This window comes from Caulobacter sp. FV2ye17ST (genome assembly GCF_058680955.1).
The window spans coordinates 3,917,501-3,972,479 of sequence record NZ_CM178727.1 but is presented as its reverse complement, the minus strand read 5'-3'; the positions used below and the strand labels follow the sequence as shown (position 1 = coordinate 3,972,479).

At 68.9% G+C, this 54,979-nt stretch carries 55 protein-coding genes and 1 pseudogene (1 of these 56 only partly in view); 34 read left to right on the top strand and 22 right to left on the bottom strand.

All coding sequences use genetic code 11. The features are described 5' to 3' along the window. Positions 1-1,092: the 3' portion of a CaiB/BaiF CoA transferase family protein gene (locus tag ACW17V_RS19125; protein ID WP_492106616.1), read on the top strand. Its footprint begins 105 nt before the window's first position; 1,092 of the gene's 1,197 nt are visible here — the last part of the coding sequence; its start codon lies beyond the left edge, outside the window; it ends in the stop codon at positions 1,090-1,092. A gap of 196 nt (positions 1,093-1,288) precedes the next feature. Here ACW17V_RS19125 and ACW17V_RS19120 read toward each other — a convergent pair whose 3' ends face one another. After that, on the bottom strand, positions 1,289-3,202 hold the full coding sequence (locus ACW17V_RS19120) for an HWE histidine kinase domain-containing protein (protein WP_492106615.1): 1,914 nt from the start codon (positions 3,200-3,202) through the stop codon (positions 1,289-1,291). Between the two features lie 172 nt (positions 3,203-3,374). On the opposite strand from ACW17V_RS19120, the gene ACW17V_RS19115 reads away from it, so the two are divergent. The 3 genes from ACW17V_RS19115 to ACW17V_RS19105 all read left to right on the top strand — a co-directional run bounded on the left by ACW17V_RS19115 (position 3,375) and on the right by ACW17V_RS19105 (position 4,801). Then, positions 3,375-3,725 (top strand): hypothetical protein, encoded by a 351-nt coding sequence (locus tag ACW17V_RS19115; protein WP_492106614.1) that lies wholly within the window; start codon positions 3,375-3,377, stop codon positions 3,723-3,725. Beyond that, the gene (locus ACW17V_RS19110; RefSeq protein WP_492106613.1) at positions 3,722-4,120 is read left to right on the top strand and encodes a hypothetical protein; all 399 of its coding nucleotides are present in this window, start codon (positions 3,722-3,724) and stop codon (positions 4,118-4,120) included. Before ACW17V_RS19115 ends, ACW17V_RS19110 begins: the two co-directional genes overlap by 4 nt. Before the next feature lie 63 nt (positions 4,121-4,183). Then, positions 4,184-4,801, top strand: a complete 618-nt coding sequence (locus ACW17V_RS19105) for a superoxide dismutase (RefSeq protein ID WP_492106612.1) — start codon at positions 4,184-4,186, stop codon at positions 4,799-4,801. A 54-nt stretch (positions 4,802-4,855) separates the two neighbouring features. On the opposite strand, the gene ACW17V_RS19100 is transcribed toward ACW17V_RS19105, so the two are convergent. Both ACW17V_RS19100 and ACW17V_RS19095 read right to left on the bottom strand, forming a co-directional pair. Continuing rightward, positions 4,856-5,656: a metallophosphoesterase family protein gene (locus ACW17V_RS19100; RefSeq protein WP_492106611.1), complete on the bottom strand. Its 801-nt coding sequence runs from the start codon at positions 5,654-5,656 to the stop codon at positions 4,856-4,858. Beyond that, on the bottom strand, positions 5,653-6,507 hold the full coding sequence (locus ACW17V_RS19095; protein WP_492106610.1) for a diacylglycerol/lipid kinase family protein: 855 nt from the start codon (positions 6,505-6,507) through the stop codon (positions 5,653-5,655). Before ACW17V_RS19095 ends, ACW17V_RS19100 begins: the two co-directional genes overlap by 4 nt. Before the next feature lie 126 nt (positions 6,508-6,633). Between ACW17V_RS19095 and ACW17V_RS19090 the strand changes: the two genes are divergently transcribed. The 4 genes from ACW17V_RS19090 to ACW17V_RS19075 all read left to right on the top strand — a co-directional run bounded on the left by ACW17V_RS19090 (position 6,634) and on the right by ACW17V_RS19075 (position 8,326). After that, complete coding sequence (locus ACW17V_RS19090; protein WP_492106609.1) at positions 6,634-6,975, top strand: YMGG-like glycine zipper-containing protein; 342 nt, start codon at positions 6,634-6,636, stop codon at positions 6,973-6,975. Positions 6,976-7,059: 84 nt separating this feature from the next. Then, positions 7,060-7,512, top strand: a complete 453-nt coding sequence (locus ACW17V_RS19085; protein ID WP_492106608.1) for an OmpA family protein — start codon at positions 7,060-7,062, stop codon at positions 7,510-7,512. A gap of 354 nt (positions 7,513-7,866) precedes the next feature. Beyond that, positions 7,867-8,055: a hypothetical protein gene (locus ACW17V_RS19080; RefSeq protein WP_492106607.1), complete on the top strand. Its 189-nt coding sequence runs from the start codon at positions 7,867-7,869 to the stop codon at positions 8,053-8,055. Between the two features lie 19 nt (positions 8,056-8,074). Next, complete coding sequence (locus ACW17V_RS19075; RefSeq protein ID WP_492106606.1) at positions 8,075-8,326, top strand: hypothetical protein; 252 nt, start codon at positions 8,075-8,077, stop codon at positions 8,324-8,326. 78 nt (positions 8,327-8,404) lie between these two features. On the opposite strand, the gene phyR is transcribed toward ACW17V_RS19075, so the two are convergent. Beyond that, positions 8,405-9,205 (bottom strand): anti-anti sigma factor/receiver protein PhyR, encoded by an 801-nt coding sequence (gene phyR / locus ACW17V_RS19070; protein ID WP_492106605.1) that lies wholly within the window; start codon positions 9,203-9,205, stop codon positions 8,405-8,407. Between the two features lie 227 nt (positions 9,206-9,432). Here phyR and nepR point away from each other — a divergent pair, with 227 nt between their 5' ends. The 5 genes from nepR (at position 9,433) to ACW17V_RS19045 (ending at position 13,431) form a co-directional block, all read left to right on the top strand. Further along, positions 9,433-9,618: an anti-sigma T factor NepR gene (nepR, locus tag ACW17V_RS19065; RefSeq protein WP_492106604.1), complete on the top strand. Its 186-nt coding sequence runs from the start codon at positions 9,433-9,435 to the stop codon at positions 9,616-9,618. A 2-nt stretch (positions 9,619-9,620) separates the two neighbouring features. Continuing rightward, entirely contained in the window at positions 9,621-10,232 is a 612-nt protein-coding gene (locus tag ACW17V_RS19060; protein WP_492106603.1) for a sigma-70 family RNA polymerase sigma factor, read from the top strand. After that, positions 10,229-11,929: a sensor histidine kinase PhyK gene (gene phyK / locus ACW17V_RS19055; RefSeq protein WP_492106602.1), complete on the top strand. Its 1,701-nt coding sequence runs from the start codon at positions 10,229-10,231 to the stop codon at positions 11,927-11,929. The genes ACW17V_RS19060 and phyK overlap by 4 nt, the downstream gene beginning before the upstream one ends. A gap of 68 nt (positions 11,930-11,997) precedes the next feature. After that, the gene (locus ACW17V_RS19050; RefSeq protein ID WP_492106601.1) at positions 11,998-12,135 is read left to right on the top strand and encodes an entericidin A/B family lipoprotein; all 138 of its coding nucleotides are present in this window, start codon (positions 11,998-12,000) and stop codon (positions 12,133-12,135) included. Positions 12,136-12,354: 219 nt separating this feature from the next. Beyond that, entirely contained in the window at positions 12,355-13,431 is a 1,077-nt protein-coding gene (locus ACW17V_RS19045) for a hypothetical protein (protein WP_492106600.1), read from the top strand. Here ACW17V_RS19045 and ACW17V_RS19040 read toward each other — a convergent pair. The 3 genes from ACW17V_RS19040 to chpT form a co-directional block, all read right to left on the bottom strand. Continuing rightward, positions 13,428-14,261 carry a CheR family methyltransferase gene (locus ACW17V_RS19040; protein ID WP_492106599.1) on the bottom strand — a complete coding sequence of 278 codons (834 nt, stop codon included), beginning with the start codon at positions 14,259-14,261 and terminating at the stop codon, positions 13,428-13,430. The genes ACW17V_RS19045 and ACW17V_RS19040 overlap by 4 nt on opposite strands. Then, positions 14,258-14,635, bottom strand: coding sequence for a response regulator (locus ACW17V_RS19035; RefSeq protein WP_492106598.1), 378 nt, complete (start codon positions 14,633-14,635; stop codon positions 14,258-14,260). Before ACW17V_RS19035 ends, ACW17V_RS19040 begins: the two co-directional genes overlap by 4 nt. Positions 14,636-14,715: 80 nt before the next feature. Beyond that, on the bottom strand, positions 14,716-15,387 hold the full coding sequence (chpT, locus tag ACW17V_RS19030; protein ID WP_492106597.1) for a histidine phosphotransferase ChpT: 672 nt from the start codon (positions 15,385-15,387) through the stop codon (positions 14,716-14,718). 66 nt (positions 15,388-15,453) lie between these two features. On the opposite strand from chpT, the gene ACW17V_RS19025 reads away from it, so the two are divergent. Continuing rightward, a complete protein-coding gene (locus tag ACW17V_RS19025; protein WP_492106596.1) occupies positions 15,454-15,639 on the top strand; it encodes a DUF3553 domain-containing protein in 186 nt (61 codons plus the stop codon). A 14-nt stretch (positions 15,640-15,653) separates the two neighbouring features. Continuing rightward, the gene (cysQ, locus tag ACW17V_RS19020; protein WP_492106595.1) at positions 15,654-16,451 is read left to right on the top strand and encodes a 3'(2'),5'-bisphosphate nucleotidase CysQ; all 798 of its coding nucleotides are present in this window, start codon (positions 15,654-15,656) and stop codon (positions 16,449-16,451) included. On the opposite strand, the gene ACW17V_RS19015 is transcribed toward cysQ, so the two are convergent. The 5 genes from ACW17V_RS19015 to dapB all read right to left on the bottom strand — a co-directional run bounded on the left by ACW17V_RS19015 (position 16,448) and on the right by dapB (position 22,160). Continuing rightward, positions 16,448-17,314 carry an EamA family transporter gene (locus ACW17V_RS19015; protein ID WP_492106594.1) on the bottom strand — a complete coding sequence of 289 codons (867 nt, stop codon included), beginning with the start codon at positions 17,312-17,314 and terminating at the stop codon, positions 16,448-16,450. The two genes, cysQ and ACW17V_RS19015, sit on opposite strands and share 4 nt — an antisense overlap. A gap of 168 nt (positions 17,315-17,482) precedes the next feature. Then, positions 17,483-17,839, bottom strand: a complete 357-nt coding sequence (locus ACW17V_RS19010; RefSeq protein ID WP_492106593.1) for a YdbL family probable chaperone protein — start codon at positions 17,837-17,839, stop codon at positions 17,483-17,485. 14 nt (positions 17,840-17,853) lie between these two features. Next, positions 17,854-18,033: a YnbE family lipoprotein gene (locus ACW17V_RS19005; RefSeq protein WP_419319176.1), complete on the bottom strand. Its 180-nt coding sequence runs from the start codon at positions 18,031-18,033 to the stop codon at positions 17,854-17,856. 35 nt (positions 18,034-18,068) lie between these two features. Beyond that, positions 18,069-21,329 carry an intermembrane phospholipid transport protein YdbH family protein gene (locus ACW17V_RS19000; protein ID WP_492106592.1) on the bottom strand — a complete coding sequence of 1,087 codons (3,261 nt, stop codon included), beginning with the start codon at positions 21,327-21,329 and terminating at the stop codon, positions 18,069-18,071. A gap of 57 nt (positions 21,330-21,386) precedes the next feature. After that, complete coding sequence (gene dapB, locus ACW17V_RS18995; RefSeq protein ID WP_492106591.1) at positions 21,387-22,160, bottom strand: 4-hydroxy-tetrahydrodipicolinate reductase; 774 nt, start codon at positions 22,158-22,160, stop codon at positions 21,387-21,389. Positions 22,161-22,384: 224 nt separating this feature from the next. On the opposite strand from dapB, the gene ACW17V_RS18990 reads away from it, so the two are divergent. Then, the gene (locus ACW17V_RS18990) at positions 22,385-24,664 is read left to right on the top strand and encodes an NADP-dependent malic enzyme (protein ID WP_492106590.1); all 2,280 of its coding nucleotides are present in this window, start codon (positions 22,385-22,387) and stop codon (positions 24,662-24,664) included. 59 nt (positions 24,665-24,723) lie between these two features. Here ACW17V_RS18990 and ACW17V_RS18985 read toward each other — a convergent pair whose 3' ends face one another. The 3 genes and pseudogenes from ACW17V_RS18985 to ACW17V_RS18975 all read right to left on the bottom strand — a co-directional run. After that, entirely contained in the window at positions 24,724-25,014 is a 291-nt protein-coding gene (locus ACW17V_RS18985; RefSeq protein ID WP_492106589.1) for a hypothetical protein, read from the bottom strand. Positions 25,015-25,695: 681 nt separating this feature from the next. After that, entirely contained in the window at positions 25,696-26,649 is a 954-nt protein-coding gene (locus tag ACW17V_RS18980) for an IS110 family RNA-guided transposase (protein WP_492106588.1), read from the bottom strand. 736 nt (positions 26,650-27,385) lie between these two features. Beyond that, positions 27,386-27,468: pseudogene (locus tag ACW17V_RS18975) on the bottom strand (hypothetical protein); the annotation flags it as partial. Positions 27,469-27,901: 433 nt separating this feature from the next. Here ACW17V_RS18975 and ACW17V_RS18970 point away from each other — a divergent pair. From ACW17V_RS18970 to ACW17V_RS18935, 8 genes are all read left to right on the top strand, one after another. Beyond that, entirely contained in the window at positions 27,902-29,398 is a 1,497-nt protein-coding gene (locus ACW17V_RS18970; protein WP_492106587.1) for a sensor histidine kinase, read from the top strand. Between the two features lie 25 nt (positions 29,399-29,423). Beyond that, positions 29,424-30,347 carry an MBL fold metallo-hydrolase gene (locus ACW17V_RS18965; RefSeq protein WP_492106586.1) on the top strand — a complete coding sequence of 308 codons (924 nt, stop codon included), beginning with the start codon at positions 29,424-29,426 and terminating at the stop codon, positions 30,345-30,347. Positions 30,348-30,413: 66 nt separating this feature from the next. Then, positions 30,414-31,070, top strand: a complete 657-nt coding sequence (locus ACW17V_RS18960) for a phosphoribosylanthranilate isomerase (protein WP_492106585.1) — start codon at positions 30,414-30,416, stop codon at positions 31,068-31,070. Positions 31,071-31,095: 25 nt separating this feature from the next. Next, positions 31,096-32,316 carry a tryptophan synthase subunit beta gene (gene trpB, locus ACW17V_RS18955; protein WP_492106584.1) on the top strand — a complete coding sequence of 407 codons (1,221 nt, stop codon included), beginning with the start codon at positions 31,096-31,098 and terminating at the stop codon, positions 32,314-32,316. Positions 32,317-32,329: 13 nt separating this feature from the next. Beyond that, the gene (trpA, locus tag ACW17V_RS18950; protein ID WP_492106583.1) at positions 32,330-33,166 is read left to right on the top strand and encodes a tryptophan synthase subunit alpha; all 837 of its coding nucleotides are present in this window, start codon (positions 32,330-32,332) and stop codon (positions 33,164-33,166) included. A gap of 4 nt (positions 33,167-33,170) precedes the next feature. Next, positions 33,171-34,100 (top strand): acetyl-CoA carboxylase carboxyltransferase subunit beta, encoded by a 930-nt coding sequence (locus ACW17V_RS18945; RefSeq protein WP_492106582.1) that lies wholly within the window; start codon positions 33,171-33,173, stop codon positions 34,098-34,100. A gap of 8 nt (positions 34,101-34,108) precedes the next feature. Beyond that, on the top strand, positions 34,109-35,422 hold the full coding sequence (locus ACW17V_RS18940) for a bifunctional folylpolyglutamate synthase/dihydrofolate synthase (protein WP_492106581.1): 1,314 nt from the start codon (positions 34,109-34,111) through the stop codon (positions 35,420-35,422). Between the two features lie 111 nt (positions 35,423-35,533). Further along, on the top strand, positions 35,534-35,644 hold the full coding sequence (locus ACW17V_RS18935) for a hypothetical protein (protein WP_012288846.1): 111 nt from the start codon (positions 35,534-35,536) through the stop codon (positions 35,642-35,644). A gap of 69 nt (positions 35,645-35,713) precedes the next feature. Here the strand turns inward: ACW17V_RS18935 and trxA are convergent, their stop codons facing one another. The 7 genes from trxA to ACW17V_RS18900 all read right to left on the bottom strand — a co-directional run bounded on the left by trxA (position 35,714) and on the right by ACW17V_RS18900 (position 45,733). Continuing rightward, positions 35,714-36,046: a thioredoxin gene (trxA, locus tag ACW17V_RS18930; RefSeq protein ID WP_492106580.1), complete on the bottom strand. Its 333-nt coding sequence runs from the start codon at positions 36,044-36,046 to the stop codon at positions 35,714-35,716. Positions 36,047-36,160: 114 nt separating this feature from the next. Then, positions 36,161-39,661 (bottom strand): double-strand break repair helicase AddA, encoded by a 3,501-nt coding sequence (addA, locus tag ACW17V_RS18925; protein ID WP_492106579.1) that lies wholly within the window; start codon positions 39,659-39,661, stop codon positions 36,161-36,163. After that, positions 39,622-42,606 carry a double-strand break repair protein AddB gene (gene addB, locus ACW17V_RS18920; protein ID WP_492106578.1) on the bottom strand — a complete coding sequence of 995 codons (2,985 nt, stop codon included), beginning with the start codon at positions 42,604-42,606 and terminating at the stop codon, positions 39,622-39,624. The genes addA and addB overlap by 40 nt, the downstream gene beginning before the upstream one ends. Next, complete coding sequence (gene murU / locus ACW17V_RS18915) at positions 42,603-43,319, bottom strand: N-acetylmuramate alpha-1-phosphate uridylyltransferase MurU (RefSeq protein WP_492108831.1); 717 nt, start codon at positions 43,317-43,319, stop codon at positions 42,603-42,605. The genes addB and murU overlap by 4 nt, the downstream gene beginning before the upstream one ends. Positions 43,320-43,330: 11 nt before the next feature. Beyond that, positions 43,331-44,461: an N-acetylmuramate/N-acetylglucosamine kinase AmgK gene (amgK, locus tag ACW17V_RS18910; protein ID WP_492106577.1), complete on the bottom strand. Its 1,131-nt coding sequence runs from the start codon at positions 44,459-44,461 to the stop codon at positions 43,331-43,333. After that, complete coding sequence (tsaE, locus tag ACW17V_RS18905; RefSeq protein ID WP_492106576.1) at positions 44,427-44,873, bottom strand: tRNA (adenosine(37)-N6)-threonylcarbamoyltransferase complex ATPase subunit type 1 TsaE; 447 nt, start codon at positions 44,871-44,873, stop codon at positions 44,427-44,429. Before tsaE ends, amgK begins: the two co-directional genes overlap by 35 nt. Continuing rightward, a complete protein-coding gene (locus ACW17V_RS18900; RefSeq protein ID WP_492106575.1) occupies positions 44,870-45,733 on the bottom strand; it encodes a 1-acyl-sn-glycerol-3-phosphate acyltransferase in 864 nt (287 codons plus the stop codon). Before ACW17V_RS18900 ends, tsaE begins: the two co-directional genes overlap by 4 nt. A 108-nt stretch (positions 45,734-45,841) precedes the next feature. Here ACW17V_RS18900 and ACW17V_RS18895 point away from each other — a divergent pair, with 108 nt between their 5' ends. The 10 genes from ACW17V_RS18895 to ACW17V_RS18850 all read left to right on the top strand — a co-directional run bounded on the left by ACW17V_RS18895 (position 45,842) and on the right by ACW17V_RS18850 (position 54,659). Beyond that, positions 45,842-46,465, top strand: coding sequence for a hypothetical protein (locus tag ACW17V_RS18895; protein WP_492106574.1), 624 nt, complete (start codon positions 45,842-45,844; stop codon positions 46,463-46,465). Continuing rightward, complete coding sequence (locus ACW17V_RS18890) at positions 46,462-47,547, top strand: serine hydrolase domain-containing protein (RefSeq protein WP_492106573.1); 1,086 nt, start codon at positions 46,462-46,464, stop codon at positions 47,545-47,547. Before ACW17V_RS18895 ends, ACW17V_RS18890 begins: the two co-directional genes overlap by 4 nt. 61 nt (positions 47,548-47,608) lie before the next feature. Further along, positions 47,609-48,727 (top strand): cell division protein ZapE, encoded by a 1,119-nt coding sequence (gene zapE / locus ACW17V_RS18885; protein ID WP_492106572.1) that lies wholly within the window; start codon positions 47,609-47,611, stop codon positions 48,725-48,727. Between the two features lie 113 nt (positions 48,728-48,840). Beyond that, complete coding sequence (locus ACW17V_RS18880) at positions 48,841-49,461, top strand: GDP-mannose pyrophosphatase (RefSeq protein WP_492106571.1); 621 nt, start codon at positions 48,841-48,843, stop codon at positions 49,459-49,461. Positions 49,462-49,586: 125 nt separating this feature from the next. Next, entirely contained in the window at positions 49,587-49,997 is a 411-nt protein-coding gene (gene sdhC / locus ACW17V_RS18875; protein WP_492106570.1) for a succinate dehydrogenase, cytochrome b556 subunit, read from the top strand. Further along, positions 49,997-50,401: a succinate dehydrogenase, hydrophobic membrane anchor protein gene (sdhD, locus tag ACW17V_RS18870; RefSeq protein WP_492106569.1), complete on the top strand. Its 405-nt coding sequence runs from the start codon at positions 49,997-49,999 to the stop codon at positions 50,399-50,401. The genes sdhC and sdhD overlap by 1 nt, the downstream gene beginning before the upstream one ends. After that, positions 50,401-52,188: a succinate dehydrogenase flavoprotein subunit gene (sdhA, locus tag ACW17V_RS18865; RefSeq protein ID WP_492106568.1), complete on the top strand. Its 1,788-nt coding sequence runs from the start codon at positions 50,401-50,403 to the stop codon at positions 52,186-52,188. Before sdhD ends, sdhA begins: the two co-directional genes overlap by 1 nt. 7 nt (positions 52,189-52,195) lie before the next feature. Beyond that, positions 52,196-52,978, top strand: a complete 783-nt coding sequence (locus ACW17V_RS18860; RefSeq protein ID WP_492106567.1) for a succinate dehydrogenase iron-sulfur subunit — start codon at positions 52,196-52,198, stop codon at positions 52,976-52,978. 83 nt (positions 52,979-53,061) lie between these two features. After that, complete coding sequence (locus ACW17V_RS18855; protein WP_492106566.1) at positions 53,062-54,306, top strand: NAD(P)/FAD-dependent oxidoreductase; 1,245 nt, start codon at positions 53,062-53,064, stop codon at positions 54,304-54,306. Between the two features lie 32 nt (positions 54,307-54,338). After that, the gene (locus ACW17V_RS18850; protein ID WP_419253742.1) at positions 54,339-54,659 is read left to right on the top strand and encodes a 2Fe-2S iron-sulfur cluster-binding protein; all 321 of its coding nucleotides are present in this window, start codon (positions 54,339-54,341) and stop codon (positions 54,657-54,659) included. Positions 54,660-54,979: the final 320 nt, after the last annotated feature.

Sequence of the window (54,979 nt, the reverse complement as noted above, 5' to 3'; positions counted from 1 at the left end):
AAGCTGGAAGATCCCCGGGTGGGCGACCCGATGCGCCAGTGGGGCCGCAGCAAGCCCCAGGGCCTGTCGCCCTGGTGGCCGGTGATCGGCCGCAACAAGAAATCGGTGACCCTCGACCTGCGCACGGACGAGGGCCGCGACCTGGCCCGCGGCCTGATCGCCAAGGCCGATGTGGTGGTCGAGAACTTCCGTCCCGGCACGATGGAGGCCTGGGGCATGGGCTATGAGGCCCTGTCGGCCGACCATCCGGGTCTGGTGATGGCGCGGGTGTCGGGCTTTGGCCAGACGGGGCCCTATTCGCACCGCGCCGGCTACGCCCTGGTCGGCGAGGCCATGGGCGGGCTGCGCCATATCACCGGCGAGCCTGACCGCAATCCCGCGCGGGCCGGCATCTCGATCGGCGACAGCCTGTCGGGCCTGAACGCCGCGCTCGGCGTGATGATGGCCCTGCATTCGCGCGACCGCACCGGCCGGGGCCAGGTGGTCGACGCGGCCATCTATGAGAGCGTGCTGACGGTGATGGAGAACCTGATCACCGAATATGACCTGACCGGCTATATCCGCGAGCGGTCGGGCGCCGTGCTGCCCGGTATCGCGCCGTCGAACGTCTATCCCACCAAAAGCGGCGAGCTGATCCTGATCGGCGCCAACCAGGACACCCTGTTCCGGCGGCTGTGCGACCTGATGGGCCGGCCCGACCTGGCCGACGATGTCCGCTATAAGGATCACGCGGCGCGGGGCGCGCATCAGGGCGAGCTGGACGCCCGCATCGCCGCCTGGACCGCCGACCAGCAGATCGAGGCCCTGCTCCCCCTGCTGGAAGAGGCCGGGATCGCCACCGGCCGGATCTATCGCGCGCCCGAGATGCTGGCCGATCCGCATTTCGCCGCGCGGGAGTCCATCGTCAGCGTGCCCCATCCGGTCTTTGGCCAGGTGAAGATGCAGAACGCCTTCCCGCGCCTGTCGGAAACCCCGGGCGCGGTGCGCTGGACCGGGCCGACCCTGGGCGAACACACCGACGCCGTGCTGCGCGAGGTGGCGGGCCTGACCGAAGAGGCGATCGCGGGCCTGCGGGCGCGCAAGGTGCTTTGAAGGGGTAGAGCCGGCAGGCCGCGGCTTCAAAATCTCCGCTCTCCCCGGCGACCCGTAGGGCGGCGAAGCCAACGCCGGGGCCCAGGTTCAGCCTGAGCCTTTGGAGTGGATGCGCCACCGGCCTCGTCAGGGTCGGCAGCCTGTCTGGGTTCGATCTGGGTCCCGGCCTTCGCCGGGAAGAGCGGAATCGAAAGGCCTAGTTCCGCCCCGTCACGTCCGCGATCGCCCGGGCGATCTGGTGCACATTGTACGGCTTGCGGACGATCGGCGCGTCAAAGCCCATGGGCGCGGCCTTGTCGGCATAGCCGGTGGCGAACACGAACGGCCGGCCTTCGCGACGCAGGATCTCGGCCACCGGGGCGACCGACTGGCCGTTGAGATCGGCGTCCAGAACGGCCACGTCGAACGCCTGATCCAGCATCGACAGGGCCTCGCTCAGTTCAGCGGCGCAGCCCACCACCACGACCCCGGCGTCCTCCAGGCCCGCTTCCAGCTCCAGGGCCAGCAGCAGGGAGTCCTCGACGATCAGCACCCTCAGGCCGGCGATGGCGCCGGGGCGGATGTTTTCGTCGGCGGCGATCAGGGTCTCGACGATCCGCTCGGGCGCGGCTTTTTCAGGCTCGGGCGGCGGCCCGTCGGCCAGGGCCTCCGGCGCGGCCTGGATCAGGGCGCTGAGTCCGCCGCGCCTGTATTCCATGCGGACCCGCCCGCCCAGCTCGCGTCCGACCACATCCTCGATCAAGGTCGCGCCGAAGCCGCGCTTGGTCGGTTCGGTCGCCGGCGGGCCGCCGGTTTCCAGCCATTCCAGCGCGAAGCCGCCCTCGGGCGTGCGCCGCCAGACGACCTCGACCTTGCCGTTCTCGGTCGACAGGGCGCCGAACTTCACGGCGTTGACGGCCAGCTCGTGCAGGGTCAGCGACAGGGCCGAGGCCGCGCGCGGGGTCAGGAACAGTTCGGGACCATCCCAGCGCGTCTGGGTGGGGGCCAGCCCGCCCAGTTCGGCGGCGGCGATCCGGGCAAGGGTGGCGCCGCGCCAGCGGGCGGCGCTGAGCAGGTCATGGGCCGAGCTCATCGATTTCAGCCGGCCGGCGAAGGTCTTGAGGAACACGTCCAGCGACGACGACTTGCGGGCCGATTGCGCGGCGACCGACTGGACGACCGCCAGCAGGTTCTTGATGCGGTGGTCCAGCTCGGCCAGCAGGCTCTCGCGCTGCTCGTCCTGCTGCTTGCGGTCGGTGATGTCCTGCATCACGCCGATCAGGCGGGTCGGTTCGCCCTGCTCGTCCAGGGTCATCACGCCGGCGGCGCGATTCCACTGAATGCGGCCCTTCTCGTCGGGGTTGCGGCGGAACTCCACCTCATAGCGGCCGCGCTTGCGCAGCTGGGCGTCGACGTCGCGCTGGATCCTGGCGCGATCCTCGATGTGGACATAGCGAAACAGCGACTGGCCATCCTCGGCCGGAATCTCGCCGGCGGGCAGGTGGGCGATCCGGGCGAGGCGCGGGCTGATCCGGTAGATGTCGAGCGCGCGATCCCATTCGAACTCGCCCAGGCTGGCCGCGCCGATGGCCAGAGCCAGACGCTCGCTGTCCAGCGTGCGGACGACGGGGTCTCCGGCGGCTCTTTCGCGCAGCAGCGCTTCCATGGCCAGGGCGGCCAGATCGGACAGGGTCTGGCGGGCCTCGGGATCGATTGCCGTCCTGGGTTGGGGGTCCTGAACGATCAGAAGACCCACCACCTGGCCATCGGGATCGACCAGCGGCGCGCAGGCCAGGAAGCCGCCGTCCTTCAGCGAAAGCGTCGCCAGCCGCGCATCGGCGCACGCGTTCCCGCAGATCAGCGGCTCGCCCAGGGCGATCATCAGGTCAGCCAGCGAGCCGGGGCGAGGGATCACGCCGCCGTCGCCGCCGAAGCTGGCCTTGCAGTGCAAGCGGGCGGCGCCGATCAGCCACAGCCCGGCGCGCGGCGCGCGGAACTGATGGGCGGCCAGGCGAATCAGCCGCGTGAACTGTGGGTCTTCTCCGGTACGGTCGAAGGCCTTCAACGCCTTGGTGGCGCGAAGCCGGACGGCTTCCTTGTCGGCGTCGTGCGCGGAAAGAGGATCCACCATATTTCGACCATAGACTCGCTTCGCGTCAGGCGCGAGTGCCGATGCGAATTCCGCTGTGGTGAAGCTTCGAGCCGCACGCTATTATGGAACCGCTCGGCGGGGCTCCGCGTTGACCGGGCTTAGCTAGATCGCCAGCCCGCTCTGTTGGCCGCGTCGCGAACCGGAGATGACCATGCCTACTGATGTCCTGAAGACCGCCGCGAAAGACGCCGAGAAGGTCAAGACCGCCGCCGCAGCCGGCGTCGAACACGCCGAGCGCAGCTTCGTGGAAGCCGCGACGGCCGCCAAGGCCTCGCTGGCCGAGGCCGCCAAGCGCGTCGAGAAATCGGTCGCCGAGGGCTTTGACACCCTGCGCGCCCAGAGCCGCACCTATACCGACACCGCCGGCCAGCAGCTGGACGACGCCCAGCGCTATGTGACCGAGCGCGTGCGCGAACGCCCGCTGACCGCCACCCTCGCCGGGCTCGGCGTCGGCGTGCTGATCGGCCTGCTGATCGCCGGCAACCGCAACAACGACCGGTGATCTTCGAAAAGACCCTGATGACGCTCGCGGCTGCGGCGGCCATTGCGGCCGCGGCAGCCGTCGGCGTGTTCGCCGCGGCCTTCGCGCTGTACGCCGTGGTCCAGGTCCATCTGGGCGACGCCGGAGCGGCCGCTGTCGTCGCCGCGGTCGCTGCGCTGATTGTCGCGATCGCGGGCCTGCTGGCCGCGCGCAAGGTCGAGCACCGCCAGGCGCCCGGTCACGCCGCGACGCCAGACGCCCTGGGGCTGACGGAAAAGATCGTCGGCATCGTCCGGGACCGGCCGCTGCTGTCGATCGGCGCCGGTCTGGCCGCCGGCATCTTCGCGCTGAAAAACCCGACCCTCACGGCGGCTGTTTTCAAAGCCTTCATGGAACCGCGGCAACCGCCGCGCTAGATCCCCGTTGTCCTTTGCGTTCCCGTCCTCCCCCTCCAGGGAACGCCTTCCCATGGAGTCAGCATGTATATCCTGCCCGAGCTTCCCTACGCCTATGAGGCGCTGGAGCCGACCGTTTCGGCCAACACCCTGCATTTCCACCATGACAAGCACCACGCCGCCTATGTCACGGCCCTCAACGGCCTGTTGAACGGCGACGACAAGGGCTCGCTGGAAGAGGTCATCAAGACCGCCGCCCCGGGCAAGGTCTTCAACAACGCCGCCCAGGCCTGGAACCACGCCTTCTTCTGGGACGCCATGAGCCCGGAAAAGACCGCGCCCGGCGCCGACCTGGCCGCCGCGATCAACGAAGCCTTTGGCGACCTGGCGTCGCTGAAGACCGCCTTCGTCACCGAGGGCGTCGGCCACTTCGCCTCGGGCTGGGTCTGGCTGGTCGCCGAGGGCGGCAAGCTGAAGGTGATCTCGACCCACGACGCGGCCACCACCGTCACCCACGACGGCGTGACGCCGCTGCTGGTCTGCGACGTCTGGGAACACGCCTACTATCTGGATCACCAGAACAACCGGAAGGGCTTCCTGGAAGCCTGGTTCGACACCCTGGCCAACTGGAGCCTGGCCGACACCCAGTTCGCCGCCGCCAAGGGCGCGGGCGAGGCCTGGCGCTATCCGGCTCCGCAATAGCCGATCGGGTTACGACGTTCAGACGGCGCGGCGAAAGCCGCGCCGTTTTGCGTTTCAGGCTACGGGGCGTCGGTCGAAGGCCCAGGTGCGCCACACGACGAATTCGACCCGCTCGAAGGCCATGGCCGTCACGCGGATCTCGGTGGGGTCGATCTCGATGATGTTGAAACTGGGCGGAACGCCGCGCTCGCGCACCGACAGGGTGCCCGACACAACCGCCCGCGTCTGGCCGTCGCCGAACGCGTAGGGCGCCACGAAGGGCGTGTGGATATGGCCTGACAGGACAAGATCGGCGCCCGCCGTCGACAGGCTGCTGGCGGCGCGCGTTCCGCCATGCACCTCGCTGGTCATCGGCTCGCCGGTCAGCTCCATCAGGGGGTGGTGGCAGACCACGATCCTGGCGTCGCCCGGCGCGGCGGCGGCCAGCTGGCCTTCCAGGCGGCGGATCTGGCGGCTCGAGATCGCGCCCTTCGACCAGTTCCAGCGCAGCTGCGCCCGGCGGGCGGTATTGACGCCAAACACCGACACGCCCGGCGCCCGCCAGACGCCGCCGTCGGCCGGACCAAACCGCGCCTCATAGCGCCGCCACGGGGCGATGAACCGCTCCAGCAGCTCCCCGGGGCCCACATAGGGGGTGTCGTGATTGCCCGGCGTGGTGAACAGGGGCGTCGGCGCGCGGTCCATCCAGGCCCTGGCCGCGTCGAACTCGGACACAACGCCATCGCGGGTCAGGTCGCCGGCCGCCACCAAGAGGTCGGGCTTTTCCAGATGAAACCGGGCCAGCGCCGCCTCGGTCGCCGCCTGGTTCTCGCCGCCGAAATGGATGTCCGAGACCTGGATGATCTTGAAAGTCATGACTGCTCGGGCAGGGCGAAGGCGCGGAAGGCCTTGGGGCGAAAGCGGATCTGGACCTCGGGTTCAAGGCGCATGGGCTCGCCGTCGAGAATGGCCGGAATCCGCCCCGCGGCCCATACCCGGCCCACCCGGCAGCGGCCCATGCTGACCGAGGGATCGTCGCGCCAGGTCCCGCTCAGCGCGCTGACGCCGAGACGGAAAATCTCGATGGCGTTGGACGGGTCCAGCGCCGCCGCCTCGAGCGCCCGCTCGTCCTCGTCCAGCACGGTGGAGACCAAGGGGCACATCAGGGTCAGGGCCTCGGTCTTCTGCTTGGGGCGGCCATCCAACGTAAAGCGCAGCCGGCCGGAAAAGGCCTGTCGAAACGCGCGTTGCGTGCGCAGGGCGGTCAGGCGGATCTTTCCCGCCCGGGCCGCTTCACGCGCGTCGGCCCACAGGGCCGGGCTGCCCAGGATGGCGGCGACGAAGAACAGGCGTCCGGCCACTTCACCGCCCGACACCATGCGCGGCGCGCCTTGCGTCAGGCAGGCTTCCATGGCCTCGGGCCAGGACCGCTCGCCATAGAAGGCGCGCGGCAGCATGTTCATGGTGCCGCCCGGCAGGGGCGCGATGGGCGGGCCGTCGGGGCCCGACATCTCGGCGGCGGCCCGCGCCGTGCCGTCGCCGGCGATGATGAACACCGCGTCCGGGTCGGAATCGATGACGCTTCGCAGGCAGGCCGTCAGGTCGGCGCCTGGCGTGTGCACGGTACCCGCGACGCCGTGTTCGGCCAGGATCCGTTCGGCGATGGCCGGCGCATCGGCGCCGACCGATCCGGAAGCGATATTGGCGATGATCTCTACGCGCCGCACTGGCTACCCCACTTGATTGACACACGCCCTAACGGCCAAGCTTTTCTGGGGTTCCGCCCCCGGCGGCGGAACCTTGGATAGCGCCGGCCGTTAGCCAGACCGGGACAGCTCGATGGGAGAGCCACAATGAACAAGACGATGATCGCCCTGCTGGGTGTCGGTTTGCTGGCCACGGCCTGCACCTCGACCGGCAATGTTGAACGTAACGCGGCTGGCGGCGCGGCCTTGGGCGCTCTGGCGGGCGCCGTGATCGGCAACAATGTCGGCAGCGGCAGCGCCAGCACGGGGGCCGCGATCGGCGCGGCCATCGGCGGCACCGCCGGCGCCGTCAAGGGCTGCCGCGAAGATGGCGGCTGCGGCGCGAACGAGGTCAACCGCCGCCAGTATTACGACGAACGCGCGGGTCGCTATTACTACTACGACTCCCGCAGCGGTCGTTACTTCTGGGAAGACGGTCGTCCCCGCTAGGGCGCGATCACGCCGATGAAAACCCAAGGGGCGGCCGACGGATGTCGGTCGCCCCTTTGCATGTTCAGGAAAAGGGGAGGCGTTATGACCCTCAAGATCACCGTGGCGGCGCTCGGCGCCGGACTGATGCTCGCGGGCTGCGCGTCCGCGCCGTGGAGGCCGACCCGCGCCTCGATCGAGGCGCTGCCGCCGGCCTGCGCGAATTTCCAGGTCTCGATCTATTTCGAGCGCGACGAGGCCAGGGTCACGCGCGAGGCGCGGTCGGTGCTGAAAAGCGCCGGGGCGATGACGCGTGGCTGCAGGGTCGACAAGGCCCGCGTCATGGGTCTGGCCGATGCGGTCGGCGCAGCGGACGTCAATATGGATCTGTCGCGGCGACGCGCGGAGTCTGTGACCCGCGCCCTGAGCCGGGCGGGCTTTTCCCAGGTGGAGTTCGATGTCGCCGCCGCCGGGGACGCCGGCGCCACGACCAGAGCGGGCGCTTCGGCTCCGTTGCGTCGCCGGGCTGATATTGTCTTCGAGATCAGCAAGCCCTGAGCCTGCGGCGGATCGTCAGACAAGGCCCGCCTTCGGTCTGACCCGGGGCGGGCTTTTTGCCGAAACCGTTCGCACGACAGAAGGGCGGGCCGCGTGGCGGTCCGCCTGGACGTCATATCTGGAAGGGGGGGTGCGGAGGCAGCAGGCTGGCTTGCGCCAACCTCAAGTCGGGGGGGCGTCGCCGCCTCCGCAAAGAGAAAACGCGATCCTCGAACCCCGGTTCCGACCCGGCGCGATTATTTTTCGCCAGGGCGCTGAAGGCCCCGCCTGACCCACCGGAGGGAACGCCGGGAGGCCGCGGACGTTGTTTCCGTGACGGCCAAGCGGGCCGTCTTCGAACAATGAGGGCGCGTCATGATCCGGAGCTATCAGGCCGAACATGGCGGAACGGTTTTCTACGCGGCGCCGACCCGGCGCCAGAGAACAGCCCGGACGCGGCTGATGGCGTTGTTGGTGATCGCGGTGGTGGCCGCGTCGGCTGGGCTTGTCCAGACCTTCAATGCCCACTCGATGCCCGTCGAGATGCTCGCGACCGCCCAGTGACACTCTGAAGGAGAGCGACATGCCCGCCGACATTCCTCAACCCGCCACCCGCCTGAACGCCACGCGCGCGCGTCAGGGCCGGTGGGGACAGCACGTCTTCTGGATCATGATCGTTTCGACGGTTCTGGCCGCCATCGCGCTGTTCGGCGCCTGGGGCTTCCGCTCGGGCGATCTGACCGGCGTCGAGCACAATAACGGCGCCAAGACCCCGGCCGAGGCCGGCCGCTACGACACTCAGCAGAGCCCGGCCCGCCAGACGCCCGCCGGCTGATCTGCTTTCCAACCAAACCGACACCCATACGGAAACGGCCGCCCTCTCGGGCGGCCGTTGACGTTTCGGGCGGCTGGATCAGGCGGCCTTGCGGGTGCGCCTGGGATGGAAGAACAGCGCCTGGCCGATCGCCGCCTTCACCGTTTCCGGCTGGAAGGGCTTGGTGATCAGGAAGGTCGGTTCCGGACGCTCGCCGGTCAGCAGGCGTTCGGGGAAGGCGGTGATGAAGATCACCGGCACGTCGAGGCGGGCCAGGATGTCCTTGACCGCATCGATGCCCGACGAGCCGTCGGCCAGCTGGATATCGGCCAGGACGAGACCCGGCGTCTTGCGGGCCACCGCCTCGATGGCCTCGCCGCGGGTGGCGGCGATGTCGGTGACCTCGTGGCCCAGCTCGCGGACCAGGGCCTCGATATCGGCGGCGATGACCGGTTCGTCCTCGATGATGAGCACGGTGGTGGCCAGTTCGGCGTCGATTTCGGTCTGGGCCTCGGAGATCAGGCGTTCGACGTCGCCGAACTCGCAATCGAGGATCTGGGCGGCCTCGGTCGGCGTGAAGCCTTCCAGGGCGGTGAGCAGGAAAGCCTGACGCGAGCGCGGAGCGATGCGCATCAGGCGTTGCGTGGCGTCGTCGGCGGCTGAACCGCTGTCTTCAGGGCGCGCTTCAAGCTGAGCGCCGGAGGAAAGCCAGATCGCATGGAAGACGCGATAAAGCGCGACGCGGGGCGACAGGTCGGCGTCCAGGGAGCGCTCGCCGGCGGCAAGCGCCTCGAGTGCGACCCGGACATAGTGGTCGCCGGTGTTCTGATCGCCAGTGAGGGCGCGGGCGTAGCGACGGATGTAAGGCAGATGCGGCGCCAGCCGAGCAAGAAGACTCATGACCCCTCCCGATGCGGTGTCTTCGTTAAAAACGCGATCCAATGGCCAAGCTGCGCCATTCGATCAGGGTGTTTAACGCCGCCTTTTGAAGCCGGTTCCGCCGATTGCAGAATTTTGCCATTCTATGCTCAAGATTTTGGAACCCGATACGGAAAACCGCGTTGTCGTCTGGCAGGAACACATTCGGCCAAAGGGGGCGGGCGCTGCGTTATATCGGCGTCGAGGACATGATCGAACACGTACCCATGGAAGATCACCGTAAAGGCGCCGCGGCGCTCGACGAAGCCCGTCTGCGCCAGCAGGCCATTGGCGTAAAACTGCGCCAGATGTTCGACGAGGTCGTCAACGAGGCGGTGCCCGACGAATTCCTTGAAATCCTGCGCAAGGCTGAAAAGCCGGCGGGCGAGGAATGAGCATGACGGACACCGAGACTCAGGTCGGCCGTTCGCCGTTTGACCCGCCGCGCGACAATGCGTTCAAGCGCGAGCTTGTCACGCTGATCCCGCATCTTCGCGCCTTCGCTCGCACCCTGACGGGCGATCCGACCGCGGCCGACGATCTGGCGCAGGACGCCATGATGAAGGCGTGGGACGCGCGCGCCAGCTTCCAGCTGGGCACCAACATGAAGGCCTGGACCTTCATGATCCTGCGCAATCAGTTCTATTCGGAAAAGCGCCGGTCCTGGCGCCAGAGCCAGCTGGACCAGGAAGCGGCCGAGCGCACGCTGGTCGCCGTGGACGACCCTGAGGCCCCTGTCGCGCTCGACGAGCTGCGCATGAGCCTGGGCATGTTGCCGGCTGAACAGCGTGAAGCCCTGATCCTCGTCGGAGCCGGTGGCTTCGCCTACGAAGAAGCCGCCGTGATCTGCGGCTGCGCTGTGGGCACCGTCAAAAGCCGCGTCAGCCGCGCCCGACGCGCGCTGCAGGCGATCCTGGAAGCCGGCGCCTACGACCGCGACGGCCGGTCGGCGGGCGATGCGATGGGTTCGATCCTGGCCGACGCGGAGCGCCTGAGCTCCCAGCGGTGAGACCTTTCAAAAGCCGGGGCGCGGAGGCTGTCACGTCAATCCGCGTCCGCCTGGCTGCGGCGCTGTTCGTCGCCCTGCTGCCGGTGCTGTTGCTGGGCGGCCTGCAGTCGATCTTTGCGTTCCGCGCCGAGGCCGATCTGCGCCGCCAGAGCCTGGAACTGGCGGCCGGGCGGAGCGCGGCCATCGCCCGCGCGCGGATCGAGGCGGCCGGCGTTCTTCTCCAGACGCTCGGTCCGGGCTCGGTGGGCCTGGAATGCGCCCAGCGTCTGGCCGATGTGCGGGCCCGCCTGCCGGGCTACGCCAATCTGGTCCGGTTCGACTCCCGCGGCCGCGTGGTCTGCGCCGCCGCGACCACTCCGCCTGACCCCACACGCGCCGGACGGCTGTGGTTCCGCGAGCTGGCGGCGGGGTCCGACCTGGTGGTGGCCAGCGCGCCGGGCGCGGTCTATGCGACCGAACCTGCGGTCCTGGCCGCCGTCCGGGCCAACGGGGCCGGCGACAAGTTCGACGGCGCCATGGTCGCGGTGCTGACCCTGCGCAGCCTGCGTCTGGAAACCGCCAACCGCTTCATGCCCGAAGGCGCCGAGATCGCCCTGGCCGACTCGCACGGCGCGGTCTTCGCCTCCACCGAATCGGGCGCCTTCGACACCCCGCCCCCGGGCTGGCGCTCCGTGGCCCAGGCGCGCGGGGCCGTGCTGTGGTCGGGCAAGGATCGCCAGAACCGCAGCCGGGTCTATTCCGCCGCCCCGCTGACCGAGAGCGGCGTCTTTGTTCTGCTGTCGGCGCCGTCGCCTGGCCTGCTGTCCTGGGCCTGGATCAACCCGATCTCGCGCCTGATCCTGCCGTTGCTGGCCTTTGGCCTGGCCCTGGGCGCGGTGCTGTACGCCGCCGAGCGGGCGGTGATCCGCTGGATCATCTATCTGCAGCGCGTGGCGGCGATCTATGCCCGCGGCCGCTTCACCGTCCGACCCCTGCAGGCCGAGCGCGCCCCGCCCGAGATCCGCGAGCTGGCCGCCACCCTCGACGACATGGCCGGCGCGATCGTGGCTCGCGACGCGTCGCTGATGGACAGCCTGGCCGAGAAGGACGCGCTGATGCGCGAGATCCATCACCGGGTGAAGAACAATCTGCAGATCATCACCTCGCTGCTCAACATGCAGCAGCGGGCCCTGACCGATCCGGCGGCCAAGGCGGCGATGAACGACACCCGCCAGCGCATCACCGCCCTGGCCCAGATCTATCGCGCCCTCTATCAGGGCCCCGACCTCAAGCGCGTCGACCTGCGGCCCTTTCTGGAAGAGCTGATCGCCCAGCTTCTGGCCGGCGAGATCTCGAGCTCCGGCGCGGTGCGCACCGAGGTTCACGCCGACCCCCTGGTCATCGATCCCGACCGCCTCGCCCCCATCGCCCTGTTCGCGGTCGAGGCCATCACCAACGCCCAGAAACATGCGTTCGCCGACCGTGGCGGAGTGCTGTCGGTGAACTTCGCCGTGCGCGGCGAAGAGGCCGAACTGTCGATCGGCGACGACGGCCCGGGGGCCAACCAGGGTCCGGGCGACGGCGTCGGCCGCACCCTGATGAACGCCTTCGCCCGCCAGCTTCGCGGCAAGGTGAGCTTTGAGACCAGCCCCCACGGCGGCCTGCTGGTGCGGCTGATTTTCCCGACTCCGCAAGCGCCACCCTTGGCCGGAACCTAGCTTCGCCGGAGGCGTTGTCTGAAGCGAACAGGTTCCATGCCCATCGGGCCCAAACACCGGAGAACACCATGCGCAAGTTGATCATCCTGGCCGCCATCGCCGCCAGCCTTTCCGTCGCCGCCTGCAACACCGTCGAAGGCGCCGGCAAGGACGTCTCCTCGGCCGGCAAGGCCGTCACCGAGACCGCCCAGGACGCCAAGAACTAGTCAGACCTCACGGTCTGTAGCGAGCCCGCCGGTCCCACCGACCGGCGGGCTTTTGCTTGTCCGGGTTTCGGCCCGGCAACCGGCGGCGCGGTTGTGCGTCACCGACGCAACATGTCGCAAAGACTGCAAACCTGCGGGGCCGGTTTCAATACAGTCTGAGATCGCGACGCAAAATCACGCCCCGACAGTGCGAGCCTCCGTCGATGAGGTTCGTTCCCCGTGTCGCACCCGCCCAAGGCCGCCGTCTTCGTCCATAGCGGCTGGCGCTGCTCCAGCACCTATGTCTGGAGCCGCTTTCGCGCGCTGCCGGGCGTCCGCGCCTATTATGAGCCCTGGCACGAACAGCTGGCCGGGCTGACCGCCGACACCCTGCCTCTGGCCACGCCCGACAACAGCGGCCTGCGCCATCCGGGCGGATCGCGGCCCTATCTGGCGGAGTTCGCGCCGGTGCTCGACCCGGCCGGCGGCGTGGCCGGCTACGAGGACCGCTTCGCCCTGGATCGCTATTTCCTCGACGCCGAAGAGGAGGATCCCCGGCAGCAGGCCTATGTCGAGGGCCTGATCGCCTCGGCGCGGGCGGCGGGCGAGGCGCCGGTGCTGGCCTGTTGCCGGACGCTGGGCCGCATCGACTGGCTGAAACGCCGCTTCGGCGGCTTCCACATCGTGCTGATCCGCGACCCGGTGCAGCAGTGGATGTCGTTCTATTCCCTGCGCCGGCGGCCGCGCCCGACCTATTTCGAGATGTGCCAGTACGTGATCCTGTCGGAAGCGCCCGGCCGGGAAGGCGTCGCCGAGGCCCTGCTGGGTCGGTGCTTTCCGGCGCGCGGAACCCTCGCCGAGCGCATCGCCGCCGTGCGCCGGCGCCTCAAGCGGGCCTCGGCGGAGGTGTCCTTCACCGCCTTCATGGCCGTCTATCTGCTGTCCTATCTCAGCGCCCTTCCGCGCGCCGACCTGATCGTGGATGTCGACCGCCTAGGGCGCGATCCCGACTATGCCCGGCAGGTCGAGGCCGTGATCCGCGCCGAAACCGGCCTGGCGCCGGATTTTTCCGACTGCCGCACCCCGCTGCGCCACGACCTGACAGCCGTGCCCTATCGCAAGGTGGCGCGCACGGTGATCGACGCCCTGGGCGTCCGCGAGGCGATCTACGGGTCGGGCTCGTCCCTGCTGCTGTATGGCAAGCTGGCAACGGCCTTCGCGGCCCTGTCGCCCGACGCCCCCGGACTGGGCGCGCGGATGATGGAAGGTCTGAAGCGCTGGCGCCCGGTCGCGCCGCGACGCAAGGCTCAGGCCTAGGCCGCGGCTTCTTCCTGGGCGACCGCGCTGCGGACGAAGACGCCGGGCTGGTCGCTGGCCGAAAACAGCGACGCGGCGGCGCCGGTCATCTGGTCGTCCGGGCTCAGCACCAGCACGCCGTCGTCGGCCAGGCGCGCGGCCAGGCTTTCGATGACCCGCCCGTGCAGCGAAGGCTCCATGCCCTCCAGCACATGACGCAGCAGGATCACGTCGAACCGGCCCATCGGCGACAGGTCGCTGAGCAGGTTGATCCGCTTCCAGCGCACCGACTGGCGGATGCGCGGCGAGATTTCCCAGGTGTCGTCCTGATTGGCGAAATGCTTGACCAGTTGCTGGATGGGCAGGCCGCGCTGGATCTCGAACTGGGTGTAGAGGCCGCTCTGGGCCTTTTCCAGACAGCGCTCCGACAGGTCGGAGCCGAAGAATTCGAATTTCGCGCCCGGCTCGACGTCGCGGCTGTCGCCCGAGGCCATGGCCAGGGAATAGACCTCCTGGCCGGTCGAGCAGGCGGCGCTCCAGATCCGGATCGGTTGGTCGCGGCGGGTCTTCGACAGGGCCGGCAGGACGGTGTCGCGAAGATGGGCGAACACCTCGCGGTCGCGGAAGAAGCTGGTCTCGTTGAAGGTCAGGGCCTCGACGACCGCCCAGATCAGGCGCTCTTCGCGCTTGGACCGCAGGGTGGCGATCAGGGCCTCGATCGAGTCGAAGCCCTCGCGCCGGGCCAGCGGCGAGAGCCGGCTCTCGACAACGTAGGTCTTGTCGACATCGACCGCGAGGCCGGCGCGGGCGCGGCCCAGGGCGGCCAGCAGTTCCATGTCTTCGGGGGTCAAAGCAGGCCCGCCTCGGCGAACTTCGCCGCGATGATCTCGCCGTCGAACGGCTTCATGATGTATTCGTTGGCGCCGGCCTCGAGGGCGGTGCGGATGTGCTCGACGTCGTTCTCGACGGTGCAGAACACCACGGTCGGCGCGTCGCCGCCCGGTTCGCTGCGCAGCTGGCGCAGGAACTCGATGCCGTTCATCACGGGCATGTTCCAGTCGAGCAGGACAGCATCGGGCATGGCGGCGCGACACCACGCGAGGGCCTCCATGCCATCGGCGGCCTCGGCGATCTCAAAGCCGATGTCCTCGAGGACCCGGCGGGCGACCTTGCGGATCACCCGGCTGTCGTCGACCACCAGACAGGTCTTCACGGCATGCTCCAATCCCAGGCGCCCATCGTCGGGCGTCTAGGTTAAGGAGCCGTGTGTCTTAACGATGAACCGGCGATTTTCCGGTGGGTGGTTTAGGCAGGGACCCAGCAGGCCAGGCTGATGCGATCCTCGCCCGCCTCGACGGCGACCTGGCCGCCGGCCGCGCGCACCAGGGCGTGCAGATAGGCCGCCTGCACCCAGGGGCCGCCCAGGCCTTCGGACAGGGCCTCGCCGCGCAAGCCGGCCAGCACCTCGGGCCGCAGGCGGGCGCGGGGGCCGACCGAATCGGCGGTGATCAGGAACCGGCCCTCGGCGGTGACGCCCTTCAGGGTGGCGACGCCGCCGGCGGGCAGGGCGCTGGCCGACAGCTGAGCGATGTTGAGCAGGGCCCGGGCCGCGGCCTTGTTGATCGGCTGCGAGTCGATGGCCCAGACCATCGTGGGTCGAACGTGATCGAACACGCCCTGGGCCAGCTTTTCCAGCTCGCGCGAGTCGAAGGCCTCGGCCGAGGCCGACGCGCCGAAGGCCACGCGGCAGAACTGCAGCAGGTCGGCCAGCTTGCGGGCCGACGAGGCGATCAGGCTCATGGCGTCTTCGCGCATGTCCTGGGCGGAGGGGTCTTCCAGCAGGTCCAGGCCCGAAACGATGGCGCTGGCCGGACTGATGAAGTCGTGACACAGGCGCGCCGCCAGCATCGCGGCGAAGTCGGGTCCGTTGACGTCAACGGGAAGGCTCGGGGCGGGCTGCGAGGGCGTGTCGGTCATGGGCGCGGACTCTGGCGTGATTTGAGGCTTTGGCAAACTGAAGGCGCGGCTTATCAGAGCTGCGTTATGGATCCGTTTCTCGAACCTGGCGTCCTGGTGCGCCATCCCGACCAGCCCGACTGGGGTCTGGGACAGGTGCAGTCGGTGATCGGCCATCGCGTGACCGTCAATTTCGAAGACGCCGGCAAGCAGATGATCGACGCCCAGCGCGTGACGCTCGTCTATGTCGGCGATGACCCCCGGGGGTCGTAGTGAGAGGATCCTGAATGAGCGTTTCCGACCTGCCTCTGGCTGCCCAGCCTCTCGCCGACTGGGGCCGCGCCCTGGCCGAGATCTGCGAGGAGGCCGCCACGGTCATCCTGCCGTTCTGGCGGACCGAGCTGGACGTGGTCCAGAAGGCCGATTCCAGCCCGGTGACCGAGGCGGACAAGGCCGGCGAGATCCTGATCCTGAAGCGTCTGGCCGAGGTCTTCCCCGGCGTGCCGACCGTCTCCGAGGAAGACGCCAGCGAGTTTGGCGCGCCCGAGGACATTGGTCCGCGCTTTTTCCTGGTCGATCCGGTCGACGGCACCAAGGCCTTCGTGCGCGGCGATCCCAATTTCACGGTCAATATCGGCCTGATCGAGAATGGCGTCCCCGTGGCGGGCGCCATTGTGGCCCCGGCCACCGGCGAGGCCTGGTTCACGACGTCCGACGGCGTGCTCAAGCGCCTGGCGCCCGGCGGCCCGGATGCGCCGGTGTCGGTCCGCGCCTGGCCCAAGGGCGAGGCCGTGGCCCTGGTCAGTCACACCCTGAAGGAAGAGCGCGCGGCCGAACTGGCGGCGCAGTACGGCTTTGACCTGCGCACGGCGATGGATAGCTCGATCAAGATGTGCCGCATCGCCGAGGGCTCGGCCGACATCTATCCGCGCCATGGCCCAACCATGGAGTGGGACACGGCGGCGGGCCACGCGATCCTGATCGCGGCCGGCGGCCGGTTCACCACGCCGGACGGCGGGGCGTTCGTCTATGGCAAGGCCGATCAGGGCTTCCGCAACGGCTGGTTCGTGGCGCGGGGCGGTTAGGGCGCGGGCTCGACTTCGGCCGGCGTCGTCAGGATCGTCCCGGCCGAGGCGGCGATGATGCAGCCGATGGCCAGCCACTGCAGCGGCGCCAGGCGCTCGCCCAGCATCAGCAGCCCGGCCAGGGCCCCGACTGCCGGCTCGGCGCTGAGCATCACCCCGAAGCTGCGTTTGGGAATGCCCTTCAGGGCCACCATCTCCAGCGAATAGGGGATGGCGCTGGACAGCACCGCCACCACCAGACCCAGCATCAGCACGCGGGGATGGAAGAGCTCGGCGCCGGCCGAGGCCAGGCCGATCGGGGCCACGATCAGGGCCGCCGTGCTCATGCCCAGGGCCACGGTGCGGCCGGCGTGCATGTGGCCGGTGCGCTTGCCCAGCACGATATACAGCGCCCACAGCACCGCCGCCGTCGCCGCGAAGCCCACGCCGACCGGGTCGAGGGCCCCAGCGCCGGGTTTCAGCGGCAGAAGCAGCAGCAGGCCCGCGGCCGCAAGGCCGATCCAGATGAAATGCACCAGCTTGCGCGAATGGATCAGGGCCAGGGCCAGCGGCCCGGTGAATTCGATGGCGATGGCCAGACCCAGGGGGATGGTGCGCAGGGCCATGTAGAAGCTGAGATTCATCAGCCCCATCACGGCGCCGTACAGGGCGACCGCCGTCAGGTCGGCGCGGCTCAGCGGATGTCGCCAGGGCCGCCAGACCGCCAGCAGCAACAGCGCCGAAAAGCCGACCCGATAGGCCGTCGTGCCCTGGGCGCCGACCAGCGGGAACAGCTGCTTGGCGAACGACGTGCCGACGCACAGCGTGATGATCGCGGCGAACAGAGCGGCGTAGGGCGTCAGGGATTTGAGCGGGGCGGCCATGAGGCCGTTCTTAGGGAACCGGACGCGGCGGTTCCAGTCAGGAGATCCTCCCCCGATGGGGGAGGCGGCCGGCAGGCCGGAGGGGGAAGGCCGCAATGAGTCCGCCGACTTCCCCCTCCGATCGCTTTGCGATCACCTCCCCCTTCAGGGGGAGGACTTGATCGTCGCCTACTTCTTCATCCAGCCGCCATCCAGCGGCTTCCAGTACTGGCCGGGCGCCAGGCGGCTGTAGAGCTGCTTGGCGGTGGCCTGGCCGGCCGCCTCCGGAGTCACGCCGGTCTTGGCGGCGATGTCCTTGTAGGCGGCGGCGCGGCCGGTGTTGATCTCGGCGACCGAGGCTCGCAGGGCGGCGTCGCCGCCGGCCACGATGCCGAGGAAGCCGTCGGCCTGCTCGCCCACGGTTCCGGCGGCCTTGGCGGCGTCGACGGCGGCCTTGGCGGCGGCGGATTGGGCCAGGGCGGCGCCCGTGCCAGCGGCGGCGAGCGACAGGCCCATGGCCAGAACCGTCAGTGTCTTGCGCATCATGTCGGTTCCTTTCCTTAGAAGAGGTTGGGGTTTTGCTGGATCAGCGTCTGGACTTCCTTGTCCAGCCGCACCCGGACGTCGGCGTCCAGCTTGGCGTAGATATTGATCGGATCGACCTTCACGCGGATCGTCGGGGTGCAGGCTCCCAGCGCTCCCATCGCGATCAGGCCCATCAGCAGGGCGCGCTTTCTCATGCGGGTGTCTCCAGTTCGGGGGAAAGGATGATCGGTCACGGCTGAACCGGGGCTGAACGCGGCGTTGTCGGATCTTCGCCCTTATAGGCGCGTCGCCAGGCTTCCAGAAGCTCGTCGAAGTTCAGCGAGGTGTCGAGGGTCAGGTCCACCGGGGTCTTGGCCGGCAGGGCGATGCGCTTGTTGAACGCCTTGCCGCGCAAAAGGTCCAGAAGCCCGACGCGGGCCTTCTCGGCGACCTTGGGGTCGTGCTCGCCCTTGATGTGGAACAGGATCGCCAGCCGCCCCTGGTCGGTGCTGTTGACGCCCGCCTCCAGGGCGGTGAACGACAGGTTCTCCATGGCCTGGTAGGCGAAGTCCTGGATGGCGTTGACGGGCGCGTCCGGAGACGGCGGCGGGGCGGGCGCGCCGGGGCTGTCGCTGTCCTGGCCCTGCACCCCGGCCTGAACGCCGGTGAGGGCGGCGCGCGAGATCGCCAGGCGGCCGGGCTGGGTGGCGGTGATCCTGCCGTCGAGGAAGCGGAAGCCCTTGGGTCCGAACTCGAACGGCAGGCGGCCGTCGACCACGGCGTCCAGCTGGAGCTTCTCGACCAGGGACGAGGCGGCGATCAGCTCGCCCAGGTCCAGGTGCTGCACGACGATCACGCCGCGGATCGGCTTTTCCGGATCCAGCGGCACGTCGGTGGGCTCGATCGAGATCCGGCCCTTGGCGGCCTCGAAGGCGGCCGACGAAATGTGCAGCGCCTCGGCGCCCAGGCTGAAGGCGGCGGCGAAGCCTTCCAGCGGCACCAGGCTGTCGATGCGGACGATCTTCAGGCTCTGGTCGGGGGCGCTGACCAGCGGGGTCAAGCTGGTGAAGTCGATGGCGCCGTCCAGGGTGGCCACGAAGCCGATCGGACTGGTGAAGTCGAGCTTGCTGGCGACCAGCCGGCCGTTGCTCTTCATGCCGTCGGCGTCCCAGACGAACAGGCCGGTGAAGCTGGCGGGTCCCGTGGCCTGGGTGGCCCAGGACGCCATCGGCGAGAGGTCGCCGGGCTGCAGGCCGTCCTTCACGAAGGCCAGTTTGCCGGCGTCGATCTCGGCCCGGCCGCGCGCCTGGGCCACGTCGTGGCGCAGGGTGATCCGGCCCAGCGGCTGGCCGACCGGCGTCGTCGCGTCGATGGCGCCGGTCCACAGGCCGTTCGACAGAGACAGACGTCCGGCGGCCTTGATCGGGTTGAAGCGGCGGGTCTCCGCGCCGTCGCGCAGCAGGCCCTTGTCCAGCCGCACCTCGGCGCGCATCGCCCCGTTTGCGCCCGACGCGGTCAGGGTCCCGCCGCCGTCCTCGACGGCGGCCTGGGCCTCGTCGAGCGACACGGTCAGGTCGCCGAACCGGGCCGAGGCGGTCCAGGCGCCGTCATTGAGCGTCAGCAGCGGGCCCGCGCCCGGGCAGAGGCTGACCTTGGGCGCGCTCAGCGGCGTCTCGCCGATCAGGACGCGCGTCGCCGTCAGGGGCTGGCAGCCGGCCAGGGCGAAGCTGAAGCGCGGGCCGACCATCCGGGCCACGCCCTCGATGCGGCCGGCCACGCCTTCCAGCGGGGCGTAGTCGACACCCTCGCCGGTGAGGACCAGGCGACTGTTCAGGGCGCCGCCCTCCATCCGCCAGTCGGGAGCGTCCAGGCGCAGGCTCGGCAGGCCGCCGCCGGACAGGTCGGCGACCAGGCCGCCGCGCATCTCGCCGGCCAGGGCGTCCAGCAGCGGACCGCGCGGCGCGGCGATGCTGGCGCGGACGTCATTGGCGGCGGTCAGGGTGATGGGGCGGGGCAGGGCCAGGATCGTGCGGCGCTCGCGCAGGGTCAGCTCGAAGGCTGGGGCCCGCAGGTCGAAGGTCCGCAGGGCCTGGGCGGCGGCGCGGGCGTCGGCGGGGTCGGACAGCACGCCGGCCAGCCGCTCGGCGTCGGGGCCCGAGACGCCGCTGTCGGCGCCGGCAGAGCCGTTCAGGACCAGGGTGGGATTGTCCAGCCGGCCGCCGACCCGTCCCCGGGCGTTGGCCGCGAGGCTGCTCAGGGCCAGGCCGCCGCTGGCCAGCCGGTTGGCGCCCAGCTGCACGGCCAGGGGTCCGCTGACGGCGACGCCGGCCGGGTCGGCCGACAGGATCAACTCTTCCAGGTCCAGCCGGGCGGAGGCGTCGCGCAGGGCCGCGCCGCCGGCCAGGGTCTGGTCGGCGTCGGCCTGGACATGGCCGCGCGCCTGGATGGCGATCTTCTGGCCCAGCCGCGAGGCGGCGACATGGCCCAGGTCGAGATCGAGGCTCACGTCGCGGGCGTCGAGATCGGGGGCGTGCAGGGTGTGGCCTCGCGCCTGGCCGACGATCCGTCCGTCGAAGCGGCCCTGGCTCAGGGTTCCGTCCAGCGCGCCGATCACGGCCAGGCTGGCCGCCGCGTCGGTGGCGCTGATCGCGCCGGTGCGGGCCGAGGCGGCCTTGAGCACGGCGCGGATCTCGGCGGGGCCGGTCGCCGACAGTTTCGCCAGGTCGGGATAGGCGATGTCGGCGTCGATCTGGCCCTGGGCGTCGTCCAGTTCCAGATCCGGCTGGACCAGGGCGTCGAGGTCGAAACTGGCGGTCAGCGTCAGGCGCTCGCCGCGCTTGCGGGCCGACAGCAGGGCGCCGCGCGCCTCGACCACCAGGTCGCCGGTGGCGTAGCGCATCCGCGCCAGCCGGCCGTCCAGCCGCAGCAGCTTGCCCTCGTCGAGACTGGCGTCGCCGGTGATCCGCGCCAGACCGCCGGGGGTGCGCAGGTCCAGCCGGGCGTTCTCGACCAGAATGGCCGGGCCGGTCGCCTTGGGGTCCTTGGGCGAGGCCAGGGCCTCGTCGATCAGCGGCTGCAGGGGGCCAAAGTTCAGGCCCCCCTTGTCGGTCAGGCTGGCCTTGATCCGGGGCCGCACCAGCCGCACGGCGCGGGTGTCGAGGGCGAAGGGGCCGCCAGACCCCGATCTTCGCGTCCAAGGGGCCTGCAGATCATAGGCCACCTCGATCCGGTCGGCGGCGAAGATCGGATCGCTTTTGGGCCCCAGCCGCACCGAGCCGGAAAAGCCGCTGGCGTCCAGGTCGTCGACCACCACCACCGCGTCGATGCCGCGCTCGCGCAGCCAGCTCTGGGCCAGCTCGCGGCTGATCTCGCGGCGTCCGCCATGCACCAGCAGGCCCACGGCGATGAAGGCCAGCATCGACAGCGACACGGCTTCCAGCCCGGCGTCGACCAGCCGGTCCCGGCGGATGGCGCGTTGGCGGGAAGCGGGATCGGGAGTCGGGTCGGCCATCAGGTCCTGGTCTGGATGCAAGCCCCCCGGCTCTGGTCCCTGTCTAAATCGCGACGCCTATCGGCGGAAGCCCAGAACGTCCTGCATGTCGTACAGGCCCGGCGGTTTGCCCACGGCCCAGACAGCGGCGGCCACGGCGCCGCGCGCGAACAGCCCCCGGTCGGTGGCGCTGTGCGACAGGGTCAGCAACTCTTCCTCGCCGGCGAAGATCACGCTGTGCTCGCCGATGATGCCGCCGCCGCGCACCACCGAAAAGCCGATCGAGCCCGTCTCGCGCGGGCCGGTGACGCCGTCGCGGGCCCGGACGGACACGGCGTCCAGATCCACGGCGCGGCCGTCGGCGGCGGCCTGGCCCAGCATCAGGGCGGTGCCCGAGGGGGCGTCGATCTTGCGCTTGTGGTGGGCCTCGAAGACCTCGATGTCCCACTCGCTGGCCGGCAGGGCGGCGGCGGCCTGTTTCACCAGACCCATCAGCATGTTGACGCCCAGCGAATAGTTGCCCGAACGGACGATGGCGATCCTGGTCGCCGCCGCGTCGATGCGGGCGATCTGTTCGGGGGAAAAGCCGGTCGAGCCGATGATCACCGCGGGGCCCCCGCGCGCCGCGCAGGCCTCCGCCAGCAGCACCGAAGCCTCCGGCAGGGTGAAGTCGATCACCGCGTCGGCGCCGGTCAGGGCGACGTCGCGATCAACCAGCCCCGCACCTTCCGCGCCCGGACGATCAAAGCGGCTGTGCAGAACGGCGGCGGCGTGACCGTCGAGGGTGCGGGCGACGGCCTGACCCATGCGGCCCAGGGCCCCGGCGACGGCGATTTTCACGGGCGTTGTCATGACCGCCTAGTCACCCATTCTTCGGCGTCCGGTCAATCGCCGATCGCGCCGCCGCCGCCCCTCCAGGTTGACGCAACGCCAATCCCAACAAGCGTTTGCGGGGCTTTTTATCCCGCGCCGCAGGTTGTGAGGGCGCGGCGCCCTCGTTACGGTGCCGCTCATAAGGGCGCTCCGCATTGTCCGGCTCGTCCCATCAACTGGCATGCAGGACGGAAACGCGGGTTATGAGCGACACCGAGAAGAAGACCTTCACCGACGAAGAAGCGCTGGCCTTCCATCGCTATCCGACCCCCGGCAAGATCGCGATCGTTCCCACCAAGCCGATGGCCACCCAGCGCGACCTGTCGCTGGCCTATTCGCCCGGCGTCGCCGTTCCCGTCCACGCCATCGCCGCCGATCCGGACATGGCCTATGAATATACCTCCAAGGGCAATCTGGTCGCCGTGATCTCCAACGGCACCGCCATTCTTGGTTTAGGTGATCTCGGCGCGCTGGCCTCGAAGCCGGTGATGGAAGGCAAGTCCGTCCTCTTCAAGCGCTTCGGCGACGTCGACAGCATCGACATCGAGATCAGCTCCAAGGACGCCGACGAGATCATCACGGTGGTCAAGAACATCGGCATCACCTTCGGCGGCATCAATCTGGAGGACATCAAGAGCCCCGAATGCTTCCGCATCGAGACCGAGCTGCAGGAGCTGCTCGACATTCCGGTGTTCCACGACGACCAGCACGGCACGGCGATCATCTGCGCCGCCGGCCTGATCAACGCCTGCCACATCACCGGCAAGAAGATCGAGGACGTGAAGGTCGTGCTCAACGGCCCCGGCGCGGCGGGCATCGCCTCGCTGGAGCTGATCAAGGCCATGGGCGTGCGCGCCGAGAACTGCATCGCCGTCGACAGCAAGGGCGTGCTCTATCGCGGCCGCACCGAGGGCATGAACCAGTGGAAGAGCGCCCACGCGGTCGACACCCCGCTGCGCACCCTGGCTGAAGCGGTCAAGGGCGCGGACGTGCTTCTTGGCCTCTCGGCGAAAGGCGCCTTCACCCCGGAAATGATCGCCAGCATGGCCCCCAATCCGGTGATCTTCGCCATGGCCAATCCCGATCCGGAGATCACGCCCGAAGAGGTCCACGCCGTCCGCAGCGACGCGATCATGGGCACCGGCCGCAGCGACTATCCCAACCAGGTCAACAACGTTCTGGGCTTCCCCTACATCTTCCGCGGCGCGCTGGACGTGCGGGCCCGCCGCGTGAACCATGAGATGAAGATCGCCTGCGCCAACGCCCTGGCCATGCTGGCCCGCGAGGACGTGCCCGACGAGGTCGCCGCCGCCTATCACGGCCGCCAGCTGAAGTTTGGCCCGCAATACATCATCCCCTCGGCCTTCGACCCGCGCCTGATCTGGTACGTGCCGCCCTTCGTCGCCCAGGCGGCGATGGACACCGGCGTGGCCAGGAAGCCGATCGAGGACATGGACGCCTATCGCGCGGGCCTGGCCCAGCGCCTCGACCCGACGGCGGGCTTCCTGCAGAAGATCGCCGGCGCCGTGCTGGCCAATCCCAAGCGCATCGTGTTCGCCGAGGGCGAGGATCCCTCGGTGATCCGCGCCGCCTACGCCTATCAGACCGGCGGCTACGGCAAGGCCATCCTGTGCGGCCGCGAAAACCTGGTGGCCGAGAACATGCGCGTCGTGGGGCTGGACCCCGACACCGCCGGCCTGGAAATCATCAACGCCCGTCTGTCGGATCGCAATCCCGACTATGTCGACGCCCTCTATATGCGCCTGCGCCGCAACGGCTATCTGAAGCGCGACGTCCAGCGCCTGATCAACCAGGACCGCAACAGCTTCGCCGCCTCGATGGTCACCCATGGCGAGGCCGACGGCATGGTCACCGGCGTCACCCGCAGCTTCGACCAGGCCCTGGAAGACGTGCTGCGCGTGATCGACCCGGCCCCCGGCGGCCGGATCATGGGCATGTCGGTCGTGCTGGCCAAGGGCCGCACCATCTTCGTGGCCGACACCAATGTCACCGAGCTGCCCGAGGCCGAGGAACTGGTCGAGATCGCCTGCGAGGCGGCCCGCGCCGTCACCCGCCTGGGCTTCAAGCCGCGCGTCGCCTTCATGAGCTATTCCACCTTCGGCAACCCGATGGGCCTGCGCTCGGAAAAGGTGCGCGAGGCGGTGGCCATGCTCGACGAGATGGACGTCGACTTCGAATATGAGGGCGAAATGCCGCCCGAACTGGCGCTCGACCCCGAAAAGCGCGCCAACTACCCGTTCATGCGCCTGACCGACAGCGCCAACATCCTGATCATGCCGGCCATCCACGCCGCCTCGATCTCGACCAAGCTGGTTCAGAGCCTGGGCGGGGCGACGGTGATCGGGCCGGTGCTGCTGGGCTTGAGCAAGTCGGTGCAGATCACGCCGCTGAGTGCGTCGGTGTCGCGGATTCTGAATATGGCGATGATGGCGGCTTATGATCAGCCGGTGGATATGGGTTAGAATTCAAGGGGCTCAAGGGTAGGATGTTCTATCCTTGAGCATTCTTGGATTATAAAATCCTATTTAGGCTGGATTCTCTCGCGCCGGTCCTCAAGCACTGAAGCCCGAGTTCTGAGATCGGCTACATCGCTGCGAATCTTCCCGACATCATCCGCAACTCGTTCCTGAGAGCGTGTTAAGCGCTGTTCGGTTTGGTTGAGGCGATCGCTTAGAGCAAATTGGGTGATTACGAACACCGCGATAGCGATGAAGGCTCCGACCAACCCAATGACGTCGGCCACGCGAAAAGCCGGGGGCTTCGCGAGGGCGTCAAAGCGCGCATTCAGTGCGGTCATCTCCTTAACCAGCATCCGAAGCTCTCCACCCGTTTGTAGATCGACGGGGGGCGTGGAGCTAGCGAAAGAGGCCGGAGGGCCGGAGGCGCTGACGGGCGGGTTGGTTGGTTTCTTAGACTTTGGCGGCGTCATGCACGAGCCGCCTGCGTCGGGCTTGTGTTGGTCGGGGAAAGTGGTTGGGCCTGCTTGGCAGCGACCCATTCCCATAGATTGTTGGGGGCGTACCCATAGTAGCCGCCCACTACCGTAACTACGGCGCTGAATCCCGGCGAGGCGCCACCTACCGCTACTGGCATGCCCAATTGCCCGCATATCTCTTGGGCAGTGCCCGTACCAGCTACGAGCCAAACCCCTTCTCGGATGGGCACGTAGTTTCCTGGAAATACGCGTTCGATCGCAGCCCCAAGGTTGGCAGCGCCTTCAATCGCGGTGGCGGTATAAACGATCATGGCTTTCTAGTGCGCTCTGCTGTGACGGACGTCAAACGGGCAAGGTCTTACAGGCCTATAGATAGGGTGAACTCGTGAACTTGTGGCAAAGCTTCGATGTGAGTTCCCAGTAAGCGTGCTTTCGGCCGTTCCTGACAGCCCATCGTTCGACGCGCGCGCATCTTCGCGTGGGCACTTAATTGATGCGCCACAATCAAACCACCCCCTAAAACCCTTGGTGGAACTGGAGCTCTGTCTGAGGGTCTCGTCAAGCAGCTGTGATGGCGGTCAAGTCTGAGCTCCAGGCTGATCTGGATTTGCGGATGGCGTTTAGGGTGACGATGAGCCTTCGCATGCAGGCGACGATGGCGACCTTGGGCGGCTTTCCGGCCGTGCGGAGGTGCTGGTAGGCGACCTTGAGAACAGGATTGCAGCGGATGGCGCTGAGGGTGGCCATGTAGAGGACGGACCGGACACCGGGTCGGCCGCCCCAAACGGAGCGGGTTCCGCGCATCTTGCCGGAGTCCCGGTTGAAGGGCGCGACGCCGACCAGGGCGGCGATCTGTCGGCTGTTGAGCTGGCCCAGCTCCGGCATCTCGGCGATGAGCGTTCGAGCCAGTACGGGGCCGACGCCGGGGACGGAGCGGAGCAGCTCATCGTCTGCGCGCCAGGCAGGGCTCTGGCGGATCAGGCGGTCGAGGTCATCGTCAGCGCCTTTGATCTCGCCATCGATGAAGGCCAGGTGGCGCTCCACGCCGGCGCGGACGGCTGGGCTGAGATGCATCTCCAGCCGGTTCTTCTCGACCTTGCGCATGGCCAGCAGCTGGCGTCGGCGCACGACCAAGTCTCTGAGCACGCTGGCGTCTTCGTCCCGCAATGGTCGCGGCTCGGGTTGGATGGCCAGGCCGAAGGCGGCCAGAACATCGGCGTCGATGCGGTCGGTCTTGGCCAGGCGGCCGCTGGCCCTGGCGAAGTCGCGGACTTGGCGGGGATTGACCACCGCCACGGCCAGCCCGGCGCCTGCGAGGGCGGCGACGGCGTCGCGCTCGTAGCCGCCGGTGGCCTCGACCACCACCAGCCTGGGCTTCCTGCGCGCCATCCAGGCGACGAGCTTGTCCAGGTCGCCCGAAGAAATATTGAGGCGATCGCCCGAGGGGGCGATCGCCGCGTCTATGTGATGCTTGGCGATATCGACGCCTGCGTAGATGGGTTGAGAAGTCATGGGCTCCTGCCTCGTGCATGCGGGGTCGGCCGAGAGGCCGCCTCAGTCAGCTGTTCGGAGTGTCACAACACGCATGACCGACGCCCAAGCTTGACACGGGATCTGGTCGCAGGGACGAACGACGGGCTACCGGCCACACGGCGATCAAACCTCACGATCCGACCGCTTGTCCATCATACGAGGACGACGCGGAGCGTCGCCGCGACGCGGCCGCCAGAGGCGGTCCTTGACGAGACCCTCAGACGGAGCAGGCTCGCCTCCAAGGTTTTAAGGCGCGGCTTCGCCGCTGGCGGGCTCTTTCCCTCTCCCCTTGCGGGAGAGGGTGGCCCGCGAAGCGGGTCGGGTGAGGGGTTGAAGAGCCGGACCGCCGCGACGGCGGACAGGCCGGGCTCCGCGCCGACAGGGCGATCGACCCCTCATCCGTCAGCCTTTGGCTGACACCTTCTCCCGCAAGGGGAGAAGGGCGAAAAAGCCATCCATCAGTCTTCGATCCGGGCGCCAGGTTTGGCCATCACGGGGATCAGGATCGCGCCATCCTCTGACGGGCGCGGGGATAGAGGCCCCAAGTCCTCCCCCTGAAGGGGGAGGCGGCCGGAGGCCGGTGGGGGAACACCGCATTGATTCAGCAGCACTTCCCCCTCCGATCGCTACGCGATCGCCTCCCCCGCTAGGGGGAGGACTTGTATGGGCGTCCAGACAATCGACGCAGCCCCCGTAAAACCTCCCGTATTCTGTACCCACCTCGCCGCACGGGAAGGGCGCGCGGCCAGCGACCATTGCGGCGGCGGGGGGTGATCGAGCGGGCAGCTCAATCGATGGCGGGTGAAAACCGCCAACCTCGTGGTCTCTGGCGGCGGTCGGCCCTGGAACACAGAAACGACGTGACCACGAGGGTCGAGCGAGCAACAGGCGGGCTGAAAGGCTTGCGGTCCGGACGGGAGTCGCTCTCCGGTCCGCCCGTCGGAGGCGTCGAGGGTGAGGCGAGAACACCGCCGAGCCGGAAGCGCTTTCGGAAAACGGTTACGCGGAGCGGACGGCTTCGTCGAAACGGTTAGTTCTATTTCATCTCCGGACGTGGTCCGGACGCTCCGCGACCCTTCCCACCGCCCTCGCAGCGACAGCGCGAGGTCGTCTGGCCATGTCCGGCCCCGGATGATCCTCGCGAACGCGGATTTGATCTCCTTAGGTGTTTCTTCATCATGACTCGCGCGTCCCTCGCCGCTAGCCTGTCGGGGAACGCAGGAGAGGCAGCATGGCCGCGCGATCGCCGGCCCCGGTCGGCGCCGAGTCGAGTTCGGGTCAGGACGCGGCCCTGCTGTTGGTTTCGCCCAGCGTCGCGGTGGCGCTCAAGCACGCGCCGATGGGCATCGCCATCTTCGACCGCCAGATGCGCTATCTGGCCGCCTCGCATCAGTTCCTGACCGACCAGGACCTGCCGGCCGACATGCCGCTGATCGGAAGGGCCCATTACGAGGTCTTCCCCGAGATTCCCCAGAAATGGCGCGACCTGCACGCCCGGGTGCTGAACGAGGGGGTCGAGCTGCGCGAGGACGAGGGCGACCGCTATGTCGACCGCAACGGCAAGGTGCACTGGATCCGCTGGTCGATGGCCCCGTGGCGCACCGATGACGGCGCCGTCGGCGGGCTGGTGCTGTACACCGAGGTGGTCACCTCCACCGTCGAGGCGCGGATGAAGCTGGAGGCCGCCGAGGCCCGATATCGCGCCGTGTTCGACCAGGCGGCCATGGGGGTGGCGCGGGTCATGGCCGACGGCGCCTTCCTGGAGATGAACGACCGCTTCTGCGCCATCGTGCAGCGCGACCGCCAGACCCTGCTGGCCGGCCGGTTCCGCGACCTGGCCCCGGAAAAGGACCGTTCGGCGGCGGTCGACCAGGCCCGGGCGCTGCTGGCCGGCGAGATCGACAGCTTCGTCGCCGAGCGCCAGATCGTTTCGGGGGCCGACGGCAACCTGATCTGGATCCACCTGACGGTGTCGCGCGTGCAGCGGGGCGACGAGCCGCCCTATCTGGTGGTGATCATTTCCGACATCTCGGCCCGCAAGCGGGTCGAGGCCGAACAGCATTCGCACCAGGACAAGCTGCGGCTGCTGATCAACGAGCTGAACCACCGGGTCAAGAACACCCTGGCCACCGTCCAGTCGATGGCCGCCCAGACCCTGCGCAACGAGCCCGATCCGCTGGTGGCCTTCGAGAAGTTCGAGTCGCGGTTGCTGGGCCTGTCCCAGGCCCATGACGTGCTGACCCGGGAAAGCTGGAACGGGGCCGATCTGCGCGAGGTGGCCGAGCGGGCCCTGGCGCCGTTCGAGGCCGCCGCCCGGACCACGATCGCGGGGCCGCCGGTCTGGCTGGCCCCCGGCGGGGCCCTGACCATGGCGCTGATCTTCCACGAGCTGGCGACCAACGCCCTGAAATACGGGGCGCTCTCGACCCCCGCCGGCCGGGTGGCCCTGGCCTGGGCCTATGACGCGGAGACGCGCGGCCTGTCCCTGACCTGGACCGAATCCGGCGGACCGCCCGTGGTGGCCCCCACCCGCCGGGGCTTCGGCTCACGGCTGATCGAGCGCAGCCTGCGCGGCGAGCTGAAGGGCGAGGCGAGGATGGAATTCCAGCCCGGCGGCCTGGTCTGTTCGATGCAGGCCCGGCTGTCCGAGCCCGTCGAGCCCCTTGCGCCCGGTCAAACGGCGGCGGGCTCGCCGGCCCTTGCGCCGCATCGGCAAGACCCCAGTTAGAACGCTAGTTTCCCGGAGACGTCCCATGCCGCCCAAGCGCCTGCTCGCCGCCTTGCTCACCGCCACCGCCCTGGCCGCCGCCCACGGCGCGGCCGCCCAGTCGCCCCTGGTCATCGCCCCCGAAGCCCAGAGCTTCAAGCTGGGCGACTTCACCCTGACCGCCCTGCGCGACGCCGGGTTCGAGGCGCCCAACAACGGCAAGGTGTTCGCGATCAACGCCACGCCGGAAGCGGTCTCCCAGGTGCTGACCAAGGCCGGCGCGCCCGGCGACAAGATCACGCTGAGCGTCGACGCCCTGTTGGTGAAGACGCCCGGTCACCTGGCCCTCTTCGACACGGGTCTGGGCGTGGGGGCCAAGGGCGTCCTGGTCCAGAGCCTGGCCAAGGCCGGCGTCACCCCCGACCAGATCACTGACGTGCTGATCACCCACGGCCATTTCGACCATATCGGCGGCCTGGTCGGCGCCGATGGCAAGTCGGCCTTCCCCAAGGCGACGATCCGCATGGCCAGCGCCGAATGGGCCTCGCTGCAGGGCCAGGCGCCGATGAAGCCGCTGGTCGAGGCCATCGCCGCCCAGGTGAAAACCTTCGAGCCGGACGCGACGCTGTTCCCGGGCGTTCGGACGGTGGCGATCAAGGGCCACACCCCGGGCCATGTGGGCTATGAGATCGCTTCGGGCGGCCAGACCCTGCTGGATATCGGCGACACTGCCCATAGCGAGATCGTCTCCCTGGCTCGCCCCGACTGGGTGATCCAGTTCGACCGCGACGCCCCCGTCGCCACCGCCAGCCGGATCGCCCTGCTCAAGACCCTCAGCGCCAGCGGCGGCCTGATCTTCTCGCCCCACTTCCCGTTCCCGGGGGTCGGCAAGGTGGAAGCGGCGGGCGAAGGCTTCGTCTGGAAGGCCGGCGTCCCCGTTCAGGACGCCCACGCCGGCCACGCGCACTAGGCCGATACGGCGCGGGCCCCAGCGCGGGCACTTGTCACCGGGACGCCCGCGCCGTACCTCCCGCCCATGAGTTCGCCCTTCAAGACCAGCGTCAAGATCTGCGGCCTGTCGACCGCCGAGGCGGTCAGCGCGGCCGTCGAGGGCGGCGCGGCCTATCTGGGCTTCGTCTTTTTCGAGAAAAGCCCCCGCAACCTGACGCCCGAGGCCGCGGCCCGGCTGGTCGCGCCGGTTCGCGGCGGGCCGGTGAAAACCGTGGCCGTCACCGTCGATCCCGATGACGTGCTGATCGATCGCCTGATGGCGACGATGCGGCCCGACCTGATCCAGGTGCACGGCAAGGAGACCCCCGCCCGGGTCCGCCAGATCGCCGAGCGCTCGGGCGTCGGAGTGATCAAGGCCCTCTCGGTCTCGTCATCGTCTGACGTTGACCAGGCCCGGGCCTTCGAGACCGTGGCCGAGCAGTTCCTGTTCGACGCCCGGCCCGTGGAAGGATCGGTCCTGCCCGGCGGCACCGGCGCACGCTTCGACTGGACCCTGCTGCAGGGGCGGCGATTTTCACGTCCGCATTTCCTGGCCGGCGGGCTGGACCCGTGGAACGTCGCCGACGCCATCCGGGTATCGGGGGCTCCGCTGTTGGACGTTTCCTCTGGCGTGGAGCGCGGTCCCGGCCTAAAGGACCCCGCTCTGATCACGGCGTTTCTTGACGCCGTCAAACGCGTGTAGCTCTGCCCAGCCTTTGGATGATCTCGTGAACGCCCCTTCCAAGCCCAACGACTATTCGGCCTATCCCGACGCGGAAGGCCGCTTCGGCGGCTTTGGCGGCCGCTATGTGGCCGAGACCCTGATGCCGCTGGTGCTGGACCTGGGCAAGGCCTACGCCGCCGCCAAGGCCGACCCGGCCTTCCAGGAGGAGCTGAAGAGCTTCAATACCCATTATGCCGGGCGTCCCAGCCCGATGTATTTCGCCGAGCGCCTGACCGAGCACTTCGGCGGGGCCAAGATCTATTTCAAGCGCGACGAGCTGAACCACACCGGCTCGCACAAGATCAACAACGCGCTCGGCCAGATTCTGCTGGCCATGCGCATGGGCAAGACCCGGATCATCGCCGAGACCGGCGCGGGTCAGCACGGCGTGGCGACCGCCACCGTCTGCGCCCGCTTCGGCCTGCCCTGCGTCGTCTACATGGGCGCCACCGACGTCGAACGTCAGAAGCCCAATGTGTTCCGCATGAACCTGCTGGGCGCCGAAGTGCGTCCGGTGACCTCGGGCACCGGCACCCTCAAGGACGCCATGAACGAGGCGATGCGCGACTGGGTCACCAACGTGCATGACACCTATTATCTGATCGGCACCGCCGCCGGCCCGCACCCCTATCCGGTGATGGTCCGCGACTTCCAGAGCGTGATCGGCATCGAGGCCCGCCAGCAGATCCTGGAGATGGAAGGCCGCCTGCCCGACGCCGTCGTGGCCTGCATCGGCGGCGGCTCCAACGCTATCGGCCTGTTCCATCCGTTCCTGGCCGACGAGGGCGTGCGCCTGATCGGCGTCGAGGCGGCCGGCCACGGCGTCTCCACCGACAAGCACGCCGCCTCCCTGACCGGCGGCCGTCCTGGCGTGCTGCACGGCAACCGCACCTATCTGCTGCAGGACGATGACGGCCAGATCATCGACGCCCACTCGATCTCGGCCGGCCTCGACTATCCGGGCATCGGCCCCGAGCACTCGTTCCTGCACGAGATCGGCCGCGCCGAATATGTCTCGACCACGGACGAAGAGGCCCTGGCGGCCTTCCAGCTGTGCTCGACGCTTGAAGGCATCATTCCGGCCCTGGAACCGGCCCACGCCCTGGCCCGGGTCGGCGAGATCGCCCAGCAGCTGGGCAAGGGCAAGATCGTCGTGATGAATCTGTGCGGTCGCGGCGACAAGGACATCTTCACGGTGGCCGAGGCCCTCGGGCGCAAGATCTAGGACTGAGACCAGCGTGACCAAAGACCGTATCGACCGTCGCTTCGCGGCGCTGAAGGCCGAGAACCGCGCCGGTTTCGTGACCTATGTGATGGCCGGTGATCCCGACGCCGCCACCACGCTGTCCGTGCTCAAGGGCCTGCCGGCCGCCGGCGCCGACCTGATCGAGCTGGGCTTTCCCTTCTCCGATCCGATGGCCGAGGGCCCGACCATCCAGCGCGCCGCCCAGCGTGGCCTGCGTTCGGGCATGACCCTGCAGGGCACTTTGGATCTGGTCGCCGCCTTCCGCGAAGGCGACGCCGACACCCCGGTCATCCTGATGGGCTATCTCAACCCGGTGCTGAACCGCGGCTTCGAAAGCTTCGCCGCCGCCGCCGCCAAGGCCGGCGTCGACGGCCTGATCATCGTCGATTGCCCGCCCGAAGAAGCCGACCCGCTGTCGGACGCCCTGGAGGCCGAGCAGATCTCGCTGATCCGTCTGGCCGCCCCGACCACCGACGATGCGCGCCTGCCGATGGTGGTGCGCCGCACTTCGGGCTTCCTCTATTATGTCTCGGTGGCCGGCGTGACCGGCGTGAAGTCGGCCGACGCCGCCGATGTGGCGCCCGCTGTTGAACGACTTCGCAAGGCTTCGGGCCTACCCGTGGCGGTCGGCTTTGGCATCCGCACGCCCGATCAGGCCGCCGCCGTGGCCCGCGTGGCCGACGCCGCCGTGGTCGGCTCGGCGCTTGTGGATGAAATTGAATCGGCCGCGCAGTTGAACGAAAACGTGACCGAGAAGGTTCTTCTCAAGGCGTCGGAGCTGGCTAAGGCTGTGCGATCGGCGCGAGTCGGGAACGAAGTGAGGCTTTAAGGCTATGGCTATGGCTGAACCCCAGGACCCGAAAAAGGGCGACAAATCAAAGGCCTCGGCTGAAGGCCGACGCGGCGGCGGGTGGCTTTCGCGAATCGCCCCCGGGGTGCGCGGCGCCTTCTCCAAGCGCGAGACGCCCGAGAACCTCTGGGTCAAATGCCCCGATACGGGCGAAATGATCTTCCGCTCCGACCTGGAAGCCGCCCTGTGGGTAACTCCGGCCGGACGCCATATGCGCATCGGGCCTGAAGCCCGCTTCAAGTTCACCTTCGACGACGGCGTCTACGAGACCCTGCCGACCCCGACCGTGCCGGAAGACCCGCTGCACTTCTCGGACGGCAAGCCCTACAAGGACCGCCTGATCGCGGCCCGCAAGGCGACCGGCGAACCGGACGCCATGGCTATCGCCCACGGCGTGGTCGGCGGCGCCAAGGCCGTCGTGCTGGTCCAGGATTTCGCCTTCATGGGCGGTTCGCTCGGGATGGCCGCCGGCGAAGGCTTCGTCGCCGCCGCCCGCGCCGCCCTGGAACGCGACGTTCCGCTGATCGCCTTCACCGCTGCCGGCGGCGCCCGCATGCAGGAAGGCGCGCTGTCGCTGATGCAGATGGCCCGCACGACCCTGGCGATCAACGAACTGAAGGACGCGGCCCTGCCCTATATCGTGGTCCTCACCGACCCGACCACCGGCGGCGTCACCGCCTCCTACGCCATGCTGGGCGACGTGCATCTGGCCGAGCCCGGCGCCCTGATCGGCTTCGCCGGTCCGCGCGTCATCGAGCAGACCATCCGCGAGACCCTGCCGCCGGGCTTCCAGCGCTCGGAATATCTGGTCGAAAAGGGCATGGTCGACCGGGTCACGCCGCGCAAGGAGCTGCCGGCCGTGCTGGGCTCGATCCTGACCACCCTGATGATGGGGCGTCGCAAGGCGGCCTGAGCCTTATCTTGACCGACCATCTCCGCGTCCACGACGCCGCCCTGGCGCGACTGCAGGCCCTGCATCCCAAGCTGATCGACCTGTCGCTGGACCGGATGTGGCGACTGTGCGCGGCGCTGGGCGATCCGCAGGATCGACTGCCGCCGGTGATCCACGTGGCGGGCACGAATGGCAAGGGCTCGACGGTCGCCTATCTGCGGGCCATGGCCGAGGCGGCGGGCCTCAGGGTCCATGTGTTCACCTCGCCGCATCTGGTGCGCTTTTCCGAGCGCATCCGCCTGGCCGGGGCCCTGATCACCGACGATCAATTGGCCGATGTGCTGGCCCGGGTCGAAGCGGCCAATGCCGGCCTGCCCATCACCTTCTTCGAGATCACCACGGCCGCCGCCCTGGTCGCCTTTGCCGAAACCCCCGCCGATCTGTGCATCATCGAGGTCGGGCTGGGCGGAGTGCTGGACGCGACCAATGTCGTGACGCCGGCGCTGAGCGTGATCGCGCCCATCGACATCGACCACCGTGAGTTCCTGGGCGACACCATCGGCGAGATCGCCGCCGAGAAGGCCGGGATCATCAAGCCCGATGCGCCCGTCGTCTCGGCCCGCCAGTGGCGCGAGGCCGAGGATGTGATCGACACCGCCGCCGCCCTGGCCGGGATCGAGCCCGTCGTCATGGGCCGAGACTTCGACGCCTGGAACGAGCGCGGCCGCCTGCTGGTGCAGATGCAGGATCGCCTGCTGGACCTGCCCGCGCCGTCCCTGCCGGGCGAGCATCAGTTCGCCAATGCCGGCCTCGCGGTCGCCGCCCTGCTGACCCTGAACCATCCCCGCATCGACGAGGCCGCCATGGCCGCCGGAATCGCCGGCGCGGTCTGGCCGGCGCGCTTCCAGCGACTGACGGCCGGCCCGCTCGCCGACACGGCCAAGGCGGCGGGCGCGGATCTGTGGCTGGACGGCGGCCACAATCCCCATGCCGGAACCGCCGTGGCCCGGGCGCTGGGCGATCTGGCGGCGCGCGATGGACGGCCTGTGGCGCTGATCTCGGGCCTGCTGGCCAACAAGGACGCCACCGGCTTCTTCACGCCCTTCGCGTCGCTGAAGCCGCAGGTCTTCACCGTCACCTTCGAAGGTCACGCCGCCGCGTCCGCCGCCCAGACCGCCGCCGCCGCCGAGCTGGCCGGCCTGCGGGCTCATGCCTGCGACGGTCTCGAAGACGCTCTGGGCAAGGCTCTGGCCCTGACGCCGACCCCGCACGTGCTGATCTGCGGCTCGCTGTATCTGGCTGGCGAAGTGCTGGCGATGAGCCCGGAAACCTGGCCGACCTGAACCAGAGCTTGGGCGCGGGCCTCAGCGGGCGTATGGCTGGGGCACGCCGATAGGGCGGCTCGGCCCGCTGGACATCCCCGGCAGGCGCGCCCGTCCTGGCAGGAGCCGCCCATGGCCAAGGGTCAGAAGAAGTCCAACAAGGAAGTCCGCAAACCGAAGGCCGACAAGAAGGCAGCGCCGGCCTCGGTCTCGCCGTTCATCGTGACGTCTGCCAAGAAGTAGGCCACGAAACCAAACCGCCCACCCCGCATGGCGGGATGGGCGGCTGGATCTCGGTCTGGGCGGAAAGACCTAGGCCGGCTGGACGCCAGCCTCGGTCAGCCATTCCAGGATCTTCTGTTTGGGCATGGCGCCGACCTTCATCGAGGTCATCTGGCCGCCACGGAACAGCATCATGGTCGGGATGCCGCGCACGCCGTAGCGCGAGGGGGTCGTGGGGCTGTCCTCGATATTGACCTTGGCCACGGTCACGTGGTCGGCGAGTTCCTCGGAGATCTGCTCCAGGGCCGGGGCGATCTGCTTGCAGGGGCCGCACCATTCGGCCCAGAAATCGACAAGTACGGGGCCTTCGGCCTGCAGCACGTCGCGTTCGAAGGATTCGTCGGTCACCGTCACGGTGCTCATCGGTTTTGCTCCATCAGGGCGCTGGTCTGAGCCAGCGCGAAAATAACAAAGCCCGCGAGTCGTCCGCGAGCGCTTGAAGAAGATGTAGGAGGCGGCCAGCCTCCCGGCAACGGCCTAGCCGATCCGTCGCAGGGCGTCAGACATCACCTTTTCTGGAACCGGCATCAGTTTGGGGCCGTCCGTCCACACCAGAGCGGCCTCGACCTGGCGGTCTTTGAAGACTTCGCGCAGCACCGCCACATAGACCGCCATCTGGGCCAGATAGGCCGGATCGGCGTCCTCGATGGTGGCTGGGGCGGGGCGGTTGGTCTTGTAGTCGACCACCAGGATGCGCTCTGGCGTCACCACCAGCCGGTCGACCCGGCCCGAGATCGCCAGCCCCTTGGGCAGGAGCGGACTGGTCCCGGCCAGGGCCACTTCGGCGCGCGAGCCGGGACCGAACACGGCGGCGAAACGGTCGTCTTCCAGCACGCCGAAGGCGGCGGTGGCCATTTCCAGGCGCTGGTCGTCGGACAGGTCGCGTTCCGCCGCCAGCAGCCGCTGACCGGCCGCGCGACGCTCGGCCGGCGTTACATCGGGCAGGATCTGCAGCAGGCGGTGGATGATCTCGCCGCGCCGGTAGCGGCCCAGGCCCTCGACCTTGGCCAGGGGCGAAGGGGCCGGCGCGCGGCTGTCGGCCTCGTCCTCGATCCGTGACGGCGCGGCATAGCGGGCGGTGGCGGGTTCAGGCGTCGCCAGACCCAAGGCCCAGGCGGGCAGGGGCGCGGCGACGATCTCGGTCAGGGTTTCCTTGGGCAGGGTCCGGGGATCGGGCCCATAGCGCAGGATCGGCGCGTCGGGGTCGCCGATCTCGTGGACGTTCGGCGCGATGGCCGGATGGGCGAAGGCCGCCCGGGCCGCCGCGTACCACCCGCCGACATTTTCGTCCTTGGTGCGCGCATCGATCCGGCCGCACAGCACCAGCCGGTCCCGCGCCCGGGTCAGGGCCACATAGAACAGCCGTAGGGCTTCCTGCGCCTCCTTCTCGTCGCGCAGTTCGCGGGCCCGGGTCGAGGCCGCGCAGTCGGCGCTCTTGCCGGTCGACCACAACACGCCGCCCTCTTCGGTGGCCAGCAGCGGCGAGCCGCCGGCGCCGCGCTTCACCGTGGTCTCGGGCAGGAAGACGATCGGCGCCTCGAGACCCTTGGAGCCGTGGGCGGTCATCACCCGTACCTCGCGGCGGGCGCCTTCCATCTCGCGCTTGACGATGATGTCCAGCGCCGCGAAGTCGGCGACCAGGGCTTCCAGGTCGCGGATATTGCGCTGCTCGGCGTCCATGACCTGGGCCAGGAACTCGTCTAGCGCCTCGTCGGCCTCGCCGCCCAGACGGGTCAGGACCTTGGCGCGGTTGGAGAGGCCTGCGGCGTCGGCCTTGCCCAGCAGGGTCGCGAAGAACTCGAACGGCTGGCGCTTGCGGCCCTCGACCAAGGCCCAGGCCAGCAGATCGCTGGCGTGGGTCCAGCGCGGGTCTTCGTCCGCCCGCAGCGACAGCGTCGCCCACAGGGTTCGCGGCTTGCGGCTCCTGGCCAGGGCGTAGACGTCGTCGTCGGTCAGGCCGCAGAACGGGCTCTTGAGCAGGGCGGCCAGGGTCAGATCGTCGTCTGGGAACAACACGAACCGGCCAAGCGCCAGCAGATCGTCGAAGGCGATGTGGGCCGACAGCGACAGGCGGTCGGCGCCGGCCACCGGCACCCCGCGCCGCTTCAGGGCCCGGATGATCTCCTCGAACAGCACCTTGCGCCGCCGCACCAGGATCAGGATGTCGCCGGCATGCGCGGCGCGGCGGATTTTCAGATCCTTGTCGTGGACCTCGTCGCCGCGCGCCAGGATGCCGGCGATCTCGGCGGCGATAGATTCCGCCAGCCGCCGGTTGGCGCTGTGCTCGGTCTCTGCGTCGAGCGGCGCCTCCCAGGCGTCGCGCTCTTCGCCGGGACGTTCGCGGGTCAGGGGCCACAGGTCGACGCAGCCGGGGCCGTCGGTGCGGAAGGCCTGGTGCGGCTCCAGGTCGCCGCCGGTGGGCATCAGACCCAGGCGGTTTTCGGGAACCTCGAACAGGGCGTCGACAAAGCTCAGCACTTCACGCGTCGAGCGGTAGGAGACGCTGAGCGGCACGGCCGAGCCTTCGCGCCCGGCGTCGGCGATACGGGCGATATAGCCTTGCGTCTCGATCAGCAGGCGGGCCGGGTCGGCGCCCTGGAACGAATAGATCGACTGCTTCTGGTCGCCGACCACGAACAGGGTGCGGTTGTCGCGGCCCTTGCGCCAGCCGGTCGCTCCGGCCCCGACGAAGAAGTCGTTGGTCAGGGCCTCCAGGATCGCCCACTGCTCGGGCGCGGTGTCCTGGGCCTCGTCCAGCAGGATGTGGTCGATGCCGCCGTCCAGCTTGTAGAGCACCCAGGCGGCATCGACCTTTTCGGTCAGCAGCACCTTGGCGTGCTCGATCAGGTCGGCGAAGTCGAGCGCGCCGCGCGCGGCCTTTTCGTTGGCGTGGGCCGAGATGTAGAGCGCCGCCAGCCGCAAGGCGCCGGACGTATCCTGGGCCACGCCGGCGGCGCGAACCTGCTGGCGCACGAAGGACAGCCGGTCGGTCTCCTCCAGCAGCGCCTCGCGCAGATCCTCCCGGACCTTGAAGGTCGTGGTCGTCTGCAGGTGCTTGCGCGGCTCTTCCTTGTCGGTGAACAGGGCGGTCAGCGCGTCGTCGAAGGCCATCGTGGCCAGGGTCGCCCGCAGCCGGGCGGCGTGCTCGGTGTCGCGAACCTTGCCGCTGGATTCGAGGACGCTGGCGCAGGCTTCCCAGAGGTCGGGGTCCAGTTCGGCCATCGCTTCGGCGGCGATGGCTTCGGGGCTTGTCGGCTCGGCGAAGCCGCAGACGCGCCAGACGTCGTCGATCGCCCCCGAGAGGCCGCCGCTCCGGGCGATGTAGTCGGCGATCGCGCCGCGCCGGATCTCGAACGTGCCGAACATCGACTCGAAGGCCGCGAAGTCCAGCGCCACCGAGAACCGCGCATAGGCGTCGGCATAGACGTCGGCATGGGTGTCGACATAGGTCGCCACGGTGCGCCGCGCGGCCCGGGCCACGGCGGCCGAGGCCGAGTCGTCCATCACCGTGAAGCCGGGCGACACCCCGGCCTCCAGCGGAAAGCGCCGCAGCAGCTTTTCGCAGAAGGCGTGGATGGTCTGGATCTTCAGGCCGCCCGGCGTCTCCAGGGCGCGGGCGAACAGGGCGCGGGCGTCCGAGAGCTTCGCGGCGTCGAAATGCGCCTCCGGTTCGCCGACCAGCCGGGCCAGTTCCGCCCGCAGGGCGGCGTCGGCGGTCACCGACCAGCCGCCCAGCCGTTCGAACAGCCGCCGCTGCATCTCGGCGGCGGCGGCCTTGGTGTAGGTCACGCACAGGATCGCTTCAGGCGTTGAGCCGGCCAGCAGCAGGCGCGCCACCCGGTCGATCAGGGTCTTGGTCTTGCCCGAGCCGGCATTGGCGGTGACGAAGGCGCTGATCGCCGGGTCGGCGGCGAGGCGTTGATAGTCGGGAAGGACGGTCACTCCGAACCCTCCCCGTCGTCGCCACTGGTCGACCATTCGAACACCCGCGCCAGGTGGGCGTAGTCGCCGGGGTGGTCTTTCACGAACTGCGGGGCGGTGCGCGAGCGGTAGGGCTGGGCCGGATCATCGTAGCGGCCGATCAGGGTGCGCAGGCCGTCCAGCGCCTGGAAGGCGGCATGCTCGCTGTCGGCGGCGGCGACGCGCACCTCCTCCAGACCGGCAGGCTTGCGGCCCGTGACGCGCACATAGGTCAGGTCGCCCGGCTTGCGATCCGGAAGGTCCCTGAACCCGCCGTTCAGCAGAATGGCCGCCGTCAGGGTCAGCTGCGGTGAAAAGCCGGTCTCGACCTGCTTCTTCGACGGCGCGGCGCCGGTCTTGTAGTCGAGGATATGGGCCAGGCCGTCGCGGGTAGGCTCGATGCGGTCGGCCTTGGCGGTGAGGGTGAATTCGCGACCGCCGATGTCGAAGGCGAGCACACCCTCGGCCTCGACGATGATCCGTTCGGCGCCCGCTCGGCGCTGGCGCTCCCAGTCGGCGACCCAGGCGGCGGCTTCCTTGGCCAGGGCCCGCTCGCGGGCCAGGGCCGTGGGCGGCATGCCGGCTGACACGAGCTCGCTCATATAGAGCGCCTCGAAGATGGCCGGGGCGTCGGCGGGGACCGGCCCCGGATGCTGCTCGGCGAACTTTTCGAAGGCCGCATGGATTGCGGTGCCCCGGGCGCGGGCCTCGACCGGCTCGTCGGGGCGCTCCAGCGGGTAGAGCTTGAGGATATCGCGCGCCCAGACGGCGTAGGGATCGCGGGTCAGGGCCTCGACGCGGGTGACGGCCATCTTGCGCGGCCGGTCCTCAACCGGTGGCGTGGGGGCCGGACGCGGATAGGGCGCATAGGCGCCCGGCGCGTCGAGGGCGCGGGCCCAGTCCAGGGCGTCCTGGCGCTGGGGCAGTGTCAGGCCGGCGCCGCCGGCCAGGGTCTTCAGCCGCCACAGCCAGCGGGACTCGACGGCCGGCGCGCCGCCGCGCCGCTCGCAATGGACCAGGATGACGTCCGGGGCGCTGGCGGCCTGGGCGAAGTCATGGGCGGTCAGGCCGACCCGGCGCTCGGGCGGCGGCAGGCCCAGTTTCTCGCGCATCGGCCGCGACAGGAACGGATCAATCGGCGCGCCCTGCGGCCAGATGCCTTCCTCCAGCCCCGCCAGCACCAGGCGGTCCGCGCGCACCAGCCGGGCCTCGATGGCCCCCAGGATACGCAAGCGCGGATGCGTGGCGCCGCCCACCCGTAGAGTCTCCTCATTGACCAGACGGTCGAGAATATCCGCGAAGGCGCGGGGGCTGGCCTCGGGCAGGACGACGCCATCCTCGATCAGGGTCGACAGCAGGCCGCCCAGACATTCGCCGGCCGAGCCGATCCACAGCCGGTCAGGCCCGGTCAGGGTCTCCAGCGCCTCGGTCAGGGCCAGGGCCGCTTTCGAGGGCGCAGCGCGGTCGTCGGTATAGGGCGAGCCGGCATGGGCGACGGCCGCCAGCAGCCTCTGGGCCAGGGCCCTCGCGGCGGGGTGCGCGTCCAGCCTGGACAGCAGACCCTCCACCGAGCGGGGCGCGGGACCGCGCAGGCCTTTGAGCTCCAGTGTGGTCGAGGCTTCCAGATCATCGTCCGACCGAACCAGCGGATGCTTGGCCAGGGCCAGCATGCGGACAGGGTCCAGCGGATCAACGACCAGACCGGCCAGGTGCTGGGCCAGGATCGCGGCTGGGCTGGCGGCCAGAGGGGCGCCGGCCGAGCTGTCAGGGATCACGCCCCAGCGGACCAGGCGGGCGGTGACGCGGCGGGCCAGGGTCTGATCGGGCGTGACCAGGGCGGCGGTCCGCCCCGGAGTCTCCAGAGCCTCACGCAGGAGAAGCGCGCAGGCGCTGGCGGCCTCTTCTTCGGTGCGGGCCGAGATCAGCGACAGGCCTTTCAGGCCCTCGGCGACCGGGTCGAGCTGGGGCGCCTCGGCGCGCAGGCTCTCGATCTGGGCCAGCCAGTCGGCGGTGGCCTCGGCCGGGCGCAGGGCCTCGTTGACGATGCGCCGACGCCAGCGGCCCCGGCTGTCGCTCTCGGGAAACCACGGGCGGACATCGGCGCGGGTGATGCCGGCGCGGTCCAGCAGGCGGCGCATGGCGCCCTGCGGATGCTGCTCGCCGACCTTGTCCCAGGCGCTTTCGGCCAGGTCTTCGTCCAGACCCGGCAGCACGACCGCGCCCAGCGGGGCGGCGGCGACCACGCGCAACAGGTCGGCGGTGGCCGGGGCGGTGCCGGTCGAGCCGGCGGCGACCAGCACCTCGGTCGGCGGATGTTCGGTCCAGCGTTTGGCCAGGGCCCGCAGCAGCAGCACGCGACGGTCGGCGACGTCGATCAGGCCCAGGTCCTTCAGGCGCTTTGGCCAAGCGGCCAACACCGCCTTGAGGAATCTGGCCGAGACCTGCCAGTGCTGGGCCAGGTCGCCATCGGCCAGGCCGTCCAGCTTGCCGTCGGTGTCGATCTCCTCGATCCGGCAGCTGTCCAGGAAGTCGGACAGGGCCTTGGCCATCTCCAGGGCTTGCGACGCGCCGGGCGTGAAGGTCAGGAGGTCGGCGTGGTCCACCACGATCCGCGCCAGTTCGAACCGGCGGCGGCGCGAGGATATCGCTGGCGGCAGGTCCAGGGCCAGGTCGCCCGGCTCGAAGGGCGGCTCGCCCTCGTCCAGGTCGCCCAGCGGACGGATCTGCGGCAACAGCAGGGCCTTGCCGTCGCTGGCGGCCAGCAAGGCGTCGGCCACGGCGCGGGCGCCGCGTCGGGTGGGGGTCAAGAGCGTGGCGCGGGGCAGGGCCTCGGGCCCCATGTGCGCCAGCGCCGCCAGGAAGCCCCGGGCCAGGTCGTCCACGAATGGGCGATGTGCCGGGATCGAGAACCAGCGCGGCCCCTCGCGTCCAAAAGGATCGGCAAAAGGGCCGCTGAAGGTCATTTCAGTTTGGCTTCGGCCAGATCGCGCGCGCCGGGATCGCCGACATGCATCCACAGGCCGTCGGGCGAGACGCCGTGGACGCGGTGGTCAGCGGCCAGGCCCTTCCAGATCGGTAGCAGCGAGAAGGGGCCCTCTGGACCGTCCGCCGTGATCGCCGGCTTGCAGATGTGGACGCCGACATAGACCAGCGGCGCGGTCTCGCCGGGGTCCTTGAAGCGCACCACGCCATCTTCAGACAGGAAGACATCGCCCGTGTCGTGGAAGCCGAGCGAGCCGGCGGTCGAGGCCAGCAGCAGGCAGACGTCCATCGCTTCAGGATCCCAGGCCGCCGCGACGGCGTCGAGGGCGGGGGCGCCGGTCTCGATCCAGACGGAATCGATATTGGCCACCCACACCGGCTCGTCGCCGAGCAGTGGCAAGGCTTGCCTGATCCCGCCGCCGGTCTCCAGCGCCTGGGGGCGCTCGTCGGAGATGATGATGCGCGGGCCAAGGCCCCTGGCCTGGCGGGCCATCAGATGGGCTTCCAGTCGGTCAGCGAAGGCGTGGACATTGACCACGGCGGTCTCGACGCCCGCTTCGACCAGCCGGTCGAGCATATGATCGATCAGCACCCGGCCGCCGACCTCGACCAGGGCCTTCGGCCGGTCGTTGGTCAGGGGACGCATCCGTGTGCCGAGGCCGGCGGCCAGCACCATGGCGATCTTCGGAGCCATCGGGGGCGCGCTCATCGGCGAGCCTCCGCCGGAACGTGGGCGTCAAACCAGGCCTTCAGGTCCTTCAGCGCCGGATCGGCGAAACAGACGTCGAGATAGGTCCAGAGCCTGGGAATGAAGTCGGCATAGCGCGGCTTGCCGTCACGGGTCACCAGCCGGGCGAAGATGCCCAGGATGCGGATGATGTTGAGCGCGCCCAAGGCGTGATAATCGGCCAGGAAGGCGGTGCGATCCAGGTCCGGGCGGGCGGCCAGATAGCGATCCAGGCAAGCGGCCTCGCGCTCGGGCGACACGGTGCGGCGGGCGTCGTGCAGCAACATCGACAGGTCCCAGGCCGGGTGGGCCAGGACGGCGTCCTGGAAGTCCAGCATTCCGACCCGCGCCGCGCCTTCGCGCTCCGGCAGCCAGATCAGGTTCTCGGCGTGATAGTCGCGATGGCAGAAGACCGTGGCCCCGGCCTCGCCAAGACTGCGGATCGGAGCCCAGATCGCTTCCCAGTCCGCCAGGGCGGCGGCGTCGAAGGTCACGGAGCGAAACTGCGGCTGCCACTCCACGAAGATGTCGTGGGCCGTCTTCAGGGCCAGATCGTCATAGGCCAGCAGCGGCCAGGTCGAGCCGTCGAAGTCCAGCATGCCCGGAGCCGGCGCGGCATGGATCGCCAGCAGCCCGTCGATGGCGGCGTCATAGAGCGGGGCCTCGTCGGTCCCGGTCTCGATCAGGCGGGCATAGAGGTCATCGCCCAGGTCTTCCAGAACCGCCAGGCCGGCGGCCGGATCGGCGGCCAGCACCTTTGGGGCGGAAAGCCCTTGAGCGTTCAGCCAGCCGGCACAGGCGACGAAGGCGTCCACCCGGCCGGCGGCCAGGCGGGCCAAGGCGTTGTAGCCCAGCGCGGCGCGTTCGGCGGGCGTCGCGTCCGGCGGGCACGGCGCGGTCTCGACCGAGGGCGGCTGGTCCATGAAGATGAAGCTGACGCCACCATCACGGTGCAGGCGCTCATAGCTGCGGGTCGAGGCGTCGCCGCCCAGGCTTTCGCGGCGAACGTCGCCATAGCCATGGGCCGACAGGAACGCGGCCTTGGCCGTCTCTCTGTCGGGAATTGGGGGGCGCTCAGAACTCAAGGGTTCGTCCTTCAAATCCGCCATGCCGGGTGATGGTGACGCGTCGCGCGTCGCCGTCGAGGGCGATGTCTATATCGAGCCGAGTCGGCGGCAAACGCCCTTCCAGTCTCTGCGGCCATTCAATCAGCGCGACGCCGCTGTCGAGGGCTTCATCGAGGCCGATCTCGTAGGCCTCGTCAGGATCCGACAGGCGGTAGAGGTCGAAATGGGCCAGGGGGAAATCGGCTGTCTCGTAGAACTGCACGAGGGTGAAGGTCGGGCTGGGGACCTCTTCGTCGGGCGTGGTCAGGGCGCGGATCAGGGCGCGGGCCAGGGTCGACTTGCCGGCCCCCAGCGGTCCGGTCAGGCAGAGGGCGTCGCCGGGCTGAAGGGCGCGGGCCAGGGTGCGGCCCAGGTCCTGGGTGGCGGCCTCGTCAGCGAGTTGGAGAGAGCTCAAGTCAGGGCGCCTTCGGGGTGCTTTGGCAGGACCCGCTCCACATAGCGCTTCAGGTCGGTCGTGGCTTCCCCCGTATCGGCGGCCAGGGACGCGGGATCGATGGGCTTGCCGATCACGAGCTCGAATTTGCGGCCGGTCTTGTTCAGGAGTTCGTGGAACAGGGTGATGTCGCGCAGCTCCTGCGAGCGCCTGTCGAACAGATGGAACAGGGTCGACCACGGGCCGGCGACATGGATCGGGATGATCGGAGCCTCATACTTGCGGGCGATGGAGACAGCCGAGGCGGCCCAGGGCGGATCGGTCAGCAGGCCGCCCTCGTCCTTTACCGCCAGCCGACCGGCCGGGAAGATCATCAGGGCGCGTTCGGCTTCCAGGGCGTCGCGGGTCATCGACAGGGTCAGGCGCATGCGCTCGCGGCTGCGCTTTTCCTCGACCCATTCGACCGGGATCAGCACCTCGTCGAACTGGCGGCACACGCGATGGGCGTCGGCATTGGCGTAGAAGACGATGTCCGGCCGGACCTGTTTGAGCGCGTCGTACACGGCCACCCCGTCGGCGATGCCGGTCGGGTGATTGGCCACGACGACCGCCCGGCCGGTCGCGGGCATGTTCGAAAGCCCCGCGACCGACACCTTCAGGTCCAGCAGGGCCGAGACGTGGTCCAGCGCCGCGCGGCCGCCGATTCCGGCGATGGTGTCGGCCATCCGTCGGGCCCGGCCATACCCCAGCAGGCCGTAGAGCGGCGGGCGAAGCAGGGGCCAGAGCAGCGAAGCTGTCAGCCGGGGCGCACGCTCTGCGATGAGCGTGTCGACGATGTGCGAGGGTCTGGGCGCCGGACGCGCCTCTGGAGCGTTGACCATCCGCCAAGCTTAGGCGCCGGCGCGGACAATGTCAGGAAAATTGACGCCCGACGCGGGGTGGTTGAGCTTAGCATCGGGATCATGGGAGTGCGGGACGTGAAGAATGTGATGCGCGGGCTTGTCGCCCTGCTGGTGGTGGCCCTGATCGCGGCGGGCGCCTATGGCTACTGGAACCTCGAGCTGCGCTGGCGGCCCAAGACCATCACCAAGCACCAGGCCGAAATCGCCAAGATCCTGCAGGAGTCGGGCTGGGTGTCGCCCGGTCTGGCCGGCCCGAAATTCTACATGGTCAGCTCCCGCACCTGCCCCGACTGCGCGCGCTTCAAGGCCGAGGAGCTTCCGAAGCTGCACGCCGCCGGTGTCGACACCCGGGTGATCGAGATCGCCCGCGCCGACCACAACGGCGCCGCCAAGTCCACCCCGGTGGAGCGCGCCACAGTGGCCGAGCTGTGGGTCAATCGCAGTTGGGCCCTGGCCGAACGGTGGGACGACACCCCGGTCGAGGCCTGGACCGCGCCGGGGATCAAGCCCGCCGATGGCGACATCGCCCGAACGGCGGTGATCGAGGCCGGCCGCGCCAATGTCGAGAAGCTGGTCCCGCTGATGAAGGACAATGGCGTCAAGTTCGCCTGGCCGCTGATGGTCTGGTGGACCAAGGACGGCCAGATGCGAGCCTGCGCCTGCGAAAAGCGCGAAACCTACCGCTTCGTGCGCAAGGATCTGGGGGCGTGAGGCTCCTGAGGCCAGGCTCCATCCGCTGGGGCGCGGCGCTGGCTGTCGGCGTCCTCGCGCTGGGCGGCGCGGCGCTGGCGCAGCCGGTCAGGACCGACTCAGGCCCTCTGGCGGCGCTGACCCTGTCGGGTGGTCCCAAGCTGACGGGGCGAGTTCTGGTGGCTGACCCGACGCGCATACTGTCCGATGAGCGGGCCGGGGCCTATGGCGACGCACCGATCTGGCCCTGGGGCTCGGTCAGCAAGCAGGTCGCCGCGGCCATCACCATGACCGGGGTGGATCGGGGCGAACTCGCGCTCGACGACCTGATCGCCAAGCGCTGGAAGGTCTATCCGACGCCGACCATAGGCGGGGTGACGATCCGGCAACTGCTGCGCCACACGTCTGGGCTGGCCAATCCCGAGGACACGCCACAGACTGACGGCGTTCCGGCCTTCTATCTTCGACGCGAGGCGGGCGTTGAACGCGACGACGCGGTGACCTTCTGCGCCGGACCCGTCAAGCGGGCGCCCGAGACCCGCTTCGAATACAACAACTGCGACACCATCGTGCTGGCCAGCGTTCTGGAATCCGTCACGGGCCAGAGCTATCCGCGCCTGCTGGCTGACCGGATCGCGGGGCCGCTCGGGCTGAAATCCCTGCGCATGGCGAAGGCCAACGAGCGGCCCGTGATCGCCAACCTCAACGGCGCGCCGCTTCCGCCCGTCAATCTGGCCACCTTTGGCGCGGGCGGCGCCCTGGTGGGCGCCCCGGAGGATCTGGTGCGATTTGATCAGGCCCTGCTGGCTCGCCGTCTGGTGAGTCCCGCCTCGACCGACCTGATGTGGAAGGGCGATCCCGCCATCGGCTATGCGGCGCTGGGCGCCTGGTCCTTCAGTGCGCCGCTGGCCGGCTGTCCGGGCGAGGTGGCGATGATCGAGCGGCGCGGCGCGGTCGACGGCGTCCAGGTTCGCAATATCATCGCGCCGGATCGCGGACGCATCCTGGTGGTCTTCAGTGACGACGCCGGTTTCGACTTCGGGGAAATCTGGCAGGGGCGGGGAGCAAGCTACACCCTCGCGTCAGCGGCTTTCTGCCGCTGAACCCCACCATCTGCGGCCAGGCCCTTTCCCCGAAGCCGCTCCCGCGCTAACCGCAGTCCCGATGCCGACATCTCTACGCACCGCCTATCGCGAGCGCCTGGCCCAGGGCGAGATCAAGCCCGATGTGGCCCAGGCCGCCGCCGTCGACGCCCTGTCGCGGCTGGAGGCAGATCTGGATTCGGCGGGCGAGCCCAGCTTCTCGCTGTTTGGCCGCAAGCCCAAGAGCCAGCGGGGCGTCTATCTCTGGGGACCGGTCGGGCGCGGCAAGTCCATGCTGATGGACCTGTTCTTCGACAGCGCCCCCGTCACCCGCAAGCGGCGCATCCACTTCCACGCCTTCATGGCCGAGGTCCATGGCCATATCGACGCCTGGCGCAAGGGCGACGCGGCCCAGCGCAAGGCGCGGTTCGGGCAGCACAAGGGCGATGATCCGATCGTCCCGACCGCCGAGCTGATCGCCGGCCAGGCGCGCCTTCTGTGCTTCGACGAGCTGCAGGTCACCGATATCGCCGACGCCATGATCCTGGGGCGTCTGTTCGAGGGTCTGTTCGCTCATGGCGTCACCCTGGTGGCGACGTCAAACCGTCCGCCGGATGACCTCTACAAGGACGGACTGAACCGCCAGCTGTTCGTGCCCTTCATCGAGATGCTGAAGGGCGCGCTGGATGTCGTGGCCGTGCGGGGACCGGTGGATTTCCGGCTGGACCGCCTGCGGGCCGCCCGCACTTGGCTGTCGCCCAACGACAGGGCCTGTCAGGCCGAGTTCGAGCGGCTGTGGGCCGACATGCTGGACGGCGCAGCCGAGACCGGCGCCAATCTTGAGGTGCTGGGCCGCCAGATCCGCCTGCCGCGCGCCGCCGGGGGCATGCTGCGGTCGTCCTTCGCCAGCCTGTGCCAGCAGGCGCTGGGGCCCCAGGACTATCTGGCCCTGGCCGAGCGTTTTCACACGGTGTTCCTGGAGGACATCCCGCGCCTGACGCCCGAGCGGCGCGACGCGGCCAAGCGCTTCAACACCCTGATCGACGCCCTCTACGAGGCTGACGCCAAGCTGGTGGCCCTGGCGGAGGCTGAGCCTGAGGCCCTCTATCCGGCAGGCGACGGGGCGTTCGAGTTCGAGCGGACGGTCTCGCGCCTGCAGGAGATGCGTTCAGCCGACTATGTGGCCCGGGTGCGGGACTAGAGCAAAGGTCGCCATGATTGCATCATGTCGTTTGCTCTAGATTCTTGTTTTGACGCGTTATTTCGGCGGCGAACCGGTATCCACTTCGCCGAATACCGCTCTAGGAGACTGCCATGAGCGTCAAGGACCGCATCAGGATCCGCGAGGAGCGCCTGCTTTCCGACAACTGGTACGTCCTGAAGACGACCACCTTCGACTGGAAGCGCCGCGACGGAACCTGGCAGACCCAGAGCCGCGAGACCTATGATCGAGGCAATGGCGCGGTTCTGCTGCCGTACAACCTGGCCGCCCGCACGGTGCTGCTGGTCCGGCAGTTTCGCTATCCGGCCTATGTGAACGGCCATGACGACCTGCTGATCGAGGCGGCCGCCGGCCTGCTTGACGACGCCGAGCCGGAGGTGCGCATCCGGGCCGAGGTCGAGGAGGAACTGGGCTATCGGCTCGGCGAGGTCCGCAAGGTGTTCGAGGCCTTCATGAGCCCGGGCTCGGTCACCGAGACCCTGCATTTCTTCGTGGCCGAGTATGACAGCGCCATGCGGATCGGCGAGGGCGGCGGCCACCCGGATGAGGGCGAGGACATCGAGGTGCTGGAGCCCACCATCGACGAGGCCCTGGCCATGATCACCGACGGACGCATCCAGGACGCCAAGACCATCATGCTGCTGCAGCATCTGGCCCTGACGGTGTTTCGCGCGGCGGCGGATGATGCATCCTTGCGGCGTCCGGGTCCGTAACTGCCGTCAGAAAGCCGGCAACGGCGCTGAGAACGTTTCTCAACTATGGTGGTTTCGTTGACACCCCCGTCCTCGCGCTTAAAAGCATCCCGCAACGCACAAAGGCTACTGGGGTTGGACCTCTCATGACCGACACGAGCCGGGGGCTGCCTGAGCGCCCGATGTCGCCGCACCTTCAAGTGTGGCGGTGGCATATCACCATGGCGTGCTCGATCCTGCACCGCGGCTGCGTGATCGGCCTCTATGCCGGCGCTGTCCTGCTGGCGCTGTGGGCCCTGGCCCTGGCCTCGGGCCATGACAGCTACGCGCTCTACACCTCGGTGATGGGTTCGCTGCTGGGCAAGCTGGTCCTGCTGGGCCTGACCTTCGCCCTGTTCTTCAACATCGCCTATGCGATCCGCCAGACCTTCTGGGACGCCGGCATCGGTTTTGCGCCGAAGACCGCCGACCTGACGGGCGCGACCGCGATCGCCTTCGCGGTGGTCGCCACCATCGTCACCTGGGTGATCGCCGCCGCCACGGGAGCGCTGCAATAATGGCCGAGATCAAGTCGGAGCGTTTCCGCACGCCGCTGTCGCGCGCGCGCGGCATGGGCGCCGCCCGCCATGGCGTCAGCCACTTCATGACCGAGCGCGTCTCGGGCATCGCCCTGATCCCGCTGTCGTTGTGGGGCGTATTCGCCGGCCTCAAGCTGGCCGCCGGTGATTTCGAGGGCGCCGCCCTGTGGCTGGCCACGCCGCTGAACGCCGTGCTGCTGGCCCTGCTGCTGGTCGCCGCCCTGATCCATCTGCAGGGCGCGGTCCAGGTCGTGATCGAGGACTACATCCAAAAGTTCACGACCAAGAGCGCCCTGGTCATTCTCAATATCTTCGTCTGCGTGCTTAGCGGCTTCCTCGGGGTCTTCTCGATCCTGAAGGTCGCCCTCACCGGAGCCTTCTGATGTCGGCCTACAAGTTCATCGACCACAAGTTCGACGTCGTCGTCGTCGGCGCCGGCGGCTCGGGCCTCCGCGCCGCGCTCGGCTGCGCCCAGGCGGGCCTGAAGACCGCCTGCGTCACCAAGGTGTTCCCGACCCGCAGCCACACCGTGGCGGCCCAGGGCGGCATCTCGGCCTCGCTGGGCAATATGGGCCAGGATGACTGGCGCTGGCACATGTACGACACCGTCAAGGGGTCGGACTGGTTGGGCGACCAGGACGCCATCGAGTACCTGACCCGCAATGCGCCGGCCGCCGTCTATGAGCTCGAGCACTGGGGCGTGCCCTTCTCGCGCACGGCCGAGGGCAAGATCTATCAGCGCGCCTTTGGCGGCATGACCAAGAACTATGGCGAAGGCCCGATCCAGCGCACCTGCGCGGCGGCCGACCGCACCGGTCACGCCATGCTGCACACGATGTACGGCCAGTCCCTGGCCCACGACACCGAGTTCTTCATCGAGTACTTCGCCCTCGACCTGATCATGGAAGACGGCGTCTGCCGGGGCGTCACCGCCTGGAAGCTGGACGACGGCACCCTGCACCGGTTCCAGGCCCAGATGGTGATCCTGGCCACCGGCGGCTACGGTCGCGCCTACTTCTCGGCCACCTCGGCCCACACCTGCACGGGCGACGGCAACGCCATGGCGCTGCGCGCCGGCCTGCCGCTGCAGGACATGGAATTCGTGCAGTTCCACCCCACCGGCATCTACGGCGCCGGCTGCCTGATCACCGAAGGCGCCCGCGGCGAAGGCGGCTACCTGACCAACTCGGAAGGCGAGCGCTTCATGGAGCGCTATGCGCCGTCCGTGAAGGACCTGGCCCCGCGCGACATGGTCAGCCGGGCCATGACCATCGAGATCCGCGAAGGTCGCGGCGTGGGTCCCAACAAGGACCACATCTTCCTGCACCTGGATCACCTGGATCCGAAGATCCTGCACGAGCGCCTGCCCGGCATCTCCGAGACCGCCAAGGTCTTCGCCGGCGTCGACGTCACCAAGGCGCCGATCCCCGTGCTGCCGACCGTCCACTACAACATGGGCGGCATCCCGACGAACTATCACGGCGAAGTCGTCACCAAGTCGGGCGAAAACCCTGACCAGGTGATCCCCGGCCTGATGGCCGTGGGCGAGGCGGCCTGCGTTTCGGTGCACGGCGCCAACCGCCTGGGCTCCAACTCGCTGATCGACCTGGTCGTGTTCGGTCGCGCGGCCGCCCTGCGCTGCGCCGAGATCCTCAAGCCCATGGCCACCCAGCCGGAGCTGAAGAACGCCAATACCGACGCCCACCTGGCGCGCTTCGACCGCTATCGCAATGCCAACGGAACCCAGGGCACGGCCGCCCTGCGTCTGGAGATGCAGAAGGCCATGCAGGAAGACGCCGCCGTGTTCCGCACTGGCGAAACCCTGGACGGCGGCGCCCAGCGCCTGGCGAACGTCTGGGAGAAGGCCAAGGACATCAAGGTCAGCGATCGCGGTCTGGTGTGGAACACCGACCTGATGGAGACCCTGGAGTTCGACAACCTGATCGGTCAGGCCGTCGTGACGGTGGCCGGCGCGGTCAACCGCACCGAAAGCCGCGGCGCCCACGCCCGCGAAGACTTCGGCGATCGCAATGACGGCGAGTGGATGAAACACACCCTGGCCTGGCTCGACGTCGACACCGGCAAGGTGAAGATCGATTACCGCCCGGTGCACAGCTACACGATGTCCGACGACATCGCCTACATCCCGCCTAAAGCACGGGTTTATTGAGGGTCCGATGGTCGAGCTGACGCTTCCCAAGAACTCCCAGGTCAAGGCCGGCAAGCACTGGCCGGCGCCCGCCGGAGCCACGAAGGTCAAGACCTTCAAGATCTATCGCTACGATCCCGAGGCGGGCGGCAATCCGCGCTGGGACACGTACGACGTCGATATGGAAGCGGTCGGGCCGATGGTCCTGGACGCCCTGCTCTATATCAAGAACAATATCGACTCGAGCCTGGCCTTCCGCCGGTCGTGCCGGGAAGGGGTCTGCGGCTCCTGCTCGATGAACATCGGCGGCCGCAACACCCTGGCCTGCACGCACGGCTGGGCCGAAGTGCCCGGCAAGGCCGTGCAGATCGCTCCGCTGCCGCACGCGCCGGTGGTCAAGGACTTGATCCCGGACCTGACCCTGTTCTACGCGCAGTACGCCTCGGTCGAGCCCTGGCTGCACACCGACACGCCCGAGCCGCAGACCGAGTGGAAGCAAAGCCCGGAAGACCGCCTGAAGCTGGACGGCCTTTACGAGTGCATCCTGTGCGCCTGCTGTTCGACCTCGTGCCCCAGCTACTGGTGGAACGGCGACAAGTATTTGGGCCCGGCGGCCCTGCTGCACGCCTATCGGTGGCTGATCGACAGCCGCGACGAAGCGACCGGCGACCGCCTCGACCAGCTCGAGGACCCGTTCAAGCTCTATCGCTGCCACACGATCATGAACTGCGCCCAGGTCTGCCCCAAGGGCCTGAACCCGGCCAAGGCGATCGCCGAGATCAAGAAGATGATGGTCGAGCGCGTCGTCTGACGCGCTCGCTGTCGAGTCTTCCACGTAAGGCGCTTGCCAAAAGGTGACGCCGCCGTCATTTTTGACGAAAGGGAGGGCGCGTCTTGAACGCATCTGAGTCGGGCGATCTTAACGCGCGCGTGGTTATCGTCGGAGCCGGCCATGCCGGCGGTTCCGCCGCGGCCTTCCTGCGCCAGTACGGCCATACCGGTCCGATCGTGATGATCGGCGACGAGCCCCTGTTGCCCTATCAGCGTCCGCCGCTGTCCAAGGGCTGGCTCAAGGGCGAGGCCGACGCCGACTCTCTCTCCCTCAAGCCCGCCGAGTGGTACGCCGACAATGGCGTCTCCCTGCGACTGGGCGGCGTCGTCACCCGCATCGACCGTGTCGAACGGGTCGTCCATCTCGCGTCGGGCGAGACCTGTCCTTATGACTATCTGATCCTGGCCACCGGCGCCCGCGCCCGCATGCTGCCGATCCCCGGCGCCGATCTGGCCGGCGTCCTGGCCCTGCGCACGGCGGCCGACGCCGAGTTGCTCAAGAACGCCCTGGGTCCTGACAAGCGCCTGGCCGTGGTCGGCGGCGGCTATGTGGGCCTTGAAGCGGCGGCCTCGGCCCGCGCGCTCGGCGCGCACGCCATGATCATCGAGCGCGAGGCGCGGGTTCTGGCGCGGGTCGCCTGTCCTGTGCTCTCGACGTTCTTTCAGGACTATCACACGGCGCGGGGTGTGGCCTTCGAGCTCAATGCCGGCGTCGAGGCTTTCGAGGGCGAGAATGGCCGGGTGACCGGGGTGCGCTTCTCCGATGGCAGGATCGTCGCGTGCGACGCCGTCCTGGTCGGGGTCGGGGCCATCCCCAATGACGATCTGGCCAAGGACGCGGGTCTCGACTGCGCCAATGGCGTGGTCGTCGACCTGGAGGCCCGGACGAAAGACGCGCGGATCTTCGCGATCGGCGACGTCAGCCATCGTCCGCTGCCGCTCTATGAGCGCCAGTTCCGGCTGGAGAGCGTGCCCAATGCGCTGGAGCAGGCCAAGCAGGCCGCCGCCGCCATTGTCGGCCGCCCGGGTCCGCTCCCTGAGGTGCCGTGGTTCTGGTCGGATCAGTATGACCTGAAGCTGCAGATCGCCGGCCTGCCGTTCGACGCCGACCGTATCGTGGTGCGCGGCGACGTGGCGGCGGCGAAGTTCGCCGTCTTCCATATGAAGGGCGACCTGATCCAGGCTGTCGAGGCGGTCAATGCGCCGCCCGAATTCATGGCGGGCAAGCAATTGATCGCCAAACGCACGCCGGTCTCGGTGGAAAAGCTCACCGATCCGACGATATCAATGAAGGACGTGGCGGCCTGAAAGCCGCCCAAAGGGGAACTCAAGGACACCGCATGGCCAAGATCACCTATATCGAGCACGACGGCGCCGAGCACGTCATCGACGTCAAGGCGGGCCTGACCGTCATGGAGGGCGCGGTGAAGAACAACGTGCCGGGTATCGACGCCGATTGCGGCGGCGCCTGCGCCTGCGCCACCTGTCACGTCTATGTCGACGACGCCTGGCTTTCCAAGACGGGCGACAAGTCGGCCATGGAGGAGTCGATGCTCGACTTCGCCGAGAACGTCGAGCCCAACAGCCGTCTGTCCTGCCAGATCAAGGTGAGCGACGCGCTGGACGGTCTGGTGGTCCGGCTTCCGGAAAGCCAGCATTAAGCAAGCTTCCCAGAAAGCGTCGTTATATCGTCACGAAGGGCTTGCCATGAGCGGGGCGCGGGACTAAATCCGCCCCTCGCTCGGAACCGCATCGCGGCCGGACGGCGCGGCCCCGAAAGGGCGCTTGCATCGCCCGGGTCGCTTCGTTAGTTTCCGCGCTCCAATCGACTCGGTGATGGACACACGAGGGAAGCCTAGGCGGCCCTGGTCCATCCTTTTGCGCTTCGTTTCCCGGTTTTCCGGGTTTCGAAAAGTTCGAAACGAGTTGGTTGACTTCGGAGTGTCGCCTCTTTAGAAGCGCCGCTCCGGGCATCGCCGCC

Excerpts from the sequence above, each read along its gene's own strand:
- ACW17V_RS19120 (WP_492106615.1), bottom strand. The coding sequence starts at position 3,202 with ATGGTGGATCCTCTTTCCGCGCACGACGCCGACAAGGAAGCCGTCCGG.
- ACW17V_RS19115 (WP_492106614.1), top strand. The coding sequence starts at position 3,375 with ATGCCTACTGATGTCCTGAAGACCGCCGCGAAAGACGCCGAGAAGGTC.
- ACW17V_RS19105 (WP_492106612.1), top strand. The coding sequence starts at position 4,184 with ATGTATATCCTGCCCGAGCTTCCCTACGCCTATGAGGCGCTGGAGCCG.
- ACW17V_RS19100 (WP_492106611.1), bottom strand. The coding sequence starts at position 5,656 with ATGACTTTCAAGATCATCCAGGTCTCGGACATCCATTTCGGCGGCGAG.
- ACW17V_RS19090 (WP_492106609.1), top strand. The coding sequence starts at position 6,634 with ATGAACAAGACGATGATCGCCCTGCTGGGTGTCGGTTTGCTGGCCACG.
- ACW17V_RS19085 (WP_492106608.1), top strand. The coding sequence starts at position 7,060 with ATGACCCTCAAGATCACCGTGGCGGCGCTCGGCGCCGGACTGATGCTC.
- ACW17V_RS19080 (WP_492106607.1), top strand. The coding sequence starts at position 7,867 with ATGATCCGGAGCTATCAGGCCGAACATGGCGGAACGGTTTTCTACGCG.
- ACW17V_RS19075 (WP_492106606.1), top strand. The coding sequence starts at position 8,075 with ATGCCCGCCGACATTCCTCAACCCGCCACCCGCCTGAACGCCACGCGC.
- phyR (WP_492106605.1), bottom strand. The coding sequence starts at position 9,205 with ATGAGTCTTCTTGCTCGGCTGGCGCCGCATCTGCCTTACATCCGTCGC.
- nepR (WP_492106604.1), top strand. The coding sequence starts at position 9,433 with ATGATCGAACACGTACCCATGGAAGATCACCGTAAAGGCGCCGCGGCG.
- ACW17V_RS19060 (WP_492106603.1), top strand. The coding sequence starts at position 9,621 with ATGACGGACACCGAGACTCAGGTCGGCCGTTCGCCGTTTGACCCGCCG.
- ACW17V_RS19050 (WP_492106601.1), top strand. The coding sequence starts at position 11,998 with ATGCGCAAGTTGATCATCCTGGCCGCCATCGCCGCCAGCCTTTCCGTC.
- chpT (WP_492106597.1), bottom strand. The coding sequence starts at position 15,387 with ATGACCGACACGCCCTCGCAGCCCGCCCCGAGCCTTCCCGTTGACGTC.
- ACW17V_RS19025 (WP_492106596.1), top strand. The coding sequence starts at position 15,454 with ATGGATCCGTTTCTCGAACCTGGCGTCCTGGTGCGCCATCCCGACCAG.
- cysQ (WP_492106595.1), top strand. The coding sequence starts at position 15,654 with ATGAGCGTTTCCGACCTGCCTCTGGCTGCCCAGCCTCTCGCCGACTGG.
- ACW17V_RS19015 (WP_492106594.1), bottom strand. The coding sequence starts at position 17,314 with ATGGCCGCCCCGCTCAAATCCCTGACGCCCTACGCCGCTCTGTTCGCC.
- ACW17V_RS19010 (WP_492106593.1), bottom strand. The coding sequence starts at position 17,839 with ATGATGCGCAAGACACTGACGGTTCTGGCCATGGGCCTGTCGCTCGCC.
- ACW17V_RS19005 (WP_419319176.1), bottom strand. The coding sequence starts at position 18,033 with ATGAGAAAGCGCGCCCTGCTGATGGGCCTGATCGCGATGGGAGCGCTG.
- ACW17V_RS19000 (WP_492106592.1), bottom strand. The coding sequence starts at position 21,329 with ATGGCCGACCCGACTCCCGATCCCGCTTCCCGCCAACGCGCCATCCGC.
- dapB (WP_492106591.1), bottom strand. The coding sequence starts at position 22,160 with ATGACAACGCCCGTGAAAATCGCCGTCGCCGGGGCCCTGGGCCGCATG.
- ACW17V_RS18990 (WP_492106590.1), top strand. The coding sequence starts at position 22,385 with ATGAGCGACACCGAGAAGAAGACCTTCACCGACGAAGAAGCGCTGGCC.
- ACW17V_RS18985 (WP_492106589.1), bottom strand. The coding sequence starts at position 25,014 with ATGCTGGTTAAGGAGATGACCGCACTGAATGCGCGCTTTGACGCCCTC.
- ACW17V_RS18980 (WP_492106588.1), bottom strand. The coding sequence starts at position 26,649 with ATGACTTCTCAACCCATCTACGCAGGCGTCGATATCGCCAAGCATCAC.
- ACW17V_RS18970 (WP_492106587.1), top strand. The coding sequence starts at position 27,902 with ATGGCCGCGCGATCGCCGGCCCCGGTCGGCGCCGAGTCGAGTTCGGGT.
- ACW17V_RS18965 (WP_492106586.1), top strand. The coding sequence starts at position 29,424 with ATGCCGCCCAAGCGCCTGCTCGCCGCCTTGCTCACCGCCACCGCCCTG.
- ACW17V_RS18960 (WP_492106585.1), top strand. The coding sequence starts at position 30,414 with ATGAGTTCGCCCTTCAAGACCAGCGTCAAGATCTGCGGCCTGTCGACC.
- ACW17V_RS18945 (WP_492106582.1), top strand. The coding sequence starts at position 33,171 with ATGGCTATGGCTGAACCCCAGGACCCGAAAAAGGGCGACAAATCAAAG.
- ACW17V_RS18935 (WP_012288846.1), top strand. The coding sequence starts at position 35,534 with ATGGCCAAGGGTCAGAAGAAGTCCAACAAGGAAGTCCGCAAACCGAAG.
- trxA (WP_492106580.1), bottom strand. The coding sequence starts at position 36,046 with ATGAGCACCGTGACGGTGACCGACGAATCCTTCGAACGCGACGTGCTG.
- addA (WP_492106579.1), bottom strand. The coding sequence starts at position 39,661 with ATGGTCGACCAGTGGCGACGACGGGGAGGGTTCGGAGTGACCGTCCTT.
- addB (WP_492106578.1), bottom strand. The coding sequence starts at position 42,606 with ATGACCTTCAGCGGCCCTTTTGCCGATCCTTTTGGACGCGAGGGGCCG.
- murU (WP_492108831.1), bottom strand. The coding sequence starts at position 43,319 with ATGGCTCCGAAGATCGCCATGGTGCTGGCCGCCGGCCTCGGCACACGG.
- amgK (WP_492106577.1), bottom strand. The coding sequence starts at position 44,461 with ATGGCGGATTTGAAGGACGAACCCTTGAGTTCTGAGCGCCCCCCAATT.
- ACW17V_RS18900 (WP_492106575.1), bottom strand. The coding sequence starts at position 45,733 with ATGGTCAACGCTCCAGAGGCGCGTCCGGCGCCCAGACCCTCGCACATC.
- ACW17V_RS18895 (WP_492106574.1), top strand. The coding sequence starts at position 45,842 with ATGCGCGGGCTTGTCGCCCTGCTGGTGGTGGCCCTGATCGCGGCGGGC.
- zapE (WP_492106572.1), top strand. The coding sequence starts at position 47,609 with ATGCCGACATCTCTACGCACCGCCTATCGCGAGCGCCTGGCCCAGGGC.
- ACW17V_RS18880 (WP_492106571.1), top strand. The coding sequence starts at position 48,841 with ATGAGCGTCAAGGACCGCATCAGGATCCGCGAGGAGCGCCTGCTTTCC.
- sdhC (WP_492106570.1), top strand. The coding sequence starts at position 49,587 with ATGACCGACACGAGCCGGGGGCTGCCTGAGCGCCCGATGTCGCCGCAC.
- sdhD (WP_492106569.1), top strand. The coding sequence starts at position 49,997 with ATGGCCGAGATCAAGTCGGAGCGTTTCCGCACGCCGCTGTCGCGCGCG.
- sdhA (WP_492106568.1), top strand. The coding sequence starts at position 50,401 with ATGTCGGCCTACAAGTTCATCGACCACAAGTTCGACGTCGTCGTCGTC.
- ACW17V_RS18860 (WP_492106567.1), top strand. The coding sequence starts at position 52,196 with ATGGTCGAGCTGACGCTTCCCAAGAACTCCCAGGTCAAGGCCGGCAAG.
- ACW17V_RS18850 (WP_419253742.1), top strand. The coding sequence starts at position 54,339 with ATGGCCAAGATCACCTATATCGAGCACGACGGCGCCGAGCACGTCATC.